General features: G+C 68.3%; 50 protein-coding genes (2 of these 50 cut by a window edge). 27 read left to right on the forward strand and 23 right to left on the reverse strand.

The genetic code is table 11. The features are described from left to right. Both ggt and PQB87_RS22725 read left to right on the forward strand, forming a co-directional pair. Nucleotides 1–805 carry the 3' portion of a gamma-glutamyltransferase gene (ggt, locus tag PQB87_RS22720; RefSeq protein ID WP_059685979.1) on the forward strand. Its footprint begins 947 nt before the window's first position, so only the last 805 of its 1752 coding nucleotides appear in the window; its start codon lies off the left edge, out of view; its stop codon occupies nucleotides 803–805. Between the two features lie 226 nt (nucleotides 806–1031). Continuing rightward, nucleotides 1032–2360 (forward strand): dicarboxylate/amino acid:cation symporter, encoded by a 1329-nt coding sequence (locus PQB87_RS22725; protein WP_060173516.1) that lies wholly within the window; start codon nucleotides 1032–1034, stop codon nucleotides 2358–2360. A gap of 17 nt (nucleotides 2361–2377) precedes the next feature. On the opposite strand, the gene PQB87_RS22730 is transcribed toward PQB87_RS22725, so the two are convergent. Next, entirely contained in the window at nucleotides 2378–2776 is a 399-nt protein-coding gene (locus tag PQB87_RS22730; RefSeq protein WP_021163619.1) for a DUF3331 domain-containing protein, read from the reverse strand. A gap of 44 nt (nucleotides 2777–2820) precedes the next feature. Beyond that, entirely contained in the window at nucleotides 2821–4113 is a 1293-nt protein-coding gene (locus PQB87_RS22735; protein ID WP_489243893.1) for an NAD(P)/FAD-dependent oxidoreductase, read from the reverse strand. A gap of 148 nt (nucleotides 4114–4261) precedes the next feature. Here PQB87_RS22735 and PQB87_RS22740 point away from each other — a divergent pair, with 148 nt between their 5' ends. Further along, nucleotides 4262–4915: a TetR/AcrR family transcriptional regulator gene (locus PQB87_RS22740; protein ID WP_489243894.1), complete on the forward strand. Its 654-nt coding sequence runs from the start codon at nucleotides 4262–4264 to the stop codon at nucleotides 4913–4915. A 22-nt stretch (nucleotides 4916–4937) separates the two neighbouring features. On the opposite strand, the gene PQB87_RS22745 is transcribed toward PQB87_RS22740, so the two are convergent. Next, entirely contained in the window at nucleotides 4938–5849 is a 912-nt protein-coding gene (locus PQB87_RS22745; protein ID WP_489243896.1) for a LysR family transcriptional regulator, read from the reverse strand. Nucleotides 5850–5957: 108 nt separating this feature from the next. Here PQB87_RS22745 and PQB87_RS22750 point away from each other — a divergent pair, with 108 nt between their 5' ends. Continuing rightward, nucleotides 5958–6719 (forward strand): SDR family NAD(P)-dependent oxidoreductase, encoded by a 762-nt coding sequence (locus PQB87_RS22750; protein WP_489243898.1) that lies wholly within the window; start codon nucleotides 5958–5960, stop codon nucleotides 6717–6719. Between the two features lie 54 nt (nucleotides 6720–6773). Here PQB87_RS22750 and soxR read toward each other — a convergent pair whose 3' ends face one another. After that, nucleotides 6774–7253, reverse strand: coding sequence for a redox-sensitive transcriptional activator SoxR (gene soxR / locus PQB87_RS22755; RefSeq protein WP_059522233.1), 480 nt, complete (start codon nucleotides 7251–7253; stop codon nucleotides 6774–6776). 80 nt (nucleotides 7254–7333) lie between these two features. Here soxR and PQB87_RS22760 point away from each other — a divergent pair, with 80 nt between their 5' ends. Genes PQB87_RS22760 through PQB87_RS22770 form a run of 3 tightly spaced genes read left to right on the forward strand, consistent with a single transcriptional unit; the run spans nucleotide 7334 to nucleotide 13267 of the window. Then, entirely contained in the window at nucleotides 7334–8560 is a 1227-nt protein-coding gene (locus PQB87_RS22760) for an efflux RND transporter periplasmic adaptor subunit (protein ID WP_489243900.1), read from the forward strand. 13 nt (nucleotides 8561–8573) lie between these two features. Next, on the forward strand, nucleotides 8574–11747 hold the full coding sequence (locus PQB87_RS22765) for an efflux RND transporter permease subunit (protein WP_489243902.1): 3174 nt from the start codon (nucleotides 8574–8576) through the stop codon (nucleotides 11745–11747). Further along, nucleotides 11744–13267, forward strand: a complete 1524-nt coding sequence (locus PQB87_RS22770; RefSeq protein ID WP_489243904.1) for an efflux transporter outer membrane subunit — start codon at nucleotides 11744–11746, stop codon at nucleotides 13265–13267. The genes PQB87_RS22765 and PQB87_RS22770 overlap by 4 nt, the downstream gene beginning before the upstream one ends. Before the next feature lie 56 nt (nucleotides 13268–13323). Here PQB87_RS22770 and aceE read toward each other — a convergent pair whose 3' ends face one another. Continuing rightward, complete coding sequence (gene aceE, locus PQB87_RS22775) at nucleotides 13324–16008, reverse strand: pyruvate dehydrogenase (acetyl-transferring), homodimeric type (RefSeq protein ID WP_489243905.1); 2685 nt, start codon at nucleotides 16006–16008, stop codon at nucleotides 13324–13326. Between the two features lie 173 nt (nucleotides 16009–16181). Between aceE and PQB87_RS22780 the strand changes: the two genes are divergently transcribed. Then, nucleotides 16182–16637, forward strand: a complete 456-nt coding sequence (locus PQB87_RS22780; protein ID WP_027789419.1) for a MarR family winged helix-turn-helix transcriptional regulator — start codon at nucleotides 16182–16184, stop codon at nucleotides 16635–16637. An 18-nt stretch (nucleotides 16638–16655) separates the two neighbouring features. On the opposite strand, the gene PQB87_RS22785 is transcribed toward PQB87_RS22780, so the two are convergent. Continuing rightward, the gene (locus PQB87_RS22785) at nucleotides 16656–17765 is read right to left on the reverse strand and encodes a transketolase-like TK C-terminal-containing protein (RefSeq protein ID WP_489243907.1); all 1110 of its coding nucleotides are present in this window, start codon (nucleotides 17763–17765) and stop codon (nucleotides 16656–16658) included. 104 nt (nucleotides 17766–17869) lie between these two features. On the opposite strand from PQB87_RS22785, the gene PQB87_RS22790 reads away from it, so the two are divergent. Together PQB87_RS22790 and PQB87_RS22795 are read left to right on the forward strand one after the other, a co-directional pair. Beyond that, nucleotides 17870–18517: a glutathione S-transferase family protein gene (locus tag PQB87_RS22790; RefSeq protein WP_021162279.1), complete on the forward strand. Its 648-nt coding sequence runs from the start codon at nucleotides 17870–17872 to the stop codon at nucleotides 18515–18517. 202 nt (nucleotides 18518–18719) lie between these two features. Continuing rightward, a complete protein-coding gene (locus tag PQB87_RS22795; protein ID WP_226127152.1) occupies nucleotides 18720–20237 on the forward strand; it encodes a purine-cytosine permease family protein in 1518 nt (505 codons plus the stop codon). A gap of 176 nt (nucleotides 20238–20413) precedes the next feature. Here PQB87_RS22795 and PQB87_RS22800 read toward each other — a convergent pair whose 3' ends face one another. Continuing rightward, nucleotides 20414–21169: a glucose 1-dehydrogenase gene (locus PQB87_RS22800; protein ID WP_027789415.1), complete on the reverse strand. Its 756-nt coding sequence runs from the start codon at nucleotides 21167–21169 to the stop codon at nucleotides 20414–20416. Nucleotides 21170–21209: 40 nt separating this feature from the next. After that, nucleotides 21210–21746 (reverse strand): VOC family protein, encoded by a 537-nt coding sequence (locus PQB87_RS22805; protein WP_489243909.1) that lies wholly within the window; start codon nucleotides 21744–21746, stop codon nucleotides 21210–21212. Nucleotides 21747–22052: 306 nt separating this feature from the next. On the opposite strand from PQB87_RS22805, the gene PQB87_RS22810 reads away from it, so the two are divergent. Further along, nucleotides 22053–23303, forward strand: coding sequence for an MFS transporter (locus PQB87_RS22810; protein WP_489243911.1), 1251 nt, complete (start codon nucleotides 22053–22055; stop codon nucleotides 23301–23303). A gap of 173 nt (nucleotides 23304–23476) precedes the next feature. Next, nucleotides 23477–24088, forward strand: coding sequence for a cysteine hydrolase family protein (locus tag PQB87_RS22815; protein ID WP_489243912.1), 612 nt, complete (start codon nucleotides 23477–23479; stop codon nucleotides 24086–24088). A gap of 19 nt (nucleotides 24089–24107) precedes the next feature. Here the strand turns inward: PQB87_RS22815 and PQB87_RS22820 are convergent, their stop codons facing one another. From PQB87_RS22820 to PQB87_RS22830, 3 genes are all read right to left on the reverse strand, one after another. Then, nucleotides 24108–25733 carry an amidohydrolase gene (locus PQB87_RS22820; RefSeq protein ID WP_489243913.1) on the reverse strand — a complete coding sequence of 542 codons (1626 nt, stop codon included), beginning with the start codon at nucleotides 25731–25733 and terminating at the stop codon, nucleotides 24108–24110. Between the two features lie 472 nt (nucleotides 25734–26205). Continuing rightward, complete coding sequence (locus tag PQB87_RS22825; protein WP_489243914.1) at nucleotides 26206–27021, reverse strand: helix-turn-helix transcriptional regulator; 816 nt, start codon at nucleotides 27019–27021, stop codon at nucleotides 26206–26208. A gap of 234 nt (nucleotides 27022–27255) precedes the next feature. After that, nucleotides 27256–27732, reverse strand: coding sequence for a nuclear transport factor 2 family protein (locus PQB87_RS22830; protein WP_111942909.1), 477 nt, complete (start codon nucleotides 27730–27732; stop codon nucleotides 27256–27258). A gap of 321 nt (nucleotides 27733–28053) precedes the next feature. Between PQB87_RS22830 and PQB87_RS22835 the strand changes: the two genes are divergently transcribed. Then, the gene (locus tag PQB87_RS22835) at nucleotides 28054–28440 is read left to right on the forward strand and encodes a winged helix-turn-helix transcriptional regulator (RefSeq protein WP_059652799.1); all 387 of its coding nucleotides are present in this window, start codon (nucleotides 28054–28056) and stop codon (nucleotides 28438–28440) included. 488 nt (nucleotides 28441–28928) lie between these two features. Here the strand turns inward: PQB87_RS22835 and PQB87_RS22840 are convergent, their stop codons facing one another. Then, nucleotides 28929–29312: a YXWGXW repeat-containing protein gene (locus PQB87_RS22840; RefSeq protein WP_059652797.1), complete on the reverse strand. Its 384-nt coding sequence runs from the start codon at nucleotides 29310–29312 to the stop codon at nucleotides 28929–28931. A gap of 612 nt (nucleotides 29313–29924) precedes the next feature. Between PQB87_RS22840 and PQB87_RS22845 the strand changes: the two genes are divergently transcribed. Beyond that, the gene (locus tag PQB87_RS22845; protein ID WP_059686014.1) at nucleotides 29925–31010 is read left to right on the forward strand and encodes a porin; all 1086 of its coding nucleotides are present in this window, start codon (nucleotides 29925–29927) and stop codon (nucleotides 31008–31010) included. 175 nt (nucleotides 31011–31185) lie between these two features. Here the strand turns inward: PQB87_RS22845 and PQB87_RS22850 are convergent, their stop codons facing one another. Next, nucleotides 31186–31584: a GreA/GreB family elongation factor gene (locus tag PQB87_RS22850; RefSeq protein ID WP_021162294.1), complete on the reverse strand. Its 399-nt coding sequence runs from the start codon at nucleotides 31582–31584 to the stop codon at nucleotides 31186–31188. Between the two features lie 512 nt (nucleotides 31585–32096). Here PQB87_RS22850 and PQB87_RS22855 point away from each other — a divergent pair. After that, nucleotides 32097–32426: a DUF4148 domain-containing protein gene (locus tag PQB87_RS22855; RefSeq protein WP_027789405.1), complete on the forward strand. Its 330-nt coding sequence runs from the start codon at nucleotides 32097–32099 to the stop codon at nucleotides 32424–32426. A 154-nt stretch (nucleotides 32427–32580) separates the two neighbouring features. Here PQB87_RS22855 and PQB87_RS22860 read toward each other — a convergent pair whose 3' ends face one another. After that, complete coding sequence (locus PQB87_RS22860) at nucleotides 32581–33042, reverse strand: CBS domain-containing protein (protein ID WP_021162297.1); 462 nt, start codon at nucleotides 33040–33042, stop codon at nucleotides 32581–32583. Between the two features lie 177 nt (nucleotides 33043–33219). On the opposite strand from PQB87_RS22860, the gene ribA reads away from it, so the two are divergent. Both ribA and PQB87_RS22870 read left to right on the forward strand, forming a co-directional pair. After that, entirely contained in the window at nucleotides 33220–33870 is a 651-nt protein-coding gene (gene ribA, locus PQB87_RS22865) for a GTP cyclohydrolase II (protein ID WP_059484771.1), read from the forward strand. A 151-nt stretch (nucleotides 33871–34021) separates the two neighbouring features. Continuing rightward, a complete protein-coding gene (locus PQB87_RS22870; RefSeq protein ID WP_489243918.1) occupies nucleotides 34022–34645 on the forward strand; it encodes a GNAT family N-acetyltransferase in 624 nt (207 codons plus the stop codon). Here the strand turns inward: PQB87_RS22870 and PQB87_RS22875 are convergent. The 4 genes from PQB87_RS22875 to PQB87_RS22890 all read right to left on the reverse strand — a co-directional run bounded on the left by PQB87_RS22875 (nucleotide 34609) and on the right by PQB87_RS22890 (nucleotide 37331). Continuing rightward, entirely contained in the window at nucleotides 34609–34995 is a 387-nt protein-coding gene (locus PQB87_RS22875; RefSeq protein ID WP_021162343.1) for a VOC family protein, read from the reverse strand. The genes PQB87_RS22870 and PQB87_RS22875 overlap by 37 nt on opposite strands. Before the next feature lie 257 nt (nucleotides 34996–35252). Next, nucleotides 35253–36017, reverse strand: a complete 765-nt coding sequence (locus PQB87_RS22880) for a hypothetical protein (protein WP_063806853.1) — start codon at nucleotides 36015–36017, stop codon at nucleotides 35253–35255. 51 nt (nucleotides 36018–36068) lie between these two features. Continuing rightward, nucleotides 36069–36677: an acyl-homoserine-lactone synthase gene (locus PQB87_RS22885; protein ID WP_042976961.1), complete on the reverse strand. Its 609-nt coding sequence runs from the start codon at nucleotides 36675–36677 to the stop codon at nucleotides 36069–36071. Nucleotides 36678–36887: 210 nt separating this feature from the next. Next, on the reverse strand, nucleotides 36888–37331 hold the full coding sequence (locus PQB87_RS22890) for a DUF4902 domain-containing protein (RefSeq protein ID WP_059522383.1): 444 nt from the start codon (nucleotides 37329–37331) through the stop codon (nucleotides 36888–36890). 73 nt (nucleotides 37332–37404) lie between these two features. Here PQB87_RS22890 and PQB87_RS22895 point away from each other — a divergent pair, with 73 nt between their 5' ends. Next, on the forward strand, nucleotides 37405–38124 hold the full coding sequence (locus tag PQB87_RS22895) for an autoinducer binding domain-containing protein (RefSeq protein WP_021162347.1): 720 nt from the start codon (nucleotides 37405–37407) through the stop codon (nucleotides 38122–38124). A gap of 50 nt (nucleotides 38125–38174) precedes the next feature. Here PQB87_RS22895 and PQB87_RS22900 read toward each other — a convergent pair whose 3' ends face one another. From PQB87_RS22900 to PQB87_RS22920, 5 genes are all read right to left on the reverse strand, one after another. Next, a complete protein-coding gene (locus PQB87_RS22900) occupies nucleotides 38175–38882 on the reverse strand; it encodes an MgtC/SapB family protein (protein ID WP_021162348.1) in 708 nt (235 codons plus the stop codon). A 305-nt stretch (nucleotides 38883–39187) separates the two neighbouring features. Further along, on the reverse strand, nucleotides 39188–40729 hold the full coding sequence (locus PQB87_RS22905; RefSeq protein WP_489243921.1) for a TolC family protein: 1542 nt from the start codon (nucleotides 40727–40729) through the stop codon (nucleotides 39188–39190). Next, the gene (locus PQB87_RS22910; protein WP_226216075.1) at nucleotides 40716–42779 is read right to left on the reverse strand and encodes an FUSC family protein; all 2064 of its coding nucleotides are present in this window, start codon (nucleotides 42777–42779) and stop codon (nucleotides 40716–40718) included. Before PQB87_RS22910 ends, PQB87_RS22905 begins: the two co-directional genes overlap by 14 nt. Further along, nucleotides 42760–43809, reverse strand: coding sequence for a multidrug transporter subunit MdtN (gene mdtN, locus PQB87_RS22915; protein WP_059686026.1), 1050 nt, complete (start codon nucleotides 43807–43809; stop codon nucleotides 42760–42762). Before mdtN ends, PQB87_RS22910 begins: the two co-directional genes overlap by 20 nt. Continuing rightward, on the reverse strand, nucleotides 43806–44099 hold the full coding sequence (locus PQB87_RS22920) for a hypothetical protein (protein WP_111942917.1): 294 nt from the start codon (nucleotides 44097–44099) through the stop codon (nucleotides 43806–43808). The genes mdtN and PQB87_RS22920 overlap by 4 nt, the downstream gene beginning before the upstream one ends. A 579-nt stretch (nucleotides 44100–44678) precedes the next feature. Here PQB87_RS22920 and PQB87_RS22925 point away from each other — a divergent pair. The 9 genes from PQB87_RS22925 to PQB87_RS22965 form a co-directional block, all read left to right on the forward strand. Then, nucleotides 44679–45827: a metallophosphoesterase gene (locus PQB87_RS22925; RefSeq protein WP_111942919.1), complete on the forward strand. Its 1149-nt coding sequence runs from the start codon at nucleotides 44679–44681 to the stop codon at nucleotides 45825–45827. Between the two features lie 179 nt (nucleotides 45828–46006). Then, complete coding sequence (locus PQB87_RS22930; protein ID WP_489243924.1) at nucleotides 46007–46612, forward strand: alpha-ketoglutarate-dependent dioxygenase AlkB family protein; 606 nt, start codon at nucleotides 46007–46009, stop codon at nucleotides 46610–46612. A 342-nt stretch (nucleotides 46613–46954) separates the two neighbouring features. Next, nucleotides 46955–47161: a hypothetical protein gene (locus PQB87_RS22935; RefSeq protein ID WP_027789389.1), complete on the forward strand. Its 207-nt coding sequence runs from the start codon at nucleotides 46955–46957 to the stop codon at nucleotides 47159–47161. A 328-nt stretch (nucleotides 47162–47489) separates the two neighbouring features. After that, nucleotides 47490–47921, forward strand: a complete 432-nt coding sequence (gspI, locus tag PQB87_RS22940; RefSeq protein ID WP_175829854.1) for a type II secretion system minor pseudopilin GspI — start codon at nucleotides 47490–47492, stop codon at nucleotides 47919–47921. Next, a complete protein-coding gene (locus PQB87_RS22945; RefSeq protein WP_059686032.1) occupies nucleotides 47905–48567 on the forward strand; it encodes a PulJ/GspJ family protein in 663 nt (220 codons plus the stop codon). Before gspI ends, PQB87_RS22945 begins: the two co-directional genes overlap by 17 nt. A 179-nt stretch (nucleotides 48568–48746) precedes the next feature. Beyond that, nucleotides 48747–50969 (forward strand): tetratricopeptide repeat protein, encoded by a 2223-nt coding sequence (locus PQB87_RS22950; protein ID WP_489243927.1) that lies wholly within the window; start codon nucleotides 48747–48749, stop codon nucleotides 50967–50969. 42 nt (nucleotides 50970–51011) lie between these two features. Then, nucleotides 51012–53255, forward strand: coding sequence for a tetratricopeptide repeat protein (locus PQB87_RS22955; protein ID WP_489243929.1), 2244 nt, complete (start codon nucleotides 51012–51014; stop codon nucleotides 53253–53255). After that, nucleotides 53252–55516: a tetratricopeptide repeat protein gene (locus tag PQB87_RS22960; RefSeq protein ID WP_489243931.1), complete on the forward strand. Its 2265-nt coding sequence runs from the start codon at nucleotides 53252–53254 to the stop codon at nucleotides 55514–55516. Before PQB87_RS22955 ends, PQB87_RS22960 begins: the two co-directional genes overlap by 4 nt. A gap of 185 nt (nucleotides 55517–55701) precedes the next feature. Beyond that, nucleotides 55702–56676 carry the 5' portion of a filamentous hemagglutinin family protein gene (locus PQB87_RS22965; protein ID WP_489243932.1) on the forward strand. The gene runs 11634 nt beyond the window's last position, so 975 of the gene's 12609 nt are visible here — the first part of the coding sequence; it begins with the start codon at nucleotides 55702–55704; its stop codon lies off the right edge, out of view.

Here is a 56676-nt window from a genome sequence, read left to right on the forward strand (position 1 = left end):
GGATCGCAATACGCTGCTCGGCGATCCGAACTTCATCGACAACCCGGTCGCGAAGCTGACGAGCAAGGAGTACGCGGCGCAGATCCGCAAGAGCATCCATGCCGACACGGCGACGCCGTCGGTGGACGTGCAGCCGGGCGTCGGCGTGCACGAGAAGCCGGAGACGACCCACTATTCGATCGTCGACAAGGACGGCAACGCGGTGTCGACGACCTACACGGTCAACGGCCGCTTCGGCGCCGTGGTCATCGCGCCGGGCACGGGCTTCTTCCTGAACGACGAGATGGACGACTTCACCGTGAAGGTCGGCGCGCAGAACCTGTTCGGTCTCGTGCAGGGCACGCGCAACTCGATCGCGCCGGGCAAGCGTCCGCTGTCGTCGATGGCGCCGACCATCGTGAAGAAGGACGGCAAGGTGTTCATGGTGGTGGGTTCGCCGGGCGGGTCGCGCATCATCACGATCACGTTGCAGACGGTGCTGAACGTGATCGACTACGGGATGACGCCGCAGGATGCCGTCACCGCGCCGCGCATCCATCACCAGTGGCTGCCTGACGAGGTCTATTACGAAACCTACGGCCTGTCGCCCGACACGCTCGCGATCCTGCGCAACATGGGCTACAAGATGGTCGAGCAGACGCCGTGGGGCGCCGCCGAGCTGATCATGGTCGGCCTGCCGGGCACCGAAGCCGCGAGCCGCCAGAGTTCCGGGAACGATTCGTCCGTGTCCGGCAACGTGCGTGTCGGCTTCATCTACGGCTACAACGACCCGCGCCGTCCGGCCGGATCGGCAATCGGCTACTGACCCGATTCCGTCGGCATCGAGCTGAATCGCCGCCGCCGACGTTCGCCCTTGCGCGAGCGTCGTTGCGGCGGCAGTCCGTCGGTTCGCGGACATCCGCGAGCCTGACCGGCGCCGCCGGCCGTGGCCGACACACCGGGCACGGCCGGCTCGCCACGCACGCTCCCTGGCACGGCACGGGACGCGCGCCTTTCATCCTTCAACTTCTTCCCGTGCATCGAATTCCATCATGAACAAACGAATGTCCGCGGCAGGCTGGATCCTGCTCGCGATGGCGGCCGGCATCCTGATCGGCTACATGATTTATACGCAACTGCCGGACAAGCAGTCCGCGGCGGAGATCGCCGGGTACATCTCGCTGGTGTCCGACGTGTTCCTGCGGCTGATCAAGATGGTGATCGGCCCGCTGGTGTTCTCGACGCTGGTCGTCGGCATCGCGCACATGGGCGACGCGTCGTCGGTGGGGCGCGTGTTCGTGAAGGCGCTCGGCTGGTTCGTCACCGCGTCGCTGATCTCGCTGCTGCTCGGCCTGTTGATGGCGAACCTGCTGCGGCCCGGCGAGAACCTCGGGTTGCCGCTGCCGGATATCGGCGCGTCCGCGCATCTGGCGACGTCCAAGTTCACGCTGAAGGATTTCGTCGGCCACATGGTGCCGAAGTCGATCGCCGAGGCGATGGCGAACAACGAGATCCTGCAGATCGTCGTGTTCTCGATGTTCTTCGGCGTGGCGCTTGCGTCGCTCGGCGAGCGCGGCAAGATTCTCGTCGCGGCGATCGACCAGCTCGCGCACGTGATGCTCAGGATTACCGGCTATGTGATGAAGCTCGCGCCGCTCGCGGTGCTGGCGGCGATGGCGTCGACGGTCGCGATCAACGGCCTGTCGATCCTGCTGAAGTTCGCGGTGTTCATGGGCGACTTCTACCTGAGCCTGTTCCTGCTGTGGGGCACGCTCGTCATCGCCGGGCTGCTGTTCCTCGGCCGCCGCGTGTTCAAGCTGCTGGTGCTGATCAAGGAAGCGTTCATGCTGTCGTTCGCGACCGCGAGCTCGGAAGCCGCGTATCCGAAGATCCTCGATGCGCTCGACCGTTTCGGCGTGCGCCGCAAGATCTCGAGCTTCGTGATGCCGATGGGGTATTCGTTCAACCTCGACGGCTCGATGATGTACTGCACGTTCGCGTCGCTGTTCATCGCGCAGGCGTACGGCATTCACCTGTCGCTCGGCACGCAGGTCACGATGCTGCTGATCCTGATGCTGACGTCGAAAGGCATGGCCGGCGTGCCGCGCGCGTCGCTCGTCGTGATCGCCGCGACGCTGCACCAGTTCAACATCCCGGAAGCCGGGCTGCTGCTGATTCTCGGCGTCGACACGTTCCTCGACATGGGCCGTTCGGCCACGAACGCAGTGGGCAACTCGATCGCCAGCGCGGTGGTCGCGAAATGGGAAGGCGAGCTGATGCCCGAAGCAGAAGCCGAAGCGAATGCGGCGCGGCTGGATGAGGAAGCCGAAGCACGGATGAACGAGGCCGCCCGCGAGGCGGATCGCGTCACCACGGCCTGAAGCGGTATCCCGGGCCTTCAGGCCGCCTCGGCGGGGCGGGCCGCGTCGATGCACGCGGCCAGCACCATCGCGGCGGCGTTGCCCGGCGTCGAGCCGAGCAATTGCGGCGCATAGACGCTGTCGCCGATCTCGATCGGCTGCCCCGACAGCGCACACACGCCGCGCTTGCGCGTGGTGAACAGCCGCCACTTCTGATAACCGTAGTGCCCGGTGCATGCGTCGCGCCAGGAAATCATCACGGTGTCGGCCGTGGGCCGCTCGAGTACGCTGATGGCCGGCTTGCTCGTCGCGTCCCACGACGGCAGCCGGTCGCGCGTGACGCTGCGCCGCCGCGGCGTGCCCCACGAGACGGACGGCATGTCGAAGCTGCCGATCGCGGCGACGGTCATGAGCCAGGGGGCGATACGGTTGTTCATGTCAGTTTTCCTCGAAACGTTACGCGGCACCGCAACGCGCGGCATCACGACAGGCGGATGCGCGGCCGCGCGCAGCCGTTGATCCGTTCGGCGATCCACAGCAGGCTCGCCTTGGAGAAGCCGTGCAGCGCCTGCTGGTGCCGCCGGTAGAGCATCAGGTGGCTGAACTGCGCGAATCGCCCCTGGATGAAGCCGCCACGAAAGAACCCGAACTGCCCGAGCGTGCCGAACGCGTCGTAGTCGCTGATCGACACGAGCGCGCCGAAATCGTGGAACGCGAACGGCGGCATCGGCTTGCCGTCGAGCCACGCGGGCAGGTGCTTCGCGAGATGCTCGGCCTGCTGCGTCGCGACCTGCGCGGTGGGCGGCAGCGGCCGTTCCTGGCCGTCGGGCAACAGGCTCGCGCAATCGCCGATCGCGAACACGTGTTCGTCGCCCGTTGCCTGCAGCGTCGGGCCGACGACGATCTGGTTCGCGCGATTCGTGTCGAGGCCGCCGAGCGCCTGCATGAAATCGGGCGCCTTCACGCCGGCCGCCCACACCATCAGGTCGGCTTCCGCGAACGAACCGTCGCCGTAGTGGAAGCCGTTCGCGTCGGCCGACGTGACGCGGGTCGACGTCAGCACGTGAAAGCCGATCTGTTCGAGCCGTTGCTGTGCCGATGCGGAAATCTTCGGCGGAAATGCGGCGAGGATGCGCGGACCGCTTTCAAGCAGCGTGAGTTGCAGCCGGTCGCGTACCGTTTCGTCGCCATAGGCTTGTGCCACTTCCAGCAGGCGGCTCAGCTCCGCGGCAAGCTCGACGCCGGTCGCGCCGGCACCGACGATCGCGACGCGGAACGGCTCGTCGCGCGCGATGCTGCGAAATACACGCATCCGCAACGCTTCGTTGAAGGTCTCGGCCTGCGGCTGGCTGTCGATGAAATAGCAGTGCTCGCGTACGCCCGGCGTGCCGAAATCGTTGGCCTGGCTGCCGAGCGCGAGGATCAGCACGTCGTATTCGAGTTCACGGGCGTCGAGCACGAGTGCGCCGTCCTGCGAGCGGATCTCGCCGAGCTGCACGCGGCGCCGCGCGCGATCGAGCCCCTTCAGTTCGCCGGGCTGGTACGTATAACCGTGATCGCGGGCATGCGCGAGGAAGATCACCTGCTGCTGCTGCACGTCGCGCGTACCGGCCGCGATCGTGTGCAGCATCGGTTTCCAGATGTGGGTCGGGCTGCGGTCGACGACGGTGACCTGGGCGCGCCCGGACCGGCCAAGACGCTCGCCCAGACGCGTGGCGAGCTGCAGTCCGGCGATCCCGCCGCCGACGATGACGATACGTGTAGGGGTTGCCATGGATAAATCATCGCGTGATGAATAAGGTATGATCCTAGCGCTTCCCGGCTTCGCGTGTCAACGGAGCGGGGCAAATCACGCGGTTTCGGCGGTGCTGAAGCGGGGCCGGAGCAGGCGCATTCGAATCATTCAAGGAGAGCAGGGAAACGTGGCTGAAGTCACTGAGCGCGCGCCGGGCAAGCGGCGTATGCGAGGGCGGCCGCTGGCCGGGGCGTCCGTCGGACCGGACGTGATATTGCGGGCCGCGCGCCGTACGTTCGCGAAGCGGGGCTACGACGCGACGAGCGTGCGCGAGGTCGCGCGCGAGCTGGGCATCGACGCGGCGCTGATCGCCCATCATTTCGGTACGAAGGAAACGTTGTGGCTGGCCGTCGTCGAGCAGATCGTCGAGATCGCCGAGCCGATGTTCGATGCGCTGCGTGCGTTGCGCACGTCGCCGCTGTCGCATCGCGAACGCGTGCGGCGCGCGCTCGAGCTGTGCGTCGACCATGAGTTCGACGAACCCGACATGGGCATGTTCTTCTCGACGGCGGCGACCGAAGTGGGCGGGCGGCTCGACCGGCTGCAGGAGCGGCTCGTCCGTCCGTATTACGACGTGATGTTCCCGCTGCTGGCGGACGCCGTGCAGGCCGGCGCGATTCGCGCGGTCGATCCGAACGTGCTGTTCTTCATGATCGCGAGCGCGATCGGCAACACGGTGTCGTACAGCCACATCATGCTGGAGTTCACGTCGCTGCCCACGCAGCCGGACGCGTTCCGGCGTGCCGTGACCGACGCCGCGCTCAACCTCGTCGGCGACTGAGCGCCGCGCGCCACGCGCACACTCACGTCGCGGCAACCAGCCCCAGTTCGCGCACCGCGTTCCGCGCGGTCTCGCGCAGCGCATCGACGAGCGGCGATGGCGTCCGGTACGCGATCGCCAGCTCGTACGCGAGCAGGCTGCCCGCACCCTTCAGTTCGCAGAACGTAATGCCTTTCGGTTGCATCGGCACGAACAGGCGCGGCATCAGCGCGACGCCGATACCGCCCGCGACGAGCCCGGCCGTCGTCTGCATCTGGCGCGGCTGCTGGACGACGCGCGGCGCGAAGCCGGCCTGCGCGCATGCGGTCACGAGCAGCGCATGCATGCCGGGACCGTGGTGCGCGGCGAACATGACCCACGGGTCGTCCGCCAGGTCGGCGAGCGCGATGTGCCGGCGGCGCGCGAGCCGGTGACCGTCGGGCAGCGCCGCGACCATCCGGTCGCGCAGCAGCGGCTCGACGCGCACGTCGCCCGCGTCGGCCACCGGCAGCACGACGAGGCCGACGTCCGTGCGGTCGTGGCGCAGCGCGAGCACCTGCTCGGCGGTCGTGCCTTCCTCGAGCTGGAAATCGACGCCTGGATGGCGTTCCTGGAACGCCCGCAAGATCAGCGGCAATAGCGCGTTGACGGTGCTGTCGACGAAGCGCAGCCGCAGCGTGCCGCCGAGGCCCGCGCCCGCGCGGCGGGCCACGGCCACCGCGCGCTCGGCCTGTTCGAGCGCGCGCCGCGCTTCGAGCAGGAAGGCCTCGCCGGCCGGCGTGAGCGTCGAGCCGCGGTTGTCGCGCTCGAGCAGCGAGACGCCCAGCTCGTCCTCGAGCTTGCGGATCGCCGCGCTGAGCGGCGGCTGCGCCATGTGCAGCCGCTCGGCCGCACGCCGGAAGCTGAGCGTCTCGGCAACCGCGATGAATTGCCTGAACTGGCGCAGATCGATCATGCGATACCTCTCGTGTATCAGTGGATCATCGAATTCGTATTTTACCTATCACCTCACCACGCCCAGACTTGCACTGTCGCCAATCGTCAACATTCGGGAGGGCAGGACATGACGGACAGTGAACGGCAACGGACGGCGATCGTCACGGGCGGGTCGAGCGGGATCGGCTTCGCGATCGCACGGCGGCTGGTGGAGGACGGGTATCGCGTCGCGATCGTCGGGCGCGACACGGCGCGGCTGGACGCGGCCGTCGCGCGTCTCGGCGGCGCGGCGATCGGGCAGGCCGGTGATTTGAGCGTGCGGCGCGAGGCTGAGGCGGCGGTCGCCGCGATCGTCGCGCAGTGGCCCTGCGTGGACGTGCTGGTCAACAACGCGGGGCTGACCGGCCGCGTTAGCGCGGACACCGAGGCGGGCGAGGCCGAGACCGTGTGGGATGCCGTGCTCGACGCGAACCTGAAAAGCCTGTTCGTGACGACCCTCGCCGTGCTGCCGCACCTGGCCGGGCGCGACGCGCGGATCGTCAACCTCGGCTCGATCGCGGCGCGCGCCGGCAGCCTGCTGCCGGGCGGCCTGGCATACGCGGCGGCGAAGGCCGGCGTCGAAGGGTTCACCGTTGCGTTGGCGCGCGAACTCGGGCCGCGCGGCACGACGGTCAATACGGTCGCGCCAGGCTATATCGCCGACACACGCTTCTTCGGCGACGGCGGCGTCGCGCCGGCCATCGCGGCGACGATTCGCGAGCAGACGCCGGCCGGCCGCGCCGGGCATCCGGACGACATCGCGGACGCGGTCGCGTGGCTCGCCGGACCGCGCGCGTCGTTCGTCACCGGCGCGACGATCGCGGTGAACGGCGGCTGGCGCGTCGGGTGACGCCATCCGTACCGGCGGCCGGGCACGGCATCGCGCGCCACGCCCGGCCGCCGGTCATTCGAGATCCTTGGGCGGCGCATCGCCGAGCCAGCGCCGCGCGCCGGGCCCGTTGCGGCCCGCGCGGTCTTCCGGGTTCGTCAGCTTGCAGCGCTTCAGCGACAGGCAGCCGCAGCCGATGCATTCGTCGAGGTTGATGTAGAGCCGCTGCAGCTCCTCGATCCGGCTCGCGACGCGTTGCTTCCAGCCACGCGACAGCCGCTGCCAATCCTTGTTGCTCGGCGCGGTGTCCTCGGGCAGGCTGACGAGCTGCTCGGCGATCTCGTCGAGCGAATAGCCGATCTTCTGCGCGAACACGATGAACGCGATCAGCCGCAGCACCGCGCGCGAATAGTGGCGATGGCTCGAGCCGTTGCGGTGCGACTTGATGAGCCCGCGCGTCTCGTAGAACCGCAATGTCGACGCCGGCACGCCGCTGCGCGCGGCCACTTCGCGAATCGACATCAGCGGCCATTGCGGGATTTCCTGGATACCCATGACACCCCTCCGGGAAAGCTTGACTTGAAGTTAACTTCAACTTTTATGCTACGCGGCAGTTTAACCCGTCGCGAGGCATCATGCTCTCCTTATCCCTACGCAGGACGTCGCCTTTGGGCGCGGCCTGTGCACTGCTGCTGGCGTTGTCGGGCTGTCACGACGGCAAAGGCGCATCGTCGGCCCCGGCCCTTCCCGAAGTCGGCGTTGCCACCATCGCGCCGCGCACGATCCGCCTCGCGGACGAATTCAACGGACGCGTCGAAGCGGTCGACGCAGTCGAACTGCGGCCGCGCGTGAGCGGCTATCTGCAGCGCGTCGCCTACAAGGAGGGCGACCTGGTCGCGCAGGGCGCGCTGCTGTTCGAGATCGACCCGCGCCCGTACCGGATCGCACTCGATCGTGCGAACGCGCAGCTGCAGCGGGCCCGCGCGGCCGCGAGCCTCGCGAACGTGCAGCTCAAGCGCGTGCAGACGCTGATCGATGCGCATGCGACGTCGCAGGAAGAACTCGACAACGCGCGCGCCACGGCCGAGCAGGCGCGGGCGGACCTGCAAGCGGCCGATGCGGCCGTCGCCGATGCGAAGCTCAATCTCGGTTTCACCGAAGTGCGCGCGCCGATCGCGGGCCGCGTCGGCCGCGCGGTCGCCACCGTCGGCAATCTGGCGCGCGCGGACGACACGCTGCTGACAACCGTCGTGTCGCAGAACCCCGTCTACGTGTATTTCGACTGCGACGAACAGAGCTACCTGCGCTACAACGCACGGCGTGCCGACCCGACGCATCGCGCGATCGGCGCCGATCCGGTTCGCGTGGGCCTCGCGAACGAGACGGGCTTCCCGCATGCGGGCACCGTCGATTTCCTCGACAACCGTCTCGACCCGCAGACGGGCACGATCCGCGCGCGCGTGCGGCTGCCGAATGCGGACCATGCGTTTACGCCCGGCCTGTATGCGCGCGTGCAGCTCGTCAGCGGCCGCGACCAGGATGCGCTGCTCGTCGACGACAAGGCGGTGCTCACCGACCAGGACCGTAAGTACGTCTATGTGATCGGCCCCGGCGACAAGGCGCTGCGCCGTGACGTGACGATCGGCCGCGGGCTGGACGGCGAGCGGATCATCGAGAAGGGGATCCAGGCGGGCGACCGCGTGGTCGTCGACGGCATGCAGCGGATCTACTATCCGGGCGCGCAGGTGAAGCCGAAGGCACTGCCCGCCCGTGCCGATGCCGGTGCTGGTCATGGCGCGGGCAGCGGATCGGGCAACGGCACGCAGGCCGTCGCCGATGCCGGCGCGCCGGCCGTGCAGTGACGGGAGCGATACGATGGATTTCTCCCGATTCTTCATCGACCGGCCGATCTTCGCGGTCGTGCTGTCGATCGTCATCTTCGCGATCGGCCTGATCTCGATTCCGATGCTGCCCGCCGGCGAATACCCGGAAGTCGTGCCGCCGAGTGTCGTCGTGCGTGCGACGTACCCGGGCGCGAACCCGAAGGAAATCGCCGAATCGGTCGCCGAACCGCTGGAAGAGGCGATCAACGGCGTCGAAGGCATCATGTACATGAAGTCGGTCGCCGGGTCGGACGGCAGCCTGCAGGTCGTCGTCACGTTCCTGCAGGGCGTCGATCCCGACACGGCCGCCGTGCGCGTGCAGAACCGCGTGAGCCAGGCGCTGTCGCGCCTGCCCGACGAGGTGCGCCAGTACGGCGTGACCACGCAGAAGCAGTCGCCGACGCCGCTGATGTACGTGAGCCTCTATTCGCCGGACAACAGCCGCGATTCGCTGTACCTGCGCAACTACCTGACGCTGCACGTGAAGGACGAGCTGTCGCGGCTGACCGGTGTCGGCGACGTCGGCTTGTCCGGCTCCGGCGACTACGCGATGCGGCTGTGGCTCGACCCGAACCGGCTCGCGTCGCGCGGGCTGACCGCGAGCGACGTGATTGCCGCCGTGCGCGAGCAGAACGTGCAGGTGTCGGCCGGCCAGCTCGGCGCGGAGCCGACGCCGAAGAAAAACGACTTCCTCCTGTCGATCAACGTGCGCGGCCGGCTGCGCACGGCGCAGGAGTTCGGCGACATCGTGCTGCGCAACGGCGACGACGGCCAGGTCGTGAAGCTGTCCGATGTCGCGCGCGTCGAGCTCGGTGCGGGCGATTACACGCTGCGCTCGTACTTCAACGACAAACAATCGGCCGTGGTCGGCATCTTCCTGTCGCCGGGGGCGAACGCGCTCGAAGTCGCGAAGGCCGTGTATGCGAAGTTCGACGAACTGTCGAAGCGCTTCCCGCCCGGCGTCGCGTACCGTCCCGTGTGGGATCCGACGGTATTCGTGCGCGATTCGATCCGTGCGGTGCAGCACACGCTGATCGAGGCCGTCGTGCTGGTCGTGCTCGTCGTGATCCTGTTCCTGCAGACGTGGCGCGCGTCGATCATTCCGCTCGTCGCGGTACCCGTCTCGGTGGTCGGCACGTTCGCGTGGCTCTATCTGCTCGGCTATTCGATCAACACGCTGACGCTGTTCGGGCTCGTGCTCGCGATCGGGATCGTGGTCGACGATGCGATCGTGGTCGTCGAGAACGTCGAGCGCAACATCGCGCAGGGCTTGAGCCCGCGCGACGCCGCGCACCAGGCGATGCGCGAGGTGTCGGGGCCGATCGTCGCGATCGCGCTCGTGCTGTGCGCGGTGTTCGTGCCGATGGCGTTCATGTCGGGCGTCACGGGGCAGTTCTACCGGCAGTTCGCGGTGACGATCGCGATCTCGACGGTGATCTCCGCGATCAACTCGCTGACGCTGTCGCCCGCGCTCGCCGCGAAGCTGCTGCGTCCGCACGGCGCGCCGAAGGATGCGCTCACGCGCGGGCTCGACCGCGCGTTCGGCTGGCTGTTCCGTCCGTTCAACCGCTTCTTCGATCGCAGCTCGGATCGCTATCACGGCGTCGTCTCGCGCACGCTGAAGCGGCGCGGGGTGGTGTTCGCGGTCTATGCGGCGTTGCTCGGGGCGACCGCGCTGCTGCTCAACGCAGTGCCGGGCGGCTTCATCCCGGTGCAGGACAAGCTGTACCTGTTCGCGGGCGCGAAGCTGCCGGAAGGCGCGTCGCTGGCGCGCACCAGCGAGGTGACCGAGCAGATGACGAAGATCGCGCTCGGCACCGACGGTGTCGAGATGGTGCCGGCGTTTGCCGGGCTGAATGCGCTGCAGGGCGTGAACACGCCGAACATCACGAACTCGTACGTGATCCTGAAGCCGTTCGACCAGCGCCACCGCAGCGCCGCGCAGATCAATGCGGACCTGAACGCACGCTTCGCGACCATCGGCGGCGGCATCACCTATGCGCTGATGCCGCCGCCGATCCAGGGCCTCGGCAACGGCTCGGGTTATTCGCTGTACCTGGAGGATCGCGGCGGGCTCGGCTACGGCGCTTTGCAGAACGCGCTCACCGCGTTTCAGGCCGCGGTCGCGAAGACGCCGGGGATGAGCTACCCGGTCAGCTCGTACCAGGCCAACATCCCGCAGCTCGAGGTGAAGGTCGACCGGTTGAAGGCGAAGGCGCAGGGCGTCGCGCTGACCGACCTGTTCAGCACGCTGCAGGTCTATCTCGGCTCGATGTACGTGAACGACTTCAACCTGTTCGGCCGCGTGTACCGCGTGATGGCGCAGGCGGATGCCGGCCACCGGCAGACGGCCGCCGACATCGCGAACCTGCGCACGCGCAACGCGAAGGGCGAGATGGTGCCGATCGGCTCGATGGTGACGGTGGTGCCCGCGTTCGGGCCCGATCCGGTCGTCCGCTACAACGGCTATCCGGCCGCCAACCTGATCGGCGACGCGGATCCGAAGGTGATGTCGTCGTCGCAGGCGATCGAGAAGCTGCAGCAGATCGCGAAGGACGTGCTGCCGCCGGGGATCGTGCTCGAGTGGACCGACCTCAGCTACCAGCAGGTCACGCAGAGCAACGCCGCGATCGTCGTGTTCCCGCTCGCGGTGATGCTCGTGTTCCTCGTGCTCGCGTCGCTGTACGAGAGCTGGACGCTGCCGCTCGCGGTGATCCTGATCGTGCCCGTGTGCATCTGTGCGGCGCTGTTCGGTGTGTGGCTGTCGGGAGGCGACAACAACGTGTTCGTGCAGGTCGGGCTCGTCGTGCTGATGGGGCTGGCGTGCAAGAACGCGATCCTGATCGTCGAGTTCGCGCGCGAGCTGGAAATCCAGGGCAAGGGCGTGATCGAGTCCGCACTGGAAGCATGCAAGCTGCGGCTGCGTCCGATCGTGATGACGTCGGTCGCGTTCATCGCGGGTTCGGTGCCGCTCCTGATCGGCGGCGGCGCGGGCAGCGAAGTGCGGGCCGCCACCGGCATCACCGTGTTCGCGGGGATGCTCGGCGTCACGCTGTTCGGGCTGTTCCTGACGCCCGTGTTCTATGTGGCGATCCGCAAGCTCGCGGGCGGCACGCCGGCCGTGTGGAGCGAACACCACGGCACCCTCGAAGGAGAAAACCGATGAGCGCCGCTTTCCGTCTTTCCGCGCTCGCGATGTCGGTGACGCTTGCCGCATGCGCGGTCGGCCCCGATTTCAGGCGGCCCGATACGGCCACGGCCGAGCGGTTTGCCCGCGACGCGCATCCGGCGGCGCAGCGCGACGCATTGCCGTCCGGCAAGACGCCGGATATGCCGCCCGACGTGTCGGCGGATGCCGATGCCGCATTCTGGCGCGGCTTCGGCGATCCGCAGCTGACGCAGCTGATCGACACGGCGCTCGCGGCGAACCAGGATCTCCAGGTCGCCGTGTCGCGTTACGACGCATCGAATGCGCTGCTGTCACAGGCCACGTTCGATCGTTACCCGACGATCACCGCGAGCGGGAAGATCGGCCATCAGCTGATGAGCAAGGACCAGGCGTTCGGGGCGCCGCGCAGCCAGCGCGATACGCCGACGTCCAGCGTCGGGATCAATGCGGCGTGGGAACTCGACCTGTTCGGCCGCGTGCGTCGTTCGATCGAGTCGCAGCGCGCGGAGACGGCCGCCAGCGCGGCGGACGTGCGCGCGGTGCGCGTCGCGATCGCCGGCGAGGTGGCGAGCACGTACGTCGACTTGCGCGGCTCGCAGGAGCGGCTGCGGATCGCACGCGAGAACGCCGACAACCAGAAGCAGACGCTCGCGCTGATCAATGCGCGCGTCGGCGCGGGGCGCGGCTCCGAACTCGATGCGGCGCGGGCGCGCGCGCAGTACGAATCGACGACGTCGCGGATCGCCGTGTATGAAGCGGCGATCGGCGTCGACGAGCATCGGCTCGCAGTGCTGACCGGGCAGACGCCGGATGCGCTGATCGGCCGCTTCGATCTCCCGAAGGCCGCCGCATCGGCGGGCACGCCCGTGCCGCTGCCGGTGCTGGCCGCCCGCATCGATCCCGGCACGCCGGGCGACCTGCTGCGGCGCCGGCCTGACGTCGCGGCCGCCGAGGCGCGGCTGCACGCGGCGACCGCACGCGTCGGCGTCGCGACGGCCGACCTGTTTCCGCGCTTCACGCTGTCGGGCCTGCTCGGCAGCGCGACGAGCAGCTACGGGTTCTTCCGCGCGGGCAGCGATACGAACCTGATCGCGCTCGGCATCGACTGGTCGTTCCTCGACGTCGGCCGCGTGCGCGCACGGATCGCCGCGAGCGACGCGGAAGCGGCCGGGCAGCTCGCGCAATACCGGCAGACCGTGCTCGGGGCGCTGGAGGAAACGGAGAACGCGCTGCTGCGGGCGGCACGCACGCGCGACGAGACGGACCATCTCGTGCGGGCCGCGACCGACAGCGCGCGTGCCGCGCAACTGGCGCAGGCGCGTTTTTCGGCGGGCGCGATCGACTACTACGAAGTACTCGACGCGCAACGCACGCTGCTGCAGGCGCAGGATGCGGCGGCCGACGGGCGGATGCGCAGTGCGGCGTCGACGGTCGCGCTGTACAAGGCGCTTGCGGGCGGCTGGCCGTCGGGAACGGGGCAGGGGCCGCAAGGCCCGCTCGCGCAGTCGGGGCAGTAGCGCGGGCAAGGCGGCGCGGCAGGCCGGCGCAATCCTGCCTGCCGCGCGCCGCGTGACTACACGCTGGCCGGATCGATCTTGTCGATGTCGATGCCGTAGCGCCGGATGGCTTCGCCGACGCGCGCACGCGGGATCGCGCCGTCGTCGGCGAGCGCCTTCAGCGCCGCGACCACGATGAAGTGCCGGTCGACCTCGAAGAACGTGCGCAGCGCGTCGCGCGTATCCGAGCGGCCGAAGCCGTCGGTGCCGAGCGACACGAAGCGCCGGCCGTCGACGAACGCACGGATCTGGTCGCCGACGATCTTCATGTAATCGGTCGCGACGACCACCGGCCCCGTGCGGCCGTCGAGGCATTGCTGCACGTACGGCACGCGCGGCGCCTCGTCGGGATGCAGCAGGTTCCAGCGTTCGGCGGCCAGCCCGTCGCGGCGCAGCTCGTTCAGGCTCGTCGCGCTCCACACGTCGCTCGACACGCCGAAGTCCTGCGCGAGCAGGTCGCTCGCGGCGATCACTTCACGCAGGATCGCGCCGCTGCCCATCAACTGCACGTGCGGCACGTCGGCCGCGCGCGACGTGCCTTCGCGCAGCAGGTAGAGGCCCTTGAGAATGCCGGCCTCCGCGCCGTCGGGCAGCGCCGGATGCGGGTAGTTCTCGTTGAGCAGCGTGATGTAGTAGTAGACGTCCTCCTGTTCCGCGAACATCCGCCGCAGGCCGTCGCGCACGATCACCGCGAGTTCGTACGCATAGGTCGGGTCGTACGACACGCAGTTCGGAATCACCGACGACAGCACGTGGCTGTGCCCGTCGTCGTGCTGCAGCCCTTCGCCCATCAGCGTCGTGCGGCCCGACGTCGCGCCGAGCAGGAAGCCGCGCGTACGCGCGTCGCCGGCCGCCCACGCGAGATCGCCGACCCGCTGCAGCCCGAACATCGAATAGAAGATGTAGAACGGGATCGCCGGCAGGCCGTGGTTGCTGTAGGCGGTACCGGCCGCGATCCACGACGCGATCGCGCCCGATTCGTTGATCCCTTCCTGCAGGATCTGCCCGTCCTTCGCTTCCCGGTAGTAGCTGAGCTGGCCCGCGTCCTGCGGCGTGTAGAGCTGGCCGAGATGCGAGTGGATGCCGATCTGGCGGAACAGCCCCTCCATCCCGAACGTGCGGGATTCGTCCGGCACGATCGGGACGACCAGCTTGCCGAGTGCCGGGTCCTTCAGCAGCGTGCCGAGGATGCGCACGAACGCCATCGTCGTGGACAGCGCGCGTTCGCCGCTGTCCTTGAGCTGCGCGTCGAATGCGGCGAGCGGCGGCACCGGCAGCGGCGCCACGTCGCTGAAGCGGGCCGGCACGTGGCCGCCGAGCGCGGCGCGGCGTTCCGCGAAGTAGCGTGCCTCGGCGCTGCCGGGTTCGGGTTTCAGGTACGGCAGGTCGTCGAGTTGCGCGTCGCTGACCGGCAGCGCGAAGCGGTCGCGGAACGCGCGTACGGCGTCCGCGCTCATCTTCTTCAACTGGTGGTTCACGTTCTGGCCTTCGCCGGCTTCGCCCATTCCGAAGCCCTTGACCGTCTTCGCGAGCACGACGGTCGGCCGCCCGTCCGCGTGCATCGCCTGCGTATAGGCCGCATGCACCTTTTCCGGATCGTGGCCGCCGCGCGCGAGTTTCCAGATGTCGTCGTCGGACAGGTCGGCGACGAGCTCGAGCAGTTCGGGATACTTGCCGAAGAAATGCTCGCGCACGTACGCGCCGCTCTGCGACTTGAAGGTCTGGTAGTCGCCGTCGACGCATTCCATCATGCGCTGACGCAGCAGGCCCGTTGTGTCGCGTTCGAGCAGGCGATCCCAGCCGCCGCCCCAGATCACCTTCACGACGTTCCAGCCCGCCGCGCGGAACGTGCCTTCGAGTTCCTGGATGACCTTGCCGTTGCCGCGTACCGGGCCGTCGAGACGCTGCAGGTTGCAGTTGACGACGAAGATCAGGTTGTCGAGCCGTTCGCGCCCGGCGAGCGAGATCGCGGCGAGCGATTCGGGCTGGTCCATTTCGCCGTCGCCGAGAAATGCCCAGACCTTGCGGCCCTGATGCGCTTTCAGCCCGCGATATTCGAGGTAGCGCATGAAGCGCGCCTGACAGGCGGCCGTGAGCGGCCCGAGCCCCATCGACACGGTGGGGAATTGCCAGAAATCCGGCATCAGCCGCGGATGCGGATACGACGACAGCCCGTCGCGTCCCGCTTCGCGGCCGGTCTCTCGGCGGAAGTTGTCGAGTTGCGCGTCCGTGATGCGGCTTTCCAGGTACGCGCGGCCGTAGATGCCGGGCGCCGAATGGCCCTGGATGTAGACCATGTCGCCATCGAAGGTATCGGTGCGGCCGCGGAAGAAGTGATCGAACCCGACGTCGTACAGCACCGCGGCCGACTGGTAGGTCGCGATGTGACCGCCGACGTTCGAATGCCGGCCGGCGCGCAGCACCATCACCATCGCGTTCCAGCGAATCATCGCGTTGAGGCGCCGTTCGAGCGCGAGATCACCCGGATAGGCCGGCTGCCGTTCGCGCGGCACCGTGTTCACGTACGCGGTCGTCACGCGGCCGTGCAGGTCGCCGTGGCGTGCTGCGTCGAGGTCGGAAAGCCGGTCGATCAGGTAATGCGCGCGCGGGCGGCCTTCGATCGCGATCACGGATTCGAGCGCATCGAGCCATTCGCGGGTTTCCTGCGGGTCGATGTCGGGTAGCGCGAGAGGTGCGGTCATGCAATGTCTCCAGAAGCATAAGGCTGCGCGGGGCGGCGGTCGTGGCGGCGCATCGCGCGACGGGACGCCCGTCGATCGGCGGGCAGATAATTGCAATTGCAATCGTATGGCGGCAATTGTTATCGAGGTAAAATTTAATTGCAACTGCAATTCAATGAGAGGAACGACCTGACATGAGCGCACCCGAACCCGATCTGTGGTTCTCGTTCGTCCGCGCGCACCGGACGATGATTCGCGAAATCGAGCGCCGCCTCGCGGCTGCCGGCCTGCCGGCGTATGCGTGGTACGACGCGTTGTGGGGGCTCGAGAGCGGGCCTGACGGCACGCGCCGGATGCACGAGCTGGCCGACGTGCTTGCGATCGAGCGTTACAACCTCACGCGGCTGGTCGACCGGCTCGAACAGGAAGGGCTCGTCACGCGCGCCCGTTCGGCGGACGACGGCCGCGCCGCGTACGCGAGCATCACCGACAAGGGGCGCACGCTGCGCAAGAAGATGTGGAAGGTGTACCAGTCGACGGTCGCGGAACTCTTCCTCGATCAGTTCGGCGGCAAGGAGCAGGCGGCGATGGCCGCCGCGCTCGATCGTGCGACCGCCGCGGCGCGCGAGGCGGCAGCCGACGCGAAGTAGCGGCGGCCCGCCGGCGCGTCAGCCGCTCGCGTGGCGGCGCATCGCCTGCACGGCCCAGTCGGCAGGCACGCGGCCGTCGTCGGCCAGCAGGCGAAGCGCGACCGCGGCGATCCAGCGCGCATTCGGCGCGCGTGCGCCGGCGTCCGGGCCCGCCGAGTCCGCACCGAGCGCCGCGAAGCGGGCCGGGACGAACGCGCCGATCTGCGCGGCGACGTGCCGCGCATAGCCCGTCACGGCGAGCACCGGCGTGCGGCTGTCGCCGATGCATCGGCGCACATGCGCGACCTGCGGCTCGTCGTGCGGGTGCAGCAGGTTCCACCGGTCGGCCGCGTGACCGTCGCGGGCGAGCTGCGTGTAGCTCGGGCAACTCCAGATCGTCGAATCGACGCGCCATTCGTCGCGCAGCAGATCGGCCGCCTCCTGCACCTGTGCCAGCGTGCTGCCCGCGCCGCACAGCCGGATCCGGGCGGCCGCCGCCGGCCGGCCGGCCCGCACCATGCCGCTGAACGCATCGCGGGCCGCGGTGGCCGACAGCGGTTTCGCATCGGGCACGGGGTCGTCGTGGCTCGCGAGGTAGCAGAACCCCGGCTGGCCGGCGACATAAAGCGTTCGCAGCGCGTGGCGCAGGATCGCGATCGCCTCATGCCCCGAGGCCGGATCGTATGGCGTGCACGCGGGGTTCGCGGCCAGCCAGTGCGGGACGTCGGGCGTCACGCCTTTCGGCCAGGACGACGCGAGCGTTTCGGCATCGTTCACGAAGATCCCGCGGTCGACGGTTTCGATCGACGCCAGCCGCAGCCGGTCGGTCGCACGTGCATGCAGCAGGTACAGCAGCGGCCGCTCGAACCGCTTGCGCGCATCGAGAAACCGCAGCGGCCAGGCGCTGATGCGGCGATGCGCCCCCGCGTCTGCAAACGGCGCACGCGTGTCGGCTCGCACGATCCAGACGTGTTCCGATGTCGCCGCATCGCGTTCGAGGCAATCGGCGGCCGCGCGCATCGCGCCGAGCGGCGACACCGCACGGCCACGCGGCGCGAGCCGCTGCGTCAGCAGCCTTTCGAGGCAGGCCACCGCGGCGCGGCGGGTGTCGGGCGTCCGCACGGGCGGACCAGATCGCGCAGTCTGCATGTCCCTCCTTCTGGTATTGGCATGTCGCCGGGGCGTCGGTTCCGGCATATGATTGCAATTGCAACGATTGTAGTTGCAACGACAACCGGAAGACAAGGACCGACATGACTTCGACGCATTCCCTCACGTTCTATACGGCCGACACGCCGAACGGGCACAAGATCGCGATCTACCTGGAGGAGGCCGGGCTCGCGCACGAGCGCGTGCACGTGAACCTGTCCGCCGGCGAGCAGCGCAGCCCGGCGTATCTCGCGATCAACCCGAACGGCAAGATCCCGGCCATCGTCGACCACGACACCGGGCTGACCGTGTTCGAATCCGGTGCGATCCTCAGCTATCTCGCTGCGAAGACGCGCTTTCTGCATCCCGAAACGCTGGCCGAGCGCACGGCGGTGCAGCAATGGCTGCACTTCCAGATCGGCGGGATCGGGCCGATGCTCGGCCAGCTCTGGTGGTTCCTGCATGCATCGAAGACGGTCAATGCGCAAGCGATCGAGCGCTACCGGAACGAAGCGCGGCGCCTCTATGGCGTCGTGAACGGCCGATTGGCGGAATCGGCGTATCTCGCTTCGTCGCGGTACTCGATCGCCGACATCGCCGCGTTCCCGTGGCTGCGCGCGGCGGCCGAGCTCGATCTCGACCTTGCCGGCTACCCGCACGTCGAGCGCTGGCTCGCCGATATCGAGGCGCGGCAAGCCGTTCAGCGGGGCCTGGTCGCATGCCGCGCACCGGCGGCAGCGCGCGCGAACTGACGTCGCATCGCCCACGCTGAACGGATGGCGCGGGCGCCAGCCGCCGGTCTGCGGGGAAACATTGTTCTCCTTCGTCGTAAACGTCTCGAATGCGTGATATTTGCGCCGCGCGATCCGGTTTAGAGTGGCCGCGAATCGATGACGATGTGTCGTATCGCCGCAGTCCTGGGCCGTACAGATGCACAAGAGGAGCTGGAGACAAATGAGTGAAGGCAGGATTACGCAGGTCGAATCGTTCGGTTTCGAGCGCATTCCCGATGCATCGCGCTATGCACGGCCGATCGATCTGTTCAGGTTGCTGTTCGGCGGCTGCAATACGTTTTCCACATCGGTGCTCGGCAGCTTTCCCGTGCTGGTCGGGCTGTCGTTCAAGGCGGGTGTCTGCGCGATCGTGCTCGGCGTGCTCGCGGGCACCTGCATCCTCGCGCCGATGAGCCTGTTCGGCCCGCGCAACGGCACCAGCGACCCCGTGTCGTCCGGCGCGCATTTCGGCATCCACGGCCGGATCGTCGGCTCGTTCCTCGCGCTGCTCACGTCGATCGCGTTCTTCTCGCTCGCGGTGTGGAGCTCGGGCGACGCGCTCGTCGGCGGCGCGCACAACATGGTCGGCGTGCCGGTCAACGGCTTCACGCTCGGTGCGGCGTACATGGTGTTCGCGGTGCTCGTGCTGATCGTCTGCATCTACGGCTTCCGCTTCATGCTGTGGGTCAACAAGATTGCCGTGTGGGCCGCGAGCGTGCTGTTCGTCGCGGGCCTGTTCGCGTTCGCCGGCCTGTTCGACATGAACTACGCGGGCACGGTGCAGCAGGGCAGCGCGGGCTTCTGGGCCGCGTTCGTCGGCGCGGTGCTGGTTGCGCTGAGCAACCCGGTGTCGTTTGCGTCGACGCTCGGCGACTGGGCCCGCTACATCCCGCAGCACACGCCGAAGCATCGTGTGATGGGCGCCGTGTTCGCCGCGCAGATCGCGACCTTCGTGCCGTTCTTCTTCGGCCTCGCGACCGCGACGATCATCGCGGCGAAGGCACCTGCATTCATTGCGTCGAACGACTACGTCGGCGGCCTGCTCGCGATCTCGCCGCGCTGGTTCCTGCTGCCGATGTGCCTGATCGCGATCATCGGCGGGATGTCGACCGGCACGACCGCGCTGTACGGTACCGGCCTGGACGTGTCGAGCATGTTCCCGCGCCTCCTGAATCGCGTGCGTGCGACGCTGCTGATCGGCACGATCGCGATCGCGTTCATCTTCGTCGGCCGCTTCTGGTTCAACCTCGTCGAAAGCGTCGCGACGTTCTCGACGCTGATCGATACCTTCAGTTGCCCGTGGATGGCGATCATGGTGATCGGCTACGTGACGCGGCGCGGCCACTATCTCGCCGACGACCTGCAGGTGTTCAACCGCGGGCTGCACGGCGGCCATTACTGGTTCACGCACGGCTGGAACGTGCGCGCGATGGGCGCATGGCTGCCGGCCGCGTTCGTCGGGCTGTCGTTCGTGAACCTGCCGGGCCAGTTCGTCGGGCCGCTCGGCAACCTCGCGGGCGGGCTCGACCTGAGCGTGCCGGTGTCGCTGGTGATGGGCGGGATGTTGTATTTCGTGCTGCTGACGCTGTACCCGGAACCGGACGGCGTGTACGGCCCGCACGGGCGCCGCTTCGTGCGCGGCGGCACGCAGGCGGCGCGCGGCAACGGCGCGCCGGCGATCCAGCCGAAGGGATATTGAGCGGCGCGTGGTGCGTCGCTGCGCAGATGACGACGCCGCCGCGCGGGAGAGCCGCCGGCGGCATCGTCGTTTCCGGGCGTGTGATCGCGACAGGAGGCGGCCGTAACTTCCACCTGCCGCCGCCGCGAACGAAAACGCCTGCCGGGCTGGCAGGCGCGCGCCGGCTTCGATGCGCGTCAGTGGAACGTGCTGCCCGCGAGCATCCCGCCGTCGACGATGAATTCCGACCCCGTGCAGTACGCGGATTCGTCGGACGCGAGGAACAGCACGAGGCTGGCGACTTCCTCGGGCTTGCCGATGCGCGCGATCGGCAGGCCGCTGTAGATCGACGACGGATCGAAATCCGCGAACTCGGGCGGGCGCGCCATCACGGTATCGATGCCTCCCGGGTGCACCGAGTTCACGCGAATGCCGTAGCGGCCGAATTCGAGCGCGGCGGCCTTCGTCATTCCGCGTACCGCGAACTTGCTGGACACGTACGCGCTGCCGCCCGCGACGCCTTCCATCCCGGCCGTCGACGACACGTTGACGATCGAGCCGCCACCGGCTTCCTTCAGCGCGGCCACGGCCGATTTCATGCCGAGCCAGCAGCCGACCTGGTTCACGTCGATCACCTTGCGATAGTCGTCGAGCGAACACGCTTCGATCGGCACGAGCTTCAGGATGGCCGCGTTGTTCACGAGGATGTCGAGCCGGCCGAAATGCGCGAGCGTTGCATCGACGGCAGCCTGCCAGCCGGCCTCGCTCGTCACGTCGAGATGCTGGAATCGGGCGGCGTCGCCGAGTTCGGCCGCGACGCGCCGGCCGGCGTCGTCCAGCACGTCGGCGATCACCACGCGTGCGCCTTCGGCGACGAACCGGCGCGCTTCCGCTTCGCCCTGGCCGCGGGCAGCACCCGTGATCAGCGCCACCTTGCCTTCGAGTCGTTTCATGCTGCTTGCTCCTGTTGAGTGTAGGGGGGCGCGGGTCCGCTCATGTGGGGGCGGCTGTCGCGTCGATGATGCGAACCGGATCGGTGCCGTCCCGGGTGTGTGATTCGGCGATGCCGCGCGCGATCATGTCGCGCATGCCGGCGCCCTCGATGAATTCGACGCGCACGCCGGGGTCGTCGGGGTCGTCGAGATACGCGACGCGCGTGGCCGGGTTGCCTGCTTCGAACACGACGCGCAAGCCGCGTGCGGTGAACCGTGCGATCGCCGCATCGAGATCGTCGACGACCCACGCGACGTGATGCAGCCCGACGAGCGGTTGCCCGTGCACATCGCGGTACGGCGACGACGTGTCGTTCGTCACGTGAATCAGTTCGATCTGCAGATTGCCGCGATAGGCGAGCCCGACGTCCATCGTGACCGACACCGGCTCGCCGAGATGATGGCCGTCGAGGCGCACGTTGCGGAATACGGTCCACGGGGCGATGTCGTGGCGTTCGCGCCAGCGCGCGATGCTGCGGTCGAGATCGGCGACCACGTAGCCGATCTGGTCGATGGGGCCGAGGACTGGGTCGTTCATGGCGTCTCCGTGGCGGACGCCCGTGTGCGTGCCGCGCATTGAATGGCGGTCATGATCGCAACAAAGCGCGCACGGCGTGCCATCCAAACGGATGAGTGGGCGCGGGTCGTCGCGACGATGCCGGTGCGTCGAGCGCCAGGTAGCGGCCGCTGCCCGCCGCTCCGCGCCAACGCTGGCGGCCCATCGGCGCGGGAGGCAGGCAGGGTGCCGGTTCCGCCGATGGTCAGCATCGCGGGCGGCGGCCTACCGCGGCCGCCGTCCGGTCGTTACGCTTGGGCGATCATCCACTCTGTCCGGAAGGTCGCCATGTCCCGGCTCGATTACAAGTTGCTCGGCCCCTGTCTGCTCGCGATCGCGCTCGACGCGATGGGATTCGGGCTCGTCTATCCGATGATGTCCGCGATCTTCAGCGATCCGCACGCGGGCATCCTGCCGGCCGACGCCGGCGCGCACGCGCGCAATTTCTACCTCGGTCTCGGCTACGGGATCTATCCGTTGTGCATGTTCTTCGGCTCGTCGCTGATGGGCGAACTGTCCGATCGCTACGGCCGCCGCAAGATCCTGCTGCTGTGCGTGACCGGCCTCGCGGCCGGCTACGCGATGATGGCGGCCGGTGCGTGGCATGCGAGCGTCGCGCTGCTGTTGACCGGCCGCGGGCTCACCGGGCTGATGGCCGGCTGCCAGGGCATCGCGCAGGCGGCCATCACCGACCTGAGCACGCCGGAAAACAAGGCGTACAACATGAGCATCATGTCGCTCGCGTTCAGCGCAGGCGTGATCGTCGGCCCGGTGCTCGGCGGCGTCACGTCCGACCGCACGATTTCGCCGCTGTTCGACTACGGCACGCCGTTCGTGCTCGTCGCCGGGTTGTCGCTAATCGGCGCGTTCTGGACCTGGGCGTCGTATCGCGACTCGGCCGTGCCGCGCGGCGACACGCGTATCGATCCGCTGCTGCCGCTGCGCATCATCGGAGAGGCCGCGCGCCAGCGTAACGTCGCGTTCCTGTCGGTGGTGTTCTTCCTGATGCAGGTCGGCTACGGGCTCTACCTGCAGACCATCATGCTGCTGCTGCAGGCGAAATTCGGCTACACGAGCGCGCGGCTCGGGCTGTTCAGCGGCGTGATCGGCCTCTGCTTCGTGTTCGGCCTGCTGTTCGTCGTGCGGCTGATGCTGCGCGTATGGCACGTGGTCGACATCGCGAAGACGGGCCTCCTCGTCGCGGGCGTCGGCCAGGTCCTGTCCGCGCTGTTTCCGCACGAGCCGGTGCTGTGGGCGCTCGCGATGGTGGTCGGCTGCTTCGACATGGTCGCTTATACGACGATGTACACGGCGTTCTCCGACGCGGTCAGCGAGGACCGGCAAGGCTGGGCACTCGGCGTCGCGGGCTCGGTGATGGCCGTCGCGTGGGTCGTCACGGGGGCGCTCACGAACCTGCTGCCGGTGTTCGGCGAGATTGGCCTGCTGCTGATCGGCGGCGCGGGCTTCCTGCTCAGCTTCGCGATGATGGTCGCGTACGGCCGCACGCAGCCGGGTGCGCGAACGGCCGCGTTGTCGTAGGCGGCAGGCACGTTGGCCCGATCCTGTCGGACGTTGTCCCGCGCGCGGCTGTCGCGCCCGGCCGCGCGGCCCGACACTGGCGCCTCGCGGCCGGGGAACGTCCGGGCCGCGTGCGGCGACGCCGGCTGGTCCGGTGCGCCGTTCCTTCGATACGCCAACCGAGAGAGCGACCCATGCAACATCCGACCATCCGTACCCTGGCAGGCGCGACCGCGCCGACGTCGATCGCCGCCGCCCGCACCGCGCTGCTGGTGATCGATTTCCAGAACGAATATTTCAGCGGCCGGCTGCCGATTCCCGAGGGACCGCGCGCGCTGGGCAATGCGCAGCGCGTGATCGCGTTCGCCGATCGCGCGGGCATTCCGGTGTTTCACGTCCAGCACGTCGATTCGACCGACAGCCCGATCTTCGCGGACGGCAGCGACGGCTTCCGCTTTCATGCGAGCCTGCAGCCGGCACCGCATCACGCGGTCGTGAAGAAAACCTCGGTGAGCGTGTTCCCGACGACGGACATCGATGCACGCCTGAAGGCGGCCGGTATCGACACGCTGATCGTCACGGGCCTGATGACGCATGCCTGCGTGGCCGGCGCGGCACGCGATGCGGTGCCGCTCGGCTACGCGGTGATCGTCGTCGACGACGCCTGCGCGACGCGCGACCTCGACATCGCGGAGGGCGGCACGGTATCGCACCGCGACCTCCATCGCGCGACGCTGGCTGCGCTGTCGGACACGTTCGGCGACGTGCTGACGACCGAGCAGGTGCTGGCGCTCGGCGTCGCCTGACGGCCGCCGGGTTCGTGCTTCAGTCGGCCCAGCCCGGCGCGGCGTACACGACTTCGCCGCGGAAGCACGTCTCGATCACGCGGGTTTGCGCGAACGTCTCGACGGGATGGGCGAACGGATTGCGATCGAGGATCGCGAAGCTCGCGTCCTTGCCCGCCTCGAGCGAACCCGTGCAGTCGTCGAAGCGCAGCGCATACGCGGTGTTCACCGTATAGGCCTCGAGCATCGTGAGCAGGTCGAGGCGTTCGTGCGGATTCCACGGCGGGCTGTCGGGCTGGTCGATCAGCAGGTGCGTGACGCCCGTCTGGATGATCTGCATCGGGTCCATCGTGCTGACCGACCAGTCGGAGCCGGCCGCGAGCATCGCGCCGGCGTTGCGCAGGCTGCGGAACGGATAGTTGCGCGCGGTGCGTTCGGCGCCGAGCAGGTCGCGATAGAGCTGCTGCTGCTCTTCGCGCGCGGCCGTCCACAGCGTCTGCACGCTGGCGATTGCGCCGAGCCGGTTGAAGCGGCTCATGTCGGCCGGATCGACGAGCTGCAGGTGCGCGAGCTGCGCGCGGCGGTCGCGCATACCGTTGCGGATCCGGACATATTCGAGCGCGTCGAGCGTCATGCGCACCGCGCGGTCGGCGAGCGTGTGGAAGTGCAGGTCGAAGCCGGCGGAATCGGCGAGCAGGCAGATCTCGTTCAGCGCGTCCTGGCTCCACAGCGCGAGGCCGCAGTCGTCGGTGCCGGCGTACGGCTCGAGCAGCGCGGCGGTTTTCGATTCGGGCACGCCGTCGACGAAGATCTTCACCGTATGCAGGCGCAGGTTGTCGCATTCGTATGCGCGACGCCATGCGGCGAAGCGCTCGACCTGCTCGCGCGGATCGCGGCGCGGGTTCGCATAGAGGCCCGCGCTCATGTAGACCTTCAGCGTGCCCGCGCGCTGCGCGTCGGCATACGCCTTGAGTTCGGCCTCCTCGACGCGTGCGTCGAACCAGCCGGTGATGCCGTAGCCGTGCGCCATCGCGTGCGCTTTCGCGAGCGACTTCGGGTAGCCGGCCGGGCTCAGTTGCGGAATGAGCGGGCAGACGCGATAGAACGCCGCTTCGTGCACGACACCGTTCGGTGCGCCGGACGCATCGCGCTCGTAAACGCCGCCGGCCGGGTCGGGCGTGTCGGCGTGGATGCCGGCCGCTTCGAGGCCCTTCGTGTTGAAGCAGCCGCTGTGCACGTCGAAGCCGACCACGAGCAGCGGCCGGTCGGGCACGATCCGGTCGAGCAGTTCGCGGGTCGGATACGCGCCGAATGCGGCCAGGTTGGCGCCGCCGAGATAGACCCACGGCTCGTTCGGCGTCGCGTCGGCGCAGGCGCGGATGCGCTGCAGGATCGTATCGGGATCGTTGATGCCGGACAGGTCGAAGTCGCCGAGGATCTGGTGGCCTTCGAGCGGGTGCACGTGGCCGTCGATGAGGCCCGGCAGCATCAGCCTGCCGGCCAGATCGACGGTGCGCGTCGCGGGGCCGATGAGCGGACGGATATCGTCGTCGCGGCCGACCGCGACGATCTTGCCGTCCCGGGTGGCGAGCGCCTGCGCGAAGCGGCGCTGCGCGTCGCCGGTGTAAAGCAGGCCGTTCAGGTAGGCGGTGTCGGCGTATTGCATGTGTCTCCTCCGGATGGGGGCTGTTCGACGGGCGCACGTCTCCGGCGGGCGGGCCGAGGGGCTCGTCCGGTCGCGTGAACCCGGTCGGGTTGGAATGGGGTGGGGGGCGGCTATGTGCCGGTGCTGCGCGGCAGGCGCCGCGATGCGTCGCGGTGAAGGCCGGCCGCCGCCGGGGCGTCATGCCGATCCCGCCGCCGGGCCTGAAGCGGCAGATCGATGGGCGACGCGCGCGCGGCCGTGCGGGCCGGCGTCCATCCGGTATTCGGCATTCGGTGTCTCCGTGGCATCCGACGCGTTCCCGTCGTCGGGTGAGTCAGATACTAGGAGCGGGGCGGCTGGCTGTCTGTCATCGTTTTTAGGACAACCTGCGACAAAGGCGGCGAGGGCGGCGGGGGCGACAAAGGCGACAAAGGCGACAAAGGCGACAAAGGCGACAAAGGCGGCGGGGGCGCCCGAGATGCGGAGTCGTCGTCTAGCGCCCGCGGTCTTCCGGCGGTTCTTCCTCGGTCACGCACCACGCGAACAGCCCGGCCCGGTTCGCCACGCCGAGTTTCGCGAGCGCGCGCCCGAGATAGGTGCGCACGCTGCTCGGTTTGAGCGCGAGCGTGTCGGCGATCTGGGGGACGGCCCGGCCTTGCAGCACCGCGCGGCACACGAGCCGTTCACGCTGCGACAGCGCTGCGCCGCTGGCCGACAGGCGCTGTTCGAACCGCTGCAGCAGCGCGCCGTCGTCCGAGCGGGGCGTCAGGCGGGCGAGCCGCGCGTGCTGGATCAGCAGCGGCAGCACGAAATCGCCGAGCTGCCGCAGCAGCGCCAGTTCGGCCAGCGTATAGGACGGCTGGCCGCGCCGGCGGAACAGCGAGAACGCATAGACATAGTCGCGCTCGCTGCCGAGCAGCGTGCAGTCTTCGCCGAGTTCGCCGAGCGCGAACTGGCGGCCGTATTCGGTTGCCGTGTCGACGTCCTCGTTGCACGAGAACACGAGCTGCGAATCGGTAGCGCGCTCGATATGCGGGAGCAGCGTGTCGTTGCGCCAGTCGCCCTGTGTATACAGATCGAGTGCGTGGCGCGTGCCGTCGGGATCGTCGCCGCCGGCGAAGAACAGCACGTCGACGCTGTCGACCGAATGCGACGGCGCGTCACGCCGGTAGCGCGTTGCGACGCTGTAATGGGACTGCGGATCGACGGTTTCGCGCAGCCATGCCCAAAGCCGGGCGGGAAACTGCGGACTGCCGAGGCTGGCGACCAGGTCGCCGGCATTGCTGAGGGAAATATGGGCGGGGCTCATCGTTGACACCGTCTTCGCGAACGGCCGCCCGTGCCGGCCGTGTTTCGCGTGCGACGGCGAGCCGGCGGCGAGGCGGCCGGCGGTGCGGTCATGCGGGACGGAGGCCGGCGCGGCGGCGAGGCTCGATTGTAGGGGACTTCGCCGCCGCGAGGCATTCGCGCTTGCCCGGCGGGCGGCCGATCGTCCGTCGACGGGCGGCGCGCATCGTTGCGCACCGCGTGGCGGCCCCGCGCGTCAGAACATCGTGTTCGCGTTCGCGGACGTTTCGGGTACCGGCTGGATCACGTCCCAGTGTTCGACGATCTTGCCGTTCTTCACGCGGAAGATGTCGACGACGGCTTCGCCGCGGTCGCCCGGACGCTCGGTCGCGTGCACGTGCAGGTAGACGAGGTCGCCGTCGGTTGCGCTGCGCACGATGCGCGCGCGCGACGCCGGGTTCTTCTGGAAGGCGCCGACGAAGTACGACACGAACGGCTTCTTGCCGTCCGGTACGTGCGGGTTGTGCTGCTTGTAGTCGTCCGCGACGACGGCGGCGGCCTCGACCGCTTCGTGCTTGTTGAAGAAGCGGTCGTAGAACGTCAGCACGAGCTGGCGGTTGGCTTCCTCGGCGGCCAGGTTGCGCGTGGCCGGGCCGGCGGCCAGCGCGGCCGTCGACGCGGCCAGCAGGACGAGCGCGGCAACGGTGCGAACGGGGGAGCGGAGCGATGACATGTAGCGGGTTCCTTGTCTGACGAAGCGTGGGTTGGCGCGCGATGCGCGACGGCGGGTCGAGCCGGCCATGACGATCGACGGACGACGGGGCAGGGTTGCGGATGCAGGTGCGCTGTCGACGCGCGGGATTCGCCGCCCGGTTCGTATCGTCGAGATACGGACTCAGCGCGTCGTCGTCATGCTTCGTTGAACTGGCGAATCCGCGCGGCTGCCGGGCCGCTCGAATGGTACAGTTGCCGCGAACCCGTCACAAGAAGTCAGCGCGGTGTGAACAGGTCACGCCGCGCTGACCATGCGTTGCCCTTGAAAGAGAATCCCGTCATGCCGTTCCCGCCCGCCGACGAAACCGTCGAACTCGATCAGCCCTGCCCGATCCGTGATGTGCTCGATCGCATCGGCGACCAGTGGAGCCTGCTCGTGCTCGAAGCGCTGTCCGGCGGGACGATGCGTTTCAACGAACTCGCTCGCACGATCGGCGATGTGTCGAAGCAGATGCTGTCACGCACGCTCAAGCGGCTCGAACAGGACGGCTTCGTCAGTCGCACGCTGTTCGCCGAAGTGCCGCCGCGCGTCGAATATGCGCTGACCGACCTCGGGCGTTCGTTCCTGACGCCGATGCAGGCGATGATCCGGTGGGCGGACGAACATCATCACGCGATCTGCGCCGCGCGGCGCCGTGCACGGGAGCTGGACGGCGGCGGGCGCTGAGCAGGGCGTACACGCTGTTTTGTCGATGGACGGTGTGCTGCGGATCGAGGGCGATGCGACGAGGCATGCCGTGACTGCACGTGCGGTGCCGCACGTGATTTCGTTATCCGAATGATATCGACGGGGGGCAGGCATCGCCGATGTTTCAATGTGCTCCGTTCGTCCCGAATGCGGGAATGCACTGGCGGTGCATCGCTTGCGGGGTGCGCGCCGGGGCGACTGCAATGGCGGTCTTTCGCTGCACGGCGCGTGAGAGGTGCGGCAGGGGCTGGCCGAACCGGGACGGCGCACCGCAGACCGGCGGGCATATCGGTGGCCGAGGGTGCCTGATCCGATGGACGCCTGGGCGCATGCGTGGCGGCGAGGTGGGGCTGGGCGCGCGGGGGCGCCTGCCAGGCATCATGATGTCGAGGCTGAAAGGCGCGGGTTCGTCGCGCCGCCTGGTTCCGGGGCTGCCATCGGCCGAGTTCGGGGTGCCGCGCGCCTGCCTATCGCCACGTGCCGTCGACGTAGATCCACACCTGTCCCTGGCGGCGCCAGTAGCCGGGCACCCATCGACGCCCGGGGCGCCGTGCGACCCAGCGGCCCGGCACCCATATATAGCGGCCTCGCTGCCAGCGCCAGTAACCGTCCGTCCATATATAGCCGTGCGGCCGCGGCGGCGGCGGGCGGCGATCGTGTCTCGCGGCCGGCGGCGCGAAGCCCGGGCGGTCCGCATAGGGCGGCCTGCCGGGCACGCGGTTCGGGCCGGGCGGCCGATATCCGGGCGGTGGGGGCGGCACGGGCTGGGCCGAAGCGGCACGGAGCCAGCCGCCGGTGCCGACGAAGGCGGCGGTCAATCCGATGGCGCGCAACAAGGAGCGTCGATTCATGGCGTGTCCTGTTCAGTATTCGAGGCTGCCTTACATTAGCCGGCCAGTCCGCCGGGCGGGTTACGCGTGCGGTCAAGGCTGTTACCGTGTGTCACGGCGGGCGGGCGAGCCGCCAGCGGGCGGAGGCCGGTCTCCCTGTTTTTCTGCGGCTGACGGTGGATGTTGCCCGCGCTGCACGAACGTCGCGTCCTGTTTACCGGCTGACGGATGTGTTTTAGGCGCTCGGAGCCCGAAATTCGAGATCGAATCGGGTAAAATTTGCCGATTCTGGGGTGTCGCGCCGAATCCGTTTGTTGTTTCTATGCAACCGTCAAGACGATGACATGAAAGAATGGTGCGATGGAAGCCTCCAAAAAGCCCCCGTCAAGAAGTCAAAAACAAACGTCAAAACAAATACTTATAACTCGTCCCTACTTTCATTATTTCTAGTTCTGGAAAAGCTTATTTCTTTATTTGCGGATCGCTCCCCTAGGGTACACCCCTAAACTCACGGTTCCCAAACGGGCAACTATCCGGGCGTGGCCAGCAGGATCGATGGCGCTCCCGGGCGGTTGCAGACCGTTTATGAACAAGGTCGCGAGACCTGCCTCTTTTTAGAAGGGAGCTCCACGAATGAACAAGACTCTGATCGTTGCAGCAGCTGCAGCATCGTTCGCAACCGTCGCTCACGCGCAAAGCAGCGTCACGCTGTACGGCGTGCTGGACGCAGGCATCACCTACCAAAGCAACGTCGGCGGCAAGTCGCTGTGGTCGATGGGCTCGGGCGTTGACCAAAGCCGTTTCGGTCTGCGTGGTTCGGAAGACCTCGGTGGCGGCCTGAAGGCAATCTTCACGTTGGAAAGCGGCTTCAACATCGGTAACGGCAAGCTGGGCAACAACGGCGGCATGTTCAACCGCCAGGCTTTCGTTGGCCTGTCGAGCCAGTACGGCACGGTTACGCTGGGTAAGCAATACGACGCAACGCAAGATTACCTGGCGCCGCTGACGGCAACGGGCTCGTGGGGCGGCACGTACTTCGCGCACCCGATCAACAACGATCGTCTGAGCACGAACGGTGACGTCGCGCTGAACAACTCGATCAAGTACACGAGCGCTAACTACGCTGGCCTGCAATTCGGCGGCACGTACTCGTTCTCGAACAACACGAACTTCGGCAACAACCGTGCATACAGCGCGGGTGCTGCATACCAGTTCCAAGGCCTGAAGCTGGCAGCAGCTTACTCGCAAGCGAACCTGGGTGACGGTACGAACACGAGCGGCGCATCGTCGATCAACGCACAAGGCCGTGTCCGTACGTACGGCGCTGCTGCTGGCTACGCATTCGGCCCGGCACAAGTCGGTGCTGCATGGACGCAATCGCGTATCGACAACCAGGCTAACGGTGTTGGCACGCTGCGCGCTGACAACTACGAAGTCAACGCAAAGTACAACCTGACGCCGGCTCTCGGCCTGGGTGCTGCTTACACGTACACGAACGCGAAGGTCAACAACGGCAGCTCGCACTGGAACCAGTTCGGCGTTCAAGCTGACTACGCTCTGTCGAAGCGCACCGACGTCTACGCACAAGCTGTGTACCAGCGTGGCGCGAAGGGCAACAACATCGTCGGCACGGGCATCTACAACGGCGACAACTCGACGGCTTCGAGCTCGTCGATCAACCAAACCGCAGCAACGGTTGGTCTGCGTCACCGCTTCTAAGCGTGACGGCGGGGTAACCCGCTTCGCAGCATCGAAAAAGGCGCCTTCGGGCGCCTTTTTTTCGTCTGTGGAACGAGACATCGGCGATTCGCATCCTCCGGATGCAAAAAAGCGAGGCCCATGCCTCGCTTTTCTCGTTGTGCGCCGTTGCGGGGCAATACCCGCCGCAGACGGCTCAGCGCGTGTATTCGCCGTTGGCTTCCGGCTGGAACACGATCGCGGCGACCTTCATCAGCTTTTCGGCGCCGCTCGGCTGCATCACCTTGACCATCTGGCCGCGTTGGGTGCCCAGCAGTGCCATACCGACGGGCGAGAAGACGTTCAGGCGGCCCAGTTCGAGATTGGCGGCATCCGGATAAACAATCGTCCAGGTGGCCTGTTCCTGGGACGCTTCGTCAAGCAGCGTGATTTGCGAATTCATCGTGACGACGTTCGCCTTGATGGCATCGGGCTGGACGATGTCGGCGCGCTCGAGCAGCGTATCGAGCATCGTCTGGAAGCGCGGGTTGTGTTCGGCGTGCTTCTCGAGGCGAGCAACGTCGAGTTCGGTCAACTGGTAAAGGCGTTGTTTCATGGCTGTTCTCCAAATGATCGGCAGGGGCAGGCGTGGCGTGCCTATGAGGATCGCCCGGAGCCTGTCTGACCTGGCTCCGGGAGGAGGCCGAGCCGTCAGATCAGGCGCCGGGCAGGGGCGAGCGGCGCTTGGGCCGTGCGTCGAGCGAGGGGATGCGCCGGATGGCCGGCGCGCGCGCGCACGCCGGCCGGGCCGGACGGCGAAACCGAAAGAGGCGTGAACGCGTACATGGTGGATGGAATATCGACTGGCGAATAAAACCTTACGATTCTACAACACAACCTTCGGAATATGTGATCTGGCCGTCGGCAGTTCGTCAGCGATTGTTGTGCTGCTGAAGCAAGTTGTCGCGATATCGCCCGAAAAATGTCGGCTATTTTTGTCGAAATCGCAACGCTGTATGTTCAAACTAAGGGTTTCCCCTTGGAGATACGAGAACTACACTGCATTCAATCGCTTCAGACAGTCCTGCCGAGGCGACGTCATAAGAGAACATATTCCGGAGGTAAATCATGAAGTCGATCATCTACGCAGCCATCGCCGCATCCGTCCTTGCCGCCCCGATCGCATCGTTCGCACAGTCCGAGCAGGGTTTGACCCGCGACCAGGTCAAGGCCGAACTCGTGCAACTCGAACAGAACGGCTACAAGCCGCTGGCGAGCGATTCGCAGTATCCGGACAACATCCAGGCCGCCGAACAACGCATTCAACCGAACCAGCCGATGCTCGCGCAAGCCGATACGAGCGGCTACGGTGCCGTGGCAACGGGTGCCGGGCAAGCCGGCCGCCGCATGACGCGTGAAGCACCGAACCCCGTGAACTCGGTCTACTTCGGGAACTGAATACCGCCGGGTCTGCCCGAGCGCACCGCTTAATCGACGAGACGCGCGCCAGTTGCGCGCGTCATTCGCCCGCAGGAGCAGAACCTCCGTCGCCGCATTCCGGCGGCTTTCCGCCCAGACGCTCACGCGTTTGGGCCTTTTTTGCTGGGGCGGGTCAGGCGGACGTAACCGCAGGCGTGCCGTGGATATAGTGTTCGAGCTGGCTGATCGTGAACTGCTGATCGGCAATCACGCTCTTGACGAGGTCGCCGATCGAGATGAGGCCGACCAGCTTGCCGCCGTCGAGGACGGGCAGGTGGCGCATCCGGTGTTCGGTCATCAGCGCCATGCACTCGTCGGTGGATTGCGACGGTTCGACGTAGCGCACCTTCGCCGTCATGATTTCCTCGACGCGGGTGGCTTTCGACGAGCGATCCTGCAGGACGACCTTGCGCGCGTAATCGCGCTCGGTGACGATGCCTGCTATGTCGTCGCCGTCCACGACCAGCAGCGCGCCGATGCCCTTTTCCGCCATCAGCTTGATGGCGTCGTAGACGAGATCGGTCTTCGTGACGGTATAGATGGTGCGGCCCGAATCCGGCTTGGCCTTGAGAATCTGCGCGACAGTCGTGCTCATTCGCTTTCTCCGTGTGCAGGTCGATGCTGGGCAGGCAGGGCGTGATGCGTGTCACCCGATGAGCCCAGTATAGCCGCGCAGGTGGCGGCAGTCGCGTGACGATTCCAGATTAGCGGTAAACTCCCGTCACGCACTATCCACACAACTCCTACATTCCTGAACGTTTCGATTGAATTCATGATGTCTTCGCGTCCACAATCGCCCACGCCGGGCAATGGCCAGGCCGACGAGTGCGTGACGCTCGTCGCCACCGCGTCGCTGCCCACACGCTACGGTACGTTCAAGTCGTACGCTTTCCGCGTATCGGGCAGCGATGCCGAACATCTCGCGCTCGTGATGGGCGACGTCGCCGGCGAGCAGTCCGTGCTGACGCGGCTGCATTCCGAATGCCTGACCGGCGACGTGTTCGGCTCGTACCGCTGCGACTGCGGCGAGCAACTCGATCTCGCATTGCGCTACATCGCGGCCGAAGACCGCGGCGTGCTGCTGTATCTGCGCGGGCATGAAGGGCGCGGGATCGGCCTGAGCAACAAGATTCGCGCTTACGCGCTGCAGGAGCAGGGGCGCGACACCGTCGAGGCGAACCTCGACCTTGGCCTGCCCGACGACGCCCGCGAATACGACTCGGCCGCCGCGATCCTCCGGATCCTCGGCGTGACGTCGGTGCGGCTGATGAGCAACAACCCGGCGAAGTTCGACACGCTCGCGAAGCACGGCATTCCCGTCTGCGAACGCGTGGCGCTTGCGGTGCCCGTGCGCGAGGAAAACGAGCGTTATATCCGCACGAAGCAGACGAAGTTCGGGCATTACTTCGAAGAGAACGAGTAATCCCCGCGGGCGCTGCCGGCGCCCGTTTCTCGTCATCTGTTCCCGTGATCGTCGCCGGCGGACGCGACGATCACGATTCCCCCCTTCGTCCGCCCTGCCTTCGGGTTGGTGACGACACTCGTGTCACGCCGCCTGAACGATCCTGTTCCCCATGTCCACACCGTCGAAAATCGAAACCGCGCGTCTGACGCTGCGTCGCTGGCAGCCGGTGGATGCGGGCGCGCTGTCGGTGCTGCATGCGGATCCGGACGTGACCGCGTGGCTCGCGCGCGGCCCGATGTCCGTTGGCGAGGCGAGCGACGTCATCGCGCGCTTCGACGCGCATTTCGATGCGTACGGTTTCGGTCCGTGGGTGGTCGAGCGCCGCGCCGACGGGATGTTGGTCGGGGTGTGCGGCCTGTCGCGCGAGGTGCGCGCAACGCACCCGATGGCGCCGTGCGTCGAGATCATGTGGCGGCAGGCTCGCCACGCATGGGGGCATGGCTACGTCGCCGAAGCGGCTGCTGCCGCGTTGGCCGACGGGTTCGAGCGGATCGGGCTCGGCGAGATTCTCGCGTGGACCGCCGACACCAATCTACGATCGCAGCACGTGATGCAGCGGCTCGACATGCAGCGTCAGCCCGCGCGCGATTTCGACCATCCCGCGTTGCCGGAAGGGCACGCGCTGCGTCGGCACGTCGTGTATGCCGCGCGCGCCGCCGGCCTGGCCGGGCGTAACGACTCACGCGGATTCACCCGTCAACGCCACGTACCGTTTTGCAGCACGATCCGGTAGCCGTCGGCATCCTCGAAGGTCTGGCCGGATATTTCCCAGTACGGGTTGAACGACGTCACGGGCATGAAGCCGTGCGCCGTGGCGCGCGCGCAGGCGGCTTCCCATTCCGGCCGATCGGGCAGGTAGAACACGATCAGGTCTTCCGGCGTCGGCGACGGCGCGATCGGATGGTCGGGGCAGTGCGTGAATTCGAAGTGATAGTCGAGGCCGTCGCGTCCGAGCATCACGCCGGAAAAGCCGTCGTGATCCTCAAAGCGTGCGAGAACGGACAGGTCGAGAGCGTCGCGATACATGCGCTCGGTTCGGGCGAGGTTGCTGACCGGGCGGGCAATGCGCAGGTGGGCGTGCAAGATGGCCTCGGGGGAGCGTGGCAGACCCGCCGATGATAATCGATCCGGATTGTGGCGCGCCGGAATGCCCGGGCAGGCAATCAATGAAGGAGGGCGGTGGTATGGCCCCGCAATTCGAGCAGGCAAGAAAAAGCCCGCTACATTGAGCGGGCTGAATCCATGTTTGGAGACATGGAGGAGACAGACGTGAATTTAAGGGAAAACCCGAGGCATGGCAAGCCCTAGTTGTATCGATACAACTTCCTGTTGCGCCGCGTTCACATACCGCCGGCCCGCGCGTGCGCCGCAAACGCGCTGAATCGTTCCTGTGCGACCGGCAACGCGAATTTGTCGCGCATCTCCGTCTCGATCCATGCACAGGCCTCGCGTGCGCAGTCGGTCAGCGCGTGGCGTGTCGCATGCCCGTCGATGTCGTAGACGAAGCGCACGCCGACCTCGTCGTCGGCGACCTGTCGCTCGAGCTGGTTGAGCTGCAGTTGCGGCCCGTGCTGTTGCGACAGCGCGCGCAATTCGTCGAAGTGATATTCGAGCCAGTCGGCAAAGAACAGCGCGTCGCTGTGGCATGGCAGCCGGAAGGCCGCGCTGCGCGACGGACGCGGCCCGGCTTCACCGGCCGGTGCGTGCGGCTCGCCGTCGGTGGCGATGGACGTGTCGACAGGGGCGAGCGGATGCTGAAGCCGGCGGTAGGGCTCGCGATCGCGCAGCGCATGCCACAGCAATTCGTCACCGGCGGCGCCGGACGGCTGCATCGTCAGGTCATGCCGGCCTTCGCCGGCCGGGGCGATGTCGCGGATCACGAGGCGCAGCGAGCAGAGCGGCTCGTCCGCGACCAGCAACGTCGCCGCACGCGGCAGCCCGCAGACCAGCGGCGCCGCGCCGGCGGCACGGAACACGAGGCCGCGACGGTCGAGCCGCACGAGCGGCAGCGGCCGTGGAAACGACGGGTAGGCGACCGTAATGCGGGCGCCGCCGGCGCTCGTCAACCCGGGCATCATCGCGCGAAAGACCTGAGACTGGTCCACGTTGATTCTCCTTCGTTACGATGCCGCCCGGACAGGAACGCGCGTTCCGGGTCAGGCGGCGATGGCTTGCCGGGCGGCCTGCCCCGGCTCGATTCCTAGTGCGGCAAACGTTTGCGGATCGATGTCGATCCAGCACGCGACCACCAGACGCCCATCCACCTGCTTCGGCGGGCCTGCGCGGTGCGCGTGTATGCCGATCCGGCGGAACAGCCGCTCCATGCTCGCGAACGTCACGCCGATCAGCTGTCGCGCGCCGAGCTGCGCCGCGCACTCGACGACGGCCGCGAGCATCGGGCGCACGGCCCATTCGGCGTTGCCCGGCCCGCCTTCGTCGTCGGTCGCCGCGAACCGGGACAGCTCCCAGACAGCGGCCGATTGCGGCAGCGGCATGTCTTCGGCGATCAGGTCGGCGAACAGCGACTTCAGCAGATACGGGCGCGTGGTCGGCAGCAGGCGTGCACATCCGCACATGTCGCCGCTGGCGTTTCGCGCAAACACGTAGACGGTATCGTCGCGATCGAACTGGTCGCGCTCGAAGCTTTCGTTCGCCGACGGGAGCGCCCATCCGAGCTGTTCGACGAACACACGGCGCCGATAGCGCCCGAGATCCGCTGCAAGTTCGTGTGGCAACCGCCCTTCCTCGTGAACGAAGGTCCGCATGGTGTCCTCGGATCTGTGCTTTTGTATGTGCGCATTACATCGCGCCGCACGAGGGGGCTGTAACTGGTAACTCTTACAGGGTGACGGTGGAATGACGCCGATCAGGACGTGGTAACGGTTTCTTGATCAACGGGATTGAAAACCGTGCCGCTTTTGCTTATAAAGAGCGCCAGCACTGCGTAAATTGTCAGAGGAATGCGGGGCCAGTTGTCACTGGAGCGTCGGACCGGCATGATAGGCGTCGTTGTGCCCGAGCAGGGCCGACGCGACCGCTGCGGGCCAGTCGATGCACGCGAGCCGCGCGGCAAGCGCGGCGGCCGTGCGGAGCATGCCGATGTCGGCACCCGTGGCGTCGACGGCCATCACGTTGCTGCGGACGTCGCCGCCCGCGATCACGAACGTGCCCGTCGCGCGTTCGAGGTACCAGTCCCAGCCGACCGTCACGTAAGCGACGCCGGCACTGGCCGGGCGATGCCATTCGGTATAACCGGCGAGGCGTGCGTCGATTGCGCTGTCGCGCAGTTCCGCACGCAGCGATGCGTCGAGGCCGCTTGCGACATGGTCGAGCGCAAGCACGGCCAGTGCGCTTTCTGACAGGCGTACGTAGCCGTCCGGGGACGGGCCGGGGACCGGGTGCAGCAAAGGTGAAGTCATGCGCGGAATGTATCAGCGTCGAACGGGTGCTGGAACCTGACAAGTATGACAGCGTGACGTTGTCGGAGAATGAATGGAACTGCGCTGGCAGGATGCCTATCAACAATTCAGTGCCGCGGAAGACGAGCAGCAGCTCTTCCAGCGGATCGCCGCCTATTCCAAACGGCTGGGATTCGAATACTGCTGTTATGGCATTCGCGTGCCGCTGCCGGTATCGAAGCCGTCGGTAGCCATCTTCGATACCTATCCCGACGGCTGGATGGCGCACTATCAGGCGCACAACTACATCGAGATCGATTCGACGGTTCGCGACGGCGCGCTCAGCACCAACATGATCGTCTGGCCGGACGTCGACCAGATCGCACCGTGCCCGCTGTGGCAGGACGCGCGTGATTTCGGGCTGTCGGTGGGCGTCGCGCAATCGAGCTGGGCGGCCCGCGGCGCATTCGGCCTGCTGAGCATCGCACGCCATGCGGACCGCCTGACGCCGGCCGAAATCAACATGCTGACGCTCCAGACGAACTGGCTCGCGAACCTGTCGCATTCGCTGATGAGCCGTTTCATGGTGCCGAAGCTGTCGCCGGCGGCGGGCGTCACGCTGACCGCGCGCGAGCGCGAGGTGCTGTGCTGGACGGCCGAGGGCAAGACCGCGTGCGAAATCGGCCAGATCCTCAGCATCTCGGAGCGAACGGTCAACTTCCATGTCAACAACATCCTCGAGAAACTGGGTGCGACGAACAAGGTCCAGGCGGTCGTCAAGGCAATCTCGGCCGGGCTGATCGAGGCGCCCTGACCTCGAACGAGGGCGGGCGGCAGCGCGAAATGCCGCTGCCGCCAGGCCGCTCACTCCATCATCGGCTCCGCTTCCTTCGCGGTCCAGCTCACGCTGGAAATGCTTTTCTCCATGCTCATCCGGCTCGCGATCTGCTCGAGCTTCTGCTGATCCTTCGGATGCAGCTTCAGTGTCGCGGTCACCTTCAGCCGGTCCGGCTGGTCGGGCACGTCCTCGCTCGTGAGGCTCTGGAACGACAGCGGCTTTGCATACATCGAGTTCGACAGCAGCGTGCGGATGTGCACTTCGTCGGCCGTCAGGCAGATCACGGTGATCTGGTATTCGCGCACGAGATCGGCGTTCGACACCGGGGTTGCGTTGATCGCCTGGCTGACGCCGCGCAGCACCGTGTTGGTGAGGAGTACGACGCCCGTGCCGGCAAGCGCGGGCACGTAATGACCGGAGCCGGCCAGTACGCCGACGGCGGCCGAGCACCACAGGGTCGCGGCCGTGTTGATGCCCTGGATCGAGCCCTTGTCGCGCATGATTACGCCGCCGCCGAGAAAGCCGACGCCCGACACGACGTATGCGGCGATCTGCGTGACGCCCGCGACGCCGTTGCCGGTCAGCACGCCGAGCGTGACGAACAGGCACGCGCCGCTCGCGACGAGCGTGATCGTGCGCAGGCCGGCCGTGCGCTGGCGCATCTGGCGCTCGAGGCCGATGGCGACGCCGCAGGCGAACGCGGTGAAAAGGCGGAGTGCGAAATCGAAAGTCATGGTTGTCCTGCCGTGCAAGAAGCGCGTGCCGTCCCGCGCCGCTGCGGCGCAAGGCCGAAGGCGACACGACGATAGCCGTCATCGCGCGGTACTGTACCGCGCGAATGCGTCATTCAGTGTGAAACGGTAGGCGTGCGGCTCGCGGAACGCGAGCCGGGCAGGAGAACTGCGTCGGACAGGCGTTCAGGCGGCAAGCGGCGCACGCAACGGAGTGCTGCAACTGTCCACGATGGTTCCTGAAGGAAGAATGGGCGGCATTCTAGTGGGCGGCGCGCGCATGCGTCAACCGCCTCGCGGCGTTCGTGCTACAGCGCCGAGCCGATCGTCCCCGTTGCGAGCGCGAGCGCGGCGGCAGCGGACAGCGCACCGGCATAGCTGTCGACCTCCGCGTTGCGCGCGGCGAGCAACTGGCTTTGCGCGATCGTCGCATCGGTGACTGAACCGACGCCGTTCCGGTACGCGGTCAGCGCCGCGTCGTAGCTCGTCTGCGCGGCGTCGACGAGCGCCTTCGCGGCGTCGTGCGACGCAAGGCTCGTCTGCACCGCGTTCTGCGCGGCGACGACCTGGCGGACGGCTTCCTCCTTGGTCCGCGTGAGTCGCGCGGACGCGCTTTCCGCGTCGTTGCGCGCCTGCATCAGCACGGCCGAGCGCAGGCCGCCGTCGTACAGCGGGATCGTCACGCCGAGGAACACGCCGCCGCCGTAGCGGCTGCCGTTCAGGTTGACGGTCGGTGACTGGTCGCCGATCGCGGGCAGCGCGGAGATGGACGTGCCGCCGCTCGCATACGACGTCGACGCGGACAGGAAGATCTTCGGCATGAACGCGGCTTCCGCGGCCTTGATCTTCGCGCGATTGGCTTTTTCAAGCGCGAACGCGCCCTGCAGGTCGGGGCGGCGCGCAATTGCGTCCGACACGATCGCGTCGACCGACGAGCCGAGTGCGGGCGGCAGCGGCCGCTTCGGCAGCGCGGCGATGGTCGGCTTCGACAGCGGCGAGATGCCGAGCGCGGAGACGAGGGCGAGGTAGCTGTCGCTCTCCGCGCCGTTCGCCTGCACGAGCGCGAGGTTTGCCTGCGCGCGGTTCTGCGTCGCCTGCGCGAGCTCGACGACCGTGCCGACGCCGTGCTTGAGCCGCGCGCGGGAGGCCGCGAGGATCGCGTCCGCGTTCGCGAGGCCCTGCTGCGCGCTGAGGGCGCGCGAGCGCGCGGCTTCGTAGCGGTAGTACGCGACGGTCACGTCGTGGATCACCTGCTGGTGCACGGCCGTGAACGCGACGTTCGACGCGATCGACGCCTGCTCGGCTGCCTCGACGCGCGCCGCGCGGCCGCCGAAATCGAACAGCAGCCATTGCAGCGACAGCGCCGAGATCGTGCCGTGAACGGTGGTGTCGCTCGACGAGTCGCCGAGGATCGTCGACGTCGAGCCGTGGTTTGCCTGGTACGCGCCCATGGCCGTCGCCGACAACCTCGGCAGGTAGGCGGCCTTGGCCAGGCCGACCGCGAGCGCTGCGTTGCGCGCGTCGTTCCAGGCGATGCGGGTCAGCGGGTTCGCCGATTCGGCGAGATCGATCAGTTCGGGCAGCGTGTACGCGTGCGCGGCATCGAGCGCAGCCGGCGGCGAGACGGATGCGAGCGCGGGCGACGCGGGCAGCGTGTAGTCGTGCGAACCTTGCGCGGACGCGCGCGGCGGGCCCGGCACGATGTCGCCGGCAGCCGACGTCTGCGGCTGCCATGGGCGGTCGGACGCCTCCGGCGCCAGATCGATCGACGACGTCGCGCAGCCGGCCAGCGCGACGGCGGTCGCGAGGGCGGCGGCGATCGAGGCGGCCGGCGGTTCAGGTAGGCGCATGGGGGGCAGGCTCCTTCGGTGTGGCTTGACGGGCGGCGTCGGCGATGTGCGCGAGCCGCGTGTCGATCAGGTTCAGCAGTGCGTCGCGCGCGGGGTCGGCAGGGGCGAGGCCCGGCGCGGTGGCCGGCGGCGCGGGCGAATCCGCATGACGCGCGGCTTCGTCGTCGCGCGGGTCGGTCACGCGCGCGAGCTGCGCGGCGATCGCCGCGTCGCCGGGCTTGCGTTCGGCGAGCAGGAACAGCGGGCCTTCGAGCGCGCCGAGTTCCGCGAGCGCGCGCCGCCGCGTGGCAAGCCACGTGGCGGCCGGCCGCACCCACGACGGTTCGTAGTGAACCAGCCCGAGCGCCTGCGCGATCGCGCCGTGGCGGGCGAACGCGTCGGCCGCGAGCGCGCGCCGCTCGGCCGGCTGCGCGACCTGCGCGAGGCGCCGCCACTGATCCGTCAGCGCGGCGAGCCCGGCGTCGATCTGCTTGCCGATGCTAACGGGCCAGATGCGCGTGAACACGAGATACACGACGACGTTGCCGAGCAGGATGCCGATCGTGCGGTCGCGCGCGATCGTCAGGTCGAAACCGGGGCCGGCGCCCTGGATCACGCACAGGAAAAACGCGAACGCGATCTGGAAGCCCGCGTATGCGATGCGCGGCGAGCCGAATGCGACCCACGCGGCGAGCCAGCCGCCGGCGAACACCAGCGCCATCAGATGGCCGACCGATGACAGCGACGGCACGACGAACACGAGCGCGGCGGTGCCGAGCAGCGCGCCGACGATGCAGCCGAGAATCCGCAGCGTGAGCTTCTCGACCGTCTCGGCCGTCGAGCCGAGCGACACGATGTAGCAGGTGACGACGCACGTATGGATGCCCGACCAGTCGAGCTGCGAATACAGCAGATAGCAGAAGATCGCCGCGGCGGTCGTCTTCAGTGCGTAGCGGATGTGGTCGGGATTGGTGCGCGCGTCGGGCAGGAAGAAGCCGCTGCGCGGCGCGGCGGCTTCCGCGGCGGCAGGCGTTCCGGGCGCGGCCGCCGGCGCGTTGGCCGCGGCGGCCGGTGCATCCGTCGTGGCTTCGGCCGCTGCGACCGGTTCCGCGAAGCGCGTGATCGCCGCATGGATATCCGTGACGGCGACGCGCGCGAGCGGCGGCAATGTGTCGGCCGGCGGCAGCGTGAGCGTCACGTCGACGGGGTAGCCGCCCTGGTCGAGAATGTCGGCCATCTCGTCGAGCGTCGCGGCGATCGGGGTGGCGTATGTGTCGGGCAGGCGCGCGCCCGGTTCGCGATCGGCCAGCGCGACGCCGACGAGCAGCGCGGTGCTCGATGCCACGGCCTGCCGCAACGCCGCGAAGTCGGCGGCGGACGACGTGCCTTCGAGCGTCGACAGCTTGAGCCATGTGAGCAACTGCTTGTCGCCTTCGTGAAGGCTGGCATCGAATGCGTCGCGCGCCGCATCGTCGCCGCGCAGCCGCTGCGCGGCGAGCCGCAGGCGCTTCGCGAGCTGCGCGTGCGCGAGCTTGCGCGGCGACGGCGCGATCAGCAGGTTGACGACGATCGCGACACCGGCCGGGATCGCGATCGTCAGCCAGATGTACAGCAGCGCGCGCGTCGCGGCTTCGCCGAACGGCGCGAGGCCGAGCTGGTCGAGCCCGAAGCCGACGATCATCGCGAGGATCGCGCCCACCGGGCGCAGCTTGCTGGCGGAAGTCAGGTACAGGAGGGCGACCGACAGCACGGCCATGCACGCGACCCGCAGGATCGAATAGTCGATGCTGAAGATCGCGACGCCGAGCACGAGCCCGATCACGATCGTGACGATCAGCAGCAGCGCGGCCGCGAGCACGACGCTCGTCACGCGGTCGGCACGGATCATGAAGAACACGACGTATGCGGACAGCGCGGCTTCGGGCGTGCCGTATGCGGCCGTCACGAACGCGGTCAGCGCGCAGATCAGTGCGACCCGCGCGGCAATCGACGCGCGCCCCGGAAACGGTGCGAGCAGCCGCAGGACTTCGCGCGGGCCCGGCGAGCGAACCTCAGCGGCAGGCAGTGCCATGCCGGACCTCGACGATCGCGCTGGCGCCGACGCGCACGAGCGTGCCGTCGGGTTCGTCGAGCTTCACGCGCACCGGGAAGCGCTGCGCGACGTGCACCCAGTTCACCGAGTTCTGCACGATCGGCAGCGAGCGCGGCAGGTTGATGCGCGCGCTGTCGGCGATGCCGGCGCCGATGCCGACGACCTTGCCCGTCAGCGGGCGGCTGCGGTCGATCATCGAATAGACGGTCGCGCAGTCGCCGACCGCGATGCGGCTCAGCGCCGTCTCGCGGAAATTGCCGACCGCGAACCATTCGCGCGCGTCGATCAGCGTGAAGATCGACTGGTTCGGCGCGAGAGTTTCGCCGGCGAGAACGGTCAGGCCCGTCACGAGCCCGTCGTGCGGTGCGCGCACGACGGTGTCTTCGAGCGCATGCTGCGCGCGCGCCAGCGCGGCCTCGCGTGCATGCAGCGTCGCGATCGCGTCGGCTTCGTCGCCGATCGTCTGCGCGGATGCGCGCTGCTGTTCCTGTGCCTGCGTGAGCGACACGGCGGCGTCGCGCTGGCGAACCTTCGCCTGGTCGAACTGCTGCGCGCTGACGTAGCCCTGCGCGGCGAGCGGTGCGAGCCGGTTCACGTCGCGCGTCGCGAGATCGTGGTTCTGCGTCGCGCGCTTGACCTGTTCGGCGGCCACGGCGGCGTTGGAGCGCTCGCCGATCAGCGAACGGCGGCGCGTGTCGAGCGACGCGCGTGCGAGCTCGAGGTCGGCCTGCGCCTGTGCAACCGTCAGCCGGTACGGCACGGGATCGATCACGTACAACAGGTCACCCTTCGCGACGCGCTGGTTTTCATGCACCGCGAGCTGCACGATGCGGCCGCCGACCGGCGACGCGACGTGCACGACGTCCGCGTCGATCGACGCGTCGTCGGTGGACGGGTAGGCCGTCGTGCGGTGGTACGCGTATGCGAGTGCGGCGATGCCGAGCGCGACGATCGCGAGGGCGATCACGCGGCCTTTGACGGAGGGGCGGGTGGTGCCGGCGGCCTTCATGCGAACGGCCCCGTGCCGGTGAGCCACACGATCACGGCGACCACGAGCCCGATCGCGGTGCAGACGGCAAGCTGGTAGGGCACCGTGGCGGCCCAGCCGGTCGCGACGAATACGCGGTGCGCGACGATCGCACCGATCACGCCGACGATCGCGCTGACGAGCCAAAGCGGGAAATATGCGCCGAACAGGACGTACGACGGTGCGCCGCGCGATGCGCAGCCCGCGAGCGGCAGGGCTGGCGCAAGGACGGCGGCGACGCGCAAGGGCGCGCGCGGCATTGTTTTTCTCATGATGTGACGAGCTCGACGGTGGGGGTGGATGCCGGGCGCGGCGCAATGCGGATCGTCGCCGCGACGACGATTCCGGGATACGGAGCCGATAATAAATCAGCGCGGTGCGGATCGCCAGCCATCCGTCCTGCTCACCGTGGCGGCGCGTTGGCGGTTCAGGGGGCGGGTCCGCACGGCCGGCATCGCGTTTGCGCAACCGGGGGCAGCGCAGACCGGGCCGTCGCGATTCTGCCAGTGCAGGCTCGCGTAGGGTTGCTAACGGACTGTAAAGGATCGTCAGACGAACGGAGCGGGGCTGAATTTGCGACGTCGGGAGAGCGGAATCGGTGCGCAATCAGTGCGGAAGCGGTCGATTGTCGTTTGAACGCATGGTAATCAGGCGGGCCCCGGCTGGCCGACGAGGGCGCGGTCGCGCGCCGTGCCGGACGGCATCGACGCCAAATCCGGCGACCGGTCGTCGCCGCCGCGATCTGTGTACCATCGTACGCATGGCGCGGCGCGCGGAACGGAGCCTCACGGCCTCGTGCAACGCGCGTCGCGGAAGCGTCAAGGCCGTATCGCAACGAAGGTGAACGTTCCATGCGAAGTTTTTTTGTCCGGTTCATTGCAATCGGCGTGCTGTTCCATCTGTACGTCGGGATGCGGATCATTCCCGATGCGTTCGCGTCGCCGGTCGTGCGCACGATCGCGGCGCTCGTGCTGGCGAGCTTCGTCGTGCTGATCCCGGTCGGCATGTTCTCGCGCCGCTTCGACGAAGGCTGGGCCGCGACGCTGGTCGGCTGGGCCGGCTCGGTCGTGATGGGCTTCTTCTCGTCGCTGCTCCTGCTGACGTTCCTCCGCGAATTCGTGCTGCTCGGCGTGTTTGCATGGCGGCATCTCGGGCACGACGGCGCGTGGCCCGGCGCGGCGACCGGCACGGCGCTCGGCGTGCTGGCCGCTGCGGTGTTCGTTACCGTGGTCGGGTTCGTCGGCGCGCGCCGCACGGCGGCGGTCAAGCGCGTGTCGATCCCGGTCGAGGGGCTGCCGGCGGGGCTCGACGGGCTGACGATCGTGCAACTGTCCGACATCCATGTCGGGCCGACGATCAAGCGGCCCTATGTCGAACGGATCGTGCGTACGGTCAATGCGCTCGATGCCGACCTCGTCGTCGTGACGGGCGACGTGGTCGACGGCTCGGTCAAGCGCCTGCGCGAGCACACGGCGCCGCTCGGCCGCATGCAGTCGCGGCACGGCAGCTTCCTGGTGACGGGCAACCACGAGTATTACGCGGGCGCGCACGCGTGGATCGACGAATTCCGGCGCATCGGGCTGACGGTGCTGCTCAACGAGCACGTGCTGATCGAGCACGACGGCGCGCACGCGGTGCTCGCGGGCGTCACCGACTTCACGGCGGGCGGCTTCGATCCCGCCCATCGCAGCGATCCCGAGCAGGCGCTGGCGGGTGCGCCGCGCGAGGTGGCCACGAAGATCCTGCTCGCGCACCAGCCGCGCAGCGCGGAAGCGGCGAACCGCGCGGGGTTTACCGTGCAGTTGTCGGGGCACACGCACGGCGGCCAGTTCCTGCCGTGGCCGCCGTTCGTGAGGCTGCAGCAGCCGGTGATCGGCGGGCTGAGCCGCTTCGGCGATCTGTGGCTCTATACGAGCCGCGGCACCGGATACTGGGGACCGCCGAACCGCTTCGGCGTGCCGTCCGAGATCACGCTGATCCGGCTGACGCGCGGCGGGTAGCGCACGGTTCCCGTCAGGGGAAAACCATTCGCGGGGCCGGCGCAAGCCCGTCGTCAGCGGGAGCCGGGCAGGCGGCCGCCTGCCTCGTCTGCGAATGACAGCGCATGGCGGCGTGCGATGCCGTTGGCTAGTATGCAGGCATGCACCGTTCACTCCGCTCATCGCCCGTTCCTCCCGACATGTCGACGCCCGATCTCTTTGCTGACACGCCCGCACCCGACGTGGACTGGTACCCGGACTGGCTGGCGCCGCCCGATGCCGATCGCGCGCTGGCCGCGCTGATCGACGGGGTCGCGTGGCGTCAGGACACGATCCGCACGCCGCGCGGACGCATTCCGTTGCCGCGGCTCACCGCGTGGCAGGGCGAGCCGGATGCCGTCTACGTGTATTCGGGGATCCGCAACGTGCCGGCGCCGTGGACGCCGGCCGTGCTCGACCTGAAGCGCGCGGTCGAGGCGACGTGCGGCGCGCGTTTCAACAGCGTGCTGCTCAATCGCTACCGCAACGGGCTGGACAGCCTCGGCTGGCACGCGGACAACGAGCCCGAGCTTGGCGATGCGCCGGTGATCGCGTCGGTGAGCCTCGGTGCGATGCGCGTGTTCGACCTGCGCCATCGCGCGACCGGTGTCACGCATGCGTATCGCCTCGTGCACGGCAGCCTGCTCGTGATGCGCGGACGCACGCAGGCCGAATGGCAGCATCGCGTGCCGAAGGCGCCGGGCGTGCAGGGCGAGCGCGTGAACCTGACGTTCCGGCGCGTGATGCCGGCTGGTACGGGCCGGTAACGATCCTCGTCGCCGAGGTGCCCGGATCGCCGGGCGATTCGCGCCCCGTTTCTTTGCGGGGCACGGGCGACCGACACAGGCAAGCGGTCGCGTGTGCGGCACGTTGACGCACGAATGTCGCGCCGTGCGCCGCGAAACGGCGCTGAGCCCTATCCCATCTGGGTTTCAGGTAGATTCGATCGACCGCCCGGTACCGATAGATGAGTGAAACCTCTGATGGTGCGTCGCAACAATCCTTGACTAGACTGTCGAATGGCAGAAGCGCGTCGTATCCCGGCGCGACCCTTTCGACATGCCCCGAGCGTCGCCGATGCGGCGCGCAAGGGGGCAGGAGTAAAACGCGTGACCGTAATCGACCCTTCCTTCGAACCCTCGCTGCACGTCTTTGAACAAGACGGCGGATGGCAATGGGCGCTGACGGTGAAGCGGGCGACCGGCGTTGGCGTGAAAGTCGTTGCGTTCAGCCGGGAAGGCTTTCGCGGCGAGGCCGAGGCTTATGCCGCCGGCCAGCTTGCCCGCGCCGAGTATGACGCCGCCGTGACGGCCTGACGCCGTCGCGGCGATCCCGCCCGAGGATCGTCTTCACCGCTCACCACCCGCTGCCGGGTGTTTCTTTCGATCGCTTCCCGTTTTCCATCCGTTTGCCCGCCCGCCGGGCCGCGTTGCGCCATGCCCGTCGCACGATAGCGGATGCGGCGCGCCCGGGCACCTGTCCGTCCGGGCCGCCCGCGCCAAATGGTCCGTACCATTCGACACGTGTGTGCCATACGCGGCGCTTAACGTCCGTGCACGGCGTCCGTCGCGCCGGCGATGCGGCTGCGTGCCGCGATCGGCACGCCGGCCGCCGGACGACGACCCATCGACAAGAATGCAGGTCATGTGCGACGACAGAACCGACTACAACCGCCATGCGCGCGGCGGATCGCGCACGGCGCGGGCGCCGCAACGGGGATTCACGCTGATCGAGGTGCTGATCGCGCTGGCGATCGTCGCGGTGGCGCTGGGTGCCGTGATGCGCGCGATCGGCGCGCTCGCGGCGGATACCGACATGGCGCGCATGCGCCTGCTCGCGTTGTGGAGCGCCGACAACGCGCTCGGCGAGATCCGCATCGCCTCGACCTGGCCGTCCGTCGGCACGAACACGTTTGCATGCCCGCAGGGCCGCTACCGGTTCGTGTGCCGCCAGTCGGTGGCCGCGTTGCCGAGCCCGCTCGTGCGGCGCGTGACGGTGAGCGTGTATCCGTCCGCGTCGAGCCGCAACGTGCTCGCCGAAGTCGTCACGGTGATCCAGAATGAAGCGCGCCACTGAACCGCGCGCGGCGGCGCGTGCCCGCGGCTTCACGCTGATCGAGATGCTGGTCGCGATCGCGCTGCTCGCCGTGATCGCGCTGCTGTCGTGGCGCGGCCTCGACGCGACGATCCGCGGCCGCGACGATATCGCGTCGAATCTGGCGCAAACACGTCTGCTCGGCCGCTACTTCTCCCAGTTGCAGTTCGACCTGGCGAACCTCGTCACGGCCGACGAAGTGTTCGGGCCGCCGCTGCGCATTCGCCCGAACGAACTCGTGATGGTGCGTCATCTCGGCGTCGGCGGCGGGCCGGCGCAGATGCAGGTCGTGCGCTACCAGCTCAAGGGGCGCGAGCTCGTGCGCAGCGCGTCGCAGCCGCTCGCGTCGCTGGCCGACGTCGAGGACGCGTTGCAACACATGGACGCGTTCGCGCGTGTGGTGGTCAGCAATGATGCGCGGACGATGCAGCTTTCCGTATGGATTCCGCCGAGCGGATGGACGACGAACCAGGCCGCCATCGAGCAGAGCTATGCGCAGTTTCTCGCGCAGCATGGGATCAGCAACATCACGTCGCTCGGCATGCCGCTGCCGCGCGGCGTGCGCTTCGCGGTCACGATGGGCGCGCCGGCCGTCGAATACGTGCGCACGATCCCGATCGGCCAGTGACGTCGGCAGCGGGCTGCCCGCGGCCCGGAACGCGTTCCGTCCCCCGGACAAAATGGTCCGTAACTTTCGTCATACGTCTGTTATTGCCCGTCCGTTAGTCTCGTGACGAGCATGATCGCCGCGACCGGTTCCATTGAGCCGGGCCAGCGGCGGCATCGGCAAACGGGAAGGGGGCGAACGTGACGGTCGAGCACCGGCATGATGCACACGCGGGCGCGTCGGGACTCGACGCGCGCGGTCAACGGCAATCGGCGGCGATCCTGAGCCGCGCACAGAACTGGCACAGCGCCGGACGATTCGACGACGCGGCGCGCGAATACCTCGCCGTGCTCGAGAAGGAGCCGGACAATCCCCAGGCATTGCACCTGTACGGCGTGCTGCAGTTCCAGCGCGGCGCGGCCGATGACGCCGAAGCGTTGCTGCGTCGGTCGATCGCGATCGCACCCGGCACGCGCGTGCTGTCGGATCTCGGCTCGATCGCCGGCGAGCGCGGCCGCGTTGGCGAGGCGCTCGAGCACTTCGCGGCCGCGCTGCGCGCGACGCCCGACGACGTACAGACGCTCGTGCGCCGCGGCAACACGCTGCTCGGATTGCGCCGCCATGACGACGCGCTCGCGTCGTTCGACCGCGCGCTCGCGGTGTCGCCGCTGGTGCTCGATGCGCTCTGCAATCGCGGCAGCGCGCTGCGTGCACTGCGCCGTTTCGACGAAGCGCTCGATACCTACGACCGCGCGCTGATGGTCGACCCGCGCTCGTTCGAATCGTGGTTCAACCGAGGCCTCGTGCTGCGCGAACTGCAGCGGCCGGCCGATGCGCTGCAGTGCTTCGAGCGTGCCAACGCGATCCGGCCCGGCGTGGCCGCGATCCTGGCCGAGCGCGGCCGCACGCTGATCGATCTCGATCGGCCGGGCGAGGCGCTCGACGCGTTCAACGAAGCGATCGCCGCCGATCCCGCGCGGATCGACGTGCTCTACAACAGCGCGGTCGCGCTCGAACGGCTCGGCCGCGCAGACGAAGCGCTGGCCCGCTGCGAGCGCGTGCTGGCGGTCGATCCGGATCATGTCCGCGCCCATGCGAGTCGCGGCAACGCGTTGCTGCAGCTCAAGCGCCACGACGACGCGCTGGCCGCCTATGCGCGCGCGCTGGCACGCGATCCGCATTCGGCGGAGACGTTGTGCAACCGCGGCACCGCGCTGCGTGACCTGAAGCGTTACGACGAAGCACTGGCCAGCTATGACGCCGCGCTCGCACGCGACGCGCGGTTCGCCGAAGCGTGGACCAATCGCAGCAGCGTGTTGCAGGATCTGCACCGCTACGACGAAGCGATGGCGTCGCTCGACCGTGCGCTCGCGCTGCGTCCCGATCACGCGACGAACTGGCTCAATCGCGGCAACCTGTATTTCGAAACGGCGCGCACGGACGACGCGCTCGCCGCATACGACCGCGCGATCGCGCTGCAGCCCGACTATGCGGAAGCGCATTTCGCGCGCGCGTCGCTGTACCTGATCGAAGGCGATTTCGCGCGCGGCTGGCCCGAATACGAATGGCGGCTGCGCGACGCGCAGCTTGCGCGGCACTACCGGCCGTTCACGCAGCCGGCGTGGCAGGGCGACACGCCGCTCGACGGCAGGACGGTGCTGATTCATGCGGAACAAGGGTTCGGCGACACGCTGCATTTTTGCCGCTACGTTCCGTTGGTCGCCGCGCGCGGTGCGCGGGTCGTGTTCGAGGTGCAGCCGCAGCTGCGCGCGCTGATGGCGTCGCTGCCCGGGTCGGTCGACGTGATCGCGCGCGGCGAGCCGCTGCCGGCGTTCGATTGTCAGGCGCCGCTGTTGAGCCTGCCGCATGCGTTTCGCACCGACGAAGCCATGATTCCGCATGCCGGCGCCTATCTGCAGGCCGACCCGCAGCGCACGCGCCAGTGGGAAGCGCTGCTCGGCGAACGGCGCCGGCCGCGGATCGGGATCGCGTGGGCCGGCAATCCGGAGCACCGGAACGATCACAACCGGTCGATCGATCTCTCGCGGCTCGCGCCGCTGTTCGATCTCGACGTCGACTGGATCAGCCTGCAGAAGCCCGTGCGCGAACGCGACGCGGCGTTGCTCGCGGAGGCGCCGGTGCGCCGCGTCGACGACGAACTCGGCGACTTCGCGGACACGGCCGCGCTGATCGGCACGCTGGATCTCGTGATTGCGGTCGATTCCGCCGTCGCGCATCTGGCGGGTGCGCTGGGGCATGCGGTCTGGGTGCTGCTGCCCGATCCGGCCGAGTGGCGCTGGATGCGCACGCGCGGCGACAGCCCGTGGTATCCGTCCGCGCGGCTGTTCCGGCAGGCGGCGCCGGGCGACTGGGCGGGCGCGATCGACGCGGTGCGTGCCGCGATTGCACCGATGACACGTTAGACACGACACACGATACGAACAGCGACAAGTGGGGGCCACACGATGACACCGAACGGGGAAGGGACGACACTCGCGAGCGCGCCGGTCGCGCCGGATCGCCGTCCGCCCGACACCGCGCAACTCGAGCGGTTGCTCTTGCGTGCGCGCAAGGCGCACCACGAGGGCGCGCTGCAGCATGCGGAACACGCATATACCGAATTGCTGACGCTCGATCCCGAGCATCCGGAGGCGCTGCACCTGCTCGGCGCGGTGCGTTTCCAGCAGGGGCGGCTCGACGATGCCGAACCGCTGATGCGGCGCTCGATCGAGCGCCGGCCGGTGCCGCTCGCGCTCGCGAACTACGCGGCGGTGCTGACGGGGCTCGGACGGGAGCACGACGCGCTCGTGCGTCTCGACGAAGCGCTCGCGATCAATCCGGTTCATCAGCGCGTGCTGTTTCAGCGCGCGGGCCTGCTCGCGCAACTCGCGCGGCACGGCGATGCGTGTGCGGTCTACGACCGGCTGCTGGAACTGACGCCGGGTTTTGCCGACGGTTATGTGAAGCGCAGCGACATGCTGCGCGCGCTCGGCCGTCACGACGAAGCGCTTGCCGATTGCGATCGATCGATCGCGCTGGCCGGGCGTTCGTTCGACGCGATGCGCGGGCGCGGTCTCGCGCTGCGCGAACTCGGCCGCTTTCGCGATGCCGTCGACAGCTACGGCTACGCGCTTGCGCAGACGCCGGGTAGTGCCGAGGTGCTGTTCCTGCGCGGTGTCGCGTATCTCGACCTGACCGATCCCGAGCGTGCGCTCGCGGATTTCAATGCGGCGATCGCGGCGAGCCCGACCTTCGTCGATGCGATCTTCAACAGTTCGATCGCGCTCGAACTGCTCGGCCGGCACGACGAGGCGCTCGTGCGCTGCGACCGCGTGCTCGCGATCGATCCGCGTCATGCGCGGGCGCTGGCGAACCGCGGCAACGCGGCCAGCCACCTGGAGCGTTATCGCGATGCGGCCGACAGCTATGCGCGCGCGCTCGACGCGGAACCGCGCAGCACCGGCGTGCTGTGCAACTACGCGAGCGCGCTGATGCGCATCGAGCGCCACGACGATGCGCGCGAGATGTGCGACCGTGCGCTTGCGCTCGATGCGGGCTACGTGCCCGCGTGGTTCACGCGTGGCCGCGTGCAGCTCGAAACGCACCGCTACGCGGCCGCGCTCGACGATTTCACGCGCGTGATCGAAGCAACCCCGCGCGACAAGCTCGCACACTTTCACAAGGGCAACGCGCTGCGCGCGCTGCGGCGTCACGACGCCGCGCGGCAGGCGTATGCGGATGCGATCGGGATCGATCCCGACTACGTGCTCGCGCACTGCATGCGCGCGTTCCTGTGCCTGTCGATCGGCGATTTCGAAGCGGGCTGGGCCGAGTACGAATGGCGCTGGCGCGACACGCAGCTCGACGCGAGCCGGCGCACGTTCGCGCAGCCGCGCTGGACGCACGGGATGCTGCTCGACGGCAAGACGATCCTGCTGTACCCGGAACAGGGGCTCGGCGACACGCTGCAGTTCTGCCGCTACGTCCCGCTCGTGAAAGCGCTCGGCGCGCGCGTCGTGCTCGAAGCGCCGGTCGAACTGAAGATGCTGTTCGCGACGCTCGACGGTGTCGATACGCTCGTCGCGCGCGGCGAACCGCTGCCGCCGTTCGACCTGCATTGCCCGCTGCTGAGCCTGCCGCTCGAGTTCCGCACGGACCTGGCATCGATTCCGGCCGGCGTGCCGTATCTCGCGGCCGACCCCGCGCGTGTCGCGCAATGGCGCGAACGGCTCGGCGCAGCGACACGGCCGCGTATCGGTCTCGTGTGGTCCGGTAACCCGCTGCACCTGAACGACCGCAACCGCTCGATGACGCTCGCGGATCTGCTGCCGCTGTTCGACGACCGTTACGAGTGGATCAGCCTGCAGAAGGTGGTTCGCGACGACGATCGCCCGGTGCTCGACGCGAGCGCGGTGCGCTTCGTCGGCGACGACCTCGCGGACTTCGCCGACACGGCCGCGCTGACCGCGCTGATGGACGGCATCGTCAGCGTCGATACGTCCGTCGCGCACCTCGCCGGCGCGCTCGGCCGGCCGCTTGCGCTGATGATTCCGCACACGCCCGATTTCCGCTGGCTGCTCGAGCGGGACGACAGCCCGTGGTATCCGTCGGCGCGGCTGTTCCGCCAGCCCGAGGGCGGGCAATGGGCGCCCGTCGTCGAGCGGATCGCGACGGCGTTGCCGACGCTCGTCGGCGCAGGTGCGCGATGAGTGCGCGCCGCGAGGCCGCGCCGTTGCCCGCTGCCGGCTTCGGCGCACGTGCCGCGCCGTTGCGCGCGGTGCTCGACGATGCGCTGCGCCAGGCGCGCGCACGGCTCGAACTGCGCGACTTCGCGGGGGCCGGACGGCTCTATGAAGGCGTGCTGACGATGGCGCCCGACCATGTCGAGGCGCTGCACCTGCTGGGGCTCGTGTATCTGCAACTCGGCGATCCCGTGCGGGCGGAGCCGCTGATCGCGCGGTCGATGGGGTTCGGATTGAACCAGCCGTGGAACCTGGCGAACCACGCGGCGGCGCTGACCGGTGTCGGCCGTCATCGCGACGCGCTCGCGCTCGCCGATCGCGCACTCGCGGCCGATCCGGACCATGCGCCGTCGCATGCGGCACGCGGCGATGCGCTGCTCGCGCTCGGTCAATACGACGCGGCCCTTGCCGCCTACGATCGGGCACTCGTGCGGGAACCGGCGCATGCAACGGCGTGGCGCAAGCGCGGCGAGACGTTGCGCTGGCTCGATCGGCCCGCCGATGCGCTGATCAGCATCGAACGCGCGTTGCGGATCGACCCGAACGAGGCGGCGGCGAATCTCGAGCGCGGGCATGCGCTGCGCGCGCTCGGCCACCGCGAGCAGGCGCTGCACAGCTATCAGCTCGCGATGGTCGTGCGCGGCAAGACGCCCGAGCTGGTCTACGCGTGCGGCGTCGTGATGACCGAACTCGGCCGCCCGGCCGACGCGCTCGCGTGTCTCGACGAAGGGCTCGCACGGTTGCCGAAGGACGAGCAGTTGCTGTACGCGAGCTGCGTCGCGCTGGATCTGCTGCACGCTCGCGACGAATTGCTGAAGCGCTGCAACCGGCTGCTCGTTCTGAATCGTGACAACGTCGCGGCATGGGTCGGGCGCGGCAATGCGCTGCTCGGGCTCGAACGTCACGCCGAAGCCGCCGAAGCATACGCGCAGGCGCTGGCGCGCAAACCCGACGATATCGACGCGCGCCGCAACAGCGCGGCCGCGCTGCGTGCGCTCGGCCGGTTCGACGACGCGCTCGCCGATTACGACGCGGCGCTGGCGCAGACAGGCCCGCATGCGGAACTGCATTACAACCGCGCGCTCGCGCTGCAGCAGCTCGGCCGCTACGACGAGGCGCTCGCGAGCCATGCGGCGGCGGCCGCCGCGCCGGCGGACACGGCGCAGGCGTTGTTCACGCGTGCGCTCGCGCGCCAGCACCTCGGCGACGACGACGCGGCGCTGACCGACTACGCCGATGCCTGCCGGCGCGATCCGAACCATGGCGCCGCGCGCCGTTCCGAGGCGTTCTGCCGGCTGCTGACGGGCGATTTCGACGCGGGCTGGCGGCAGCACGAGGCGCGCTGGGAGGCGGCCGACGCGATGCTGCACCGGCGTCATGCGGACCGGCCGCTGTGGACCGGCGCCGAACCGCTCGCCGGCCGCACGCTGCTGCTGCATGCGGAGCAGGGTTACGGCGACACGCTGCAGTTCTGCCGCTATGCGAGCCTGGCGCAGGACGCGGGCGCGACCGTGATCGTCGAGGCGCCGGCCGCGCTCGGCGAGCTGCTCGGCACGTTGCGCGGCGTGAGCCGGGTCGTCACCGAAGGGCAGCCGATGCCGGCGTTCGACCTGCAGTGTCCGCTGATGAGCCTGCCGTATGCGTTCCGCACGACGCTCGATACGGTGCCGGCCGACGTGCCGTACCTGCGCGCCGATGCATTGCGGCGTGCCGCGTGGACGCAGCGCATCGATGCGATGGCGCCGCCGGGACGGCTGCGGGTCGGGCTCGCGTGGTCCGGCAATCCGCGCCATGCGAACGACGAGAACCGCTCGATACCGTTTGCGATGCTCGCGCCGCTCGTCGGGCGCGAGGCGCCCGACGTGACGTTCGTGAGCCTGCAGCCGCAGGTGCGTGCGCGTGATGCCGACGCGCTCGCCGCGAGCGGCGTGCTGTCGTTCGCGGACGCGTTGCAGGATTTCTCCGAAACGGCTGCCCTGGTCGACACGCTGGATCTCGTGATCAGCGTCGACACGTCGGTTGCGCATCTGGCCGGCGCGCTCGGGCGGCCGGTATGGGTGCTGCTGCCGCGCGTGCCGGACTGGCGCTGGCTGCTCGACCGCGACGACTGCCCGTGGTATCCGGCCGCGACGCTGTTCCGGCAGGCGCGGCCGGGAGACTGGCCGGCAGTCGTCGCCCGGGTGACCGACGCGCTCGGCACGGTGCGCCGCGACCGCCCTGCGGCGTGACCGGCCTTCCATGACAAAAGCTACGGACCTTTTCGCGGCGGCCGGAATGGTCCGTAACAGTCGCCATGTCGCTGCCATCCGCGCTTCGTATGGTCTTCGGATTCCAGCGGCCTGTTTCAGGCTCAACGACATGCGCGGTGCCGGACCGGCACCGCGAGCAAATTCCTAGCATCGGGGTGGCAAGAATGGCAGCACGCGCACGTACGGAACGGCAACTTCGCGCAACGGCCTCGCGGTCGGTCCTGAAATCGGAGCTGAGCCCGCTTTACCGGGCGGTCGTGCTGATGCTCGCGGCGGGCGTGTCCGCGCATGCGCACGCGGCGGGCATCATGAACCTCGGGCAGGCTACCGCGCGTGCCCCGGGAGGCGGCGCGGGCGGTGCCGGCGGCGTGCCGGGCATGCCGAATCTCGGCGTGTCGCCGCAGCAGGCGTTGCAGGCGAGCCAGCCGTCGATCCGCAACCTCGGTTATGCCGCCCACGCGATCGCCGCGCAGATCGCCGCGCAGCAGAATGCGGCGGCGGCCGCGGCGAAGCTGCCGTCGACCGTGCCGAACGGGCTCGCGCCGGGCGGGCTGCAGGTGGCGGCGGGCGCCTCGGGCGATACGAACAATCCGGTGCTGTGGTTCAACGCGAACGCGCCGACGCAAAACACCGACGCGAACGGCCACGTGAACGTCGACGTCAAGCAGACCGGGCAGAACGCGGTGCTGACGTGGGAAACGATGAACGTCGGCCGGCAGACCACGCTGAACTTCGACCAGTCGGGCGGCACGCAGACGAACGGCGCGAACAACTGGGCCGTGCTGAACCGGATCAACGATCCGAGCGGCAGGCCGAGCCAGATTCTGGGGAACATCACCGCGCAGGGCGCGGTGTATGTGATCAACCGGAATGGCGTGCTGTTCGGGGCCGGGTCGCAGGTGAACGTGCATTCGCTGGTGGCGTCGTCGCTGAACCTGCTGGACATGAAGAATCAGATCGTACCGACGCCCGACGGCATCGTGGCGAGCAACCAGCAGTTCCTTAGCTTGCCTGCCGGGACGACGGGCGGGCTCGCGTATCCGGAATCGGGCAATTCGAACGGCGTGGCAGGGTCGTCGACTCGCCCGAACGAGGTGCTGGGACTTGGCAACGTTGCGAAGACGAATGGCGCCTATCAG

Source organism: Burkholderia sp. KL41 (assembly GCF_057005415.2).

Excerpts from the sequence above, each read along its gene's own strand:
- PQB87_RS22825 (WP_489243914.1), bottom strand. The coding sequence starts at position 27,021 with ATGAGCCCCGCCCATATTTCCCTCAGCAATGCCGGCGACCTGGTCGCC.
- PQB87_RS22730 (WP_021163619.1), bottom strand. The coding sequence starts at position 2,776 with ATGAACAACCGTATCGCCCCCTGGCTCATGACCGTCGCCGCGATCGGC.
- PQB87_RS22840 (WP_059652797.1), bottom strand. The coding sequence starts at position 29,312 with ATGAATCGACGCTCCTTGTTGCGCGCCATCGGATTGACCGCCGCCTTC.
- PQB87_RS22760 (WP_489243900.1), top strand. The coding sequence starts at position 7,334 with ATGCTCTCCTTATCCCTACGCAGGACGTCGCCTTTGGGCGCGGCCTGT.
- PQB87_RS22910 (WP_226216075.1), bottom strand. The coding sequence starts at position 42,779 with ATGGCACTGCCTGCCGCTGAGGTTCGCTCGCCGGGCCCGCGCGAAGTC.
- PQB87_RS22745 (WP_489243896.1), bottom strand. The coding sequence starts at position 5,849 with ATGATCGATCTGCGCCAGTTCAGGCAATTCATCGCGGTTGCCGAGACG.
- PQB87_RS22900 (WP_021162348.1), bottom strand. The coding sequence starts at position 38,882 with ATGACTTTCGATTTCGCACTCCGCCTTTTCACCGCGTTCGCCTGCGGC.
- PQB87_RS22960 (WP_489243931.1), top strand. The coding sequence starts at position 53,252 with ATGAGTGCGCGCCGCGAGGCCGCGCCGTTGCCCGCTGCCGGCTTCGGC.
- PQB87_RS22735 (WP_489243893.1), bottom strand. The coding sequence starts at position 4,113 with ATGGCAACCCCTACACGTATCGTCATCGTCGGCGGCGGGATCGCCGGA.
- PQB87_RS22930 (WP_489243924.1), top strand. The coding sequence starts at position 46,007 with ATGTCGACGCCCGATCTCTTTGCTGACACGCCCGCACCCGACGTGGAC.
- PQB87_RS22770 (WP_489243904.1), top strand. The coding sequence starts at position 11,744 with ATGAGCGCCGCTTTCCGTCTTTCCGCGCTCGCGATGTCGGTGACGCTT.
- PQB87_RS22800 (WP_027789415.1), bottom strand. The coding sequence starts at position 21,169 with ATGAAACGACTCGAAGGCAAGGTGGCGCTGATCACGGGTGCTGCCCGC.
- PQB87_RS22870 (WP_489243918.1), top strand. The coding sequence starts at position 34,022 with ATGTCCACACCGTCGAAAATCGAAACCGCGCGTCTGACGCTGCGTCGC.
- PQB87_RS22860 (WP_021162297.1), bottom strand. The coding sequence starts at position 33,042 with ATGAGCACGACTGTCGCGCAGATTCTCAAGGCCAAGCCGGATTCGGGC.
- PQB87_RS22780 (WP_027789419.1), top strand. The coding sequence starts at position 16,182 with ATGAGCGCACCCGAACCCGATCTGTGGTTCTCGTTCGTCCGCGCGCAC.
- soxR (WP_059522233.1), bottom strand. The coding sequence starts at position 7,253 with ATGGGTATCCAGGAAATCCCGCAATGGCCGCTGATGTCGATTCGCGAA.
- PQB87_RS22920 (WP_111942917.1), bottom strand. The coding sequence starts at position 44,099 with ATGAGAAAAACAATGCCGCGCGCGCCCTTGCGCGTCGCCGCCGTCCTT.
- PQB87_RS22820 (WP_489243913.1), bottom strand. The coding sequence starts at position 25,733 with ATGCAATACGCCGACACCGCCTACCTGAACGGCCTGCTTTACACCGGC.
- PQB87_RS22955 (WP_489243929.1), top strand. The coding sequence starts at position 51,012 with ATGACACCGAACGGGGAAGGGACGACACTCGCGAGCGCGCCGGTCGCG.
- mdtN (WP_059686026.1), bottom strand. The coding sequence starts at position 43,809 with ATGAAGGCCGCCGGCACCACCCGCCCCTCCGTCAAAGGCCGCGTGATC.
- PQB87_RS22725 (WP_060173516.1), top strand. The coding sequence starts at position 1,032 with ATGAACAAACGAATGTCCGCGGCAGGCTGGATCCTGCTCGCGATGGCG.
- PQB87_RS22795 (WP_226127152.1), top strand. The coding sequence starts at position 18,720 with ATGAGTGAAGGCAGGATTACGCAGGTCGAATCGTTCGGTTTCGAGCGC.
- PQB87_RS22885 (WP_042976961.1), bottom strand. The coding sequence starts at position 36,677 with ATGCGGACCTTCGTTCACGAGGAAGGGCGGTTGCCACACGAACTTGCA.
- PQB87_RS22805 (WP_489243909.1), bottom strand. The coding sequence starts at position 21,746 with ATGAACGACCCAGTCCTCGGCCCCATCGACCAGATCGGCTACGTGGTC.
- PQB87_RS22895 (WP_021162347.1), top strand. The coding sequence starts at position 37,405 with ATGGAACTGCGCTGGCAGGATGCCTATCAACAATTCAGTGCCGCGGAA.
- PQB87_RS22785 (WP_489243907.1), bottom strand. The coding sequence starts at position 17,765 with ATGCAGACTGCGCGATCTGGTCCGCCCGTGCGGACGCCCGACACCCGC.
- PQB87_RS22765 (WP_489243902.1), top strand. The coding sequence starts at position 8,574 with ATGGATTTCTCCCGATTCTTCATCGACCGGCCGATCTTCGCGGTCGTG.
- PQB87_RS22905 (WP_489243921.1), bottom strand. The coding sequence starts at position 40,729 with ATGCGCCTACCTGAACCGCCGGCCGCCTCGATCGCCGCCGCCCTCGCG.
- PQB87_RS22890 (WP_059522383.1), bottom strand. The coding sequence starts at position 37,331 with ATGACTTCACCTTTGCTGCACCCGGTCCCCGGCCCGTCCCCGGACGGC.
- PQB87_RS22845 (WP_059686014.1), top strand. The coding sequence starts at position 29,925 with ATGAACAAGACTCTGATCGTTGCAGCAGCTGCAGCATCGTTCGCAACC.
- ribA (WP_059484771.1), top strand. The coding sequence starts at position 33,220 with ATGATGTCTTCGCGTCCACAATCGCCCACGCCGGGCAATGGCCAGGCC.
- PQB87_RS22925 (WP_111942919.1), top strand. The coding sequence starts at position 44,679 with ATGCGAAGTTTTTTTGTCCGGTTCATTGCAATCGGCGTGCTGTTCCAT.
- PQB87_RS22815 (WP_489243912.1), top strand. The coding sequence starts at position 23,477 with ATGCAACATCCGACCATCCGTACCCTGGCAGGCGCGACCGCGCCGACG.
- PQB87_RS22830 (WP_111942909.1), bottom strand. The coding sequence starts at position 27,732 with ATGTCATCGCTCCGCTCCCCCGTTCGCACCGTTGCCGCGCTCGTCCTG.
- PQB87_RS22855 (WP_027789405.1), top strand. The coding sequence starts at position 32,097 with ATGAAGTCGATCATCTACGCAGCCATCGCCGCATCCGTCCTTGCCGCC.
- PQB87_RS22810 (WP_489243911.1), top strand. The coding sequence starts at position 22,053 with ATGTCCCGGCTCGATTACAAGTTGCTCGGCCCCTGTCTGCTCGCGATC.
- PQB87_RS22790 (WP_021162279.1), top strand. The coding sequence starts at position 17,870 with ATGACTTCGACGCATTCCCTCACGTTCTATACGGCCGACACGCCGAAC.
- PQB87_RS22850 (WP_021162294.1), bottom strand. The coding sequence starts at position 31,584 with ATGAAACAACGCCTTTACCAGTTGACCGAACTCGACGTTGCTCGCCTC.
- aceE (WP_489243905.1), bottom strand. The coding sequence starts at position 16,008 with ATGACCGCACCTCTCGCGCTACCCGACATCGACCCGCAGGAAACCCGC.
- PQB87_RS22835 (WP_059652799.1), top strand. The coding sequence starts at position 28,054 with ATGCCGTTCCCGCCCGCCGACGAAACCGTCGAACTCGATCAGCCCTGC.
- PQB87_RS22750 (WP_489243898.1), top strand. The coding sequence starts at position 5,958 with ATGACGGACAGTGAACGGCAACGGACGGCGATCGTCACGGGCGGGTCG.
- PQB87_RS22945 (WP_059686032.1), top strand. The coding sequence starts at position 47,905 with ATGAAGCGCGCCACTGAACCGCGCGCGGCGGCGCGTGCCCGCGGCTTC.
- gspI (WP_175829854.1), top strand. The coding sequence starts at position 47,490 with ATGTGCGACGACAGAACCGACTACAACCGCCATGCGCGCGGCGGATCG.